This window comes from Vibrio ouci (assembly GCF_004551525.1).
GTDB classification, from domain to species: Bacteria; Pseudomonadota; Gammaproteobacteria; order Enterobacterales; family Vibrionaceae; genus Vibrio; species Vibrio ouci.
Genome location: NZ_SATR01000011.1, coordinates 57,672 through 115,342, shown reverse-complemented (window position 1 = coordinate 115,342; position 57,671 = coordinate 57,672). Strand labels below are relative to the sequence as shown.

General features: G+C 45.3%; 54 protein-coding genes and 1 tRNA gene (2 of these 55 cut by a window edge). 27 read left to right on the top strand and 28 right to left on the bottom strand.

Features of this window, described 5'->3' with window-relative positions; translation table 11 throughout:
* Together purL and ELS82_RS09500 are read left to right on the top strand one after the other, a co-directional pair.
* Positions 1 to 862 carry the 3' end of a phosphoribosylformylglycinamidine synthase gene (gene purL / locus ELS82_RS09505; RefSeq protein ID WP_134835274.1) on the top strand. 3,068 nt of this gene lie to the left of the window's left edge, so the window shows 862 of its 3,930 coding nt (coding positions 3,069-3,930); its start codon lies off the left edge, out of view; it ends in the stop codon at positions 860 to 862.
* A gap of 429 nt (positions 863 to 1,291) precedes the next feature.
* Positions 1,292 to 1,645, top strand: coding sequence for a DUF3622 domain-containing protein (locus tag ELS82_RS09500; RefSeq protein ID WP_134835273.1), 354 nt, complete (start codon positions 1,292 to 1,294; stop codon positions 1,643 to 1,645).
* 51 nt (positions 1,646 to 1,696) lie between these two features.
* Here the strand turns inward: ELS82_RS09500 and ELS82_RS09495 are convergent, their stop codons facing one another.
* The 5 genes from ELS82_RS09495 to purM form a co-directional block, all read right to left on the bottom strand.
* Entirely contained in the window at positions 1,697 to 1,909 is a 213-nt protein-coding gene (locus ELS82_RS09495) for a DUF4250 domain-containing protein (protein ID WP_134835272.1), read from the bottom strand.
* A complete protein-coding gene (locus ELS82_RS09490; protein WP_053440555.1) occupies positions 1,909 to 2,115 on the bottom strand; it encodes a YaeP family protein in 207 nt (68 codons plus the stop codon). The genes ELS82_RS09495 and ELS82_RS09490 overlap by 1 nt, the downstream gene beginning before the upstream one ends.
* A gap of 122 nt (positions 2,116 to 2,237) precedes the next feature.
* A complete protein-coding gene (locus ELS82_RS09485) occupies positions 2,238 to 2,888 on the bottom strand; it encodes a tellurite resistance TerB family protein (protein ID WP_134835271.1) in 651 nt (216 codons plus the stop codon).
* A 120-nt stretch (positions 2,889 to 3,008) separates the two neighbouring features.
* A complete protein-coding gene (purN, locus tag ELS82_RS09480) occupies positions 3,009 to 3,650 on the bottom strand; it encodes a phosphoribosylglycinamide formyltransferase (RefSeq protein WP_134835270.1) in 642 nt (213 codons plus the stop codon).
* Positions 3,651 to 3,652: 2 nt separating this feature from the next.
* Positions 3,653 to 4,693 carry a phosphoribosylformylglycinamidine cyclo-ligase gene (gene purM, locus ELS82_RS09475; RefSeq protein ID WP_134835269.1) on the bottom strand — a complete coding sequence of 347 codons (1,041 nt, stop codon included), beginning with the start codon at positions 4,691 to 4,693 and terminating at the stop codon, positions 3,653 to 3,655.
* Positions 4,694 to 4,870: 177 nt separating this feature from the next.
* On the opposite strand from purM, the gene upp reads away from it, so the two are divergent.
* Positions 4,871 to 5,497, top strand: coding sequence for a uracil phosphoribosyltransferase (upp, locus tag ELS82_RS09470; protein WP_006881055.1), 627 nt, complete (start codon positions 4,871 to 4,873; stop codon positions 5,495 to 5,497).
* A 212-nt stretch (positions 5,498 to 5,709) separates the two neighbouring features.
* Here the strand turns inward: upp and rluF are convergent, their stop codons facing one another.
* The 3 genes from rluF to ELS82_RS09455 all read right to left on the bottom strand — a co-directional run bounded on the left by rluF (position 5,710) and on the right by ELS82_RS09455 (position 7,710).
* Positions 5,710 to 6,744 (bottom strand): 23S rRNA pseudouridine(2604) synthase RluF, encoded by a 1,035-nt coding sequence (gene rluF / locus ELS82_RS09465; protein WP_134835268.1) that lies wholly within the window; start codon positions 6,742 to 6,744, stop codon positions 5,710 to 5,712.
* Between the two features lie 99 nt (positions 6,745 to 6,843).
* Positions 6,844 to 7,425, bottom strand: a complete 582-nt coding sequence (gene smrA, locus ELS82_RS09460; protein ID WP_134835267.1) for a DNA endonuclease SmrA — start codon at positions 7,423 to 7,425, stop codon at positions 6,844 to 6,846.
* Between the two features lie 144 nt (positions 7,426 to 7,569).
* The gene (locus ELS82_RS09455) at positions 7,570 to 7,710 is read right to left on the bottom strand and encodes a DUF3149 domain-containing protein (protein ID WP_004413167.1); all 141 of its coding nucleotides are present in this window, start codon (positions 7,708 to 7,710) and stop codon (positions 7,570 to 7,572) included.
* A gap of 266 nt (positions 7,711 to 7,976) precedes the next feature.
* Here ELS82_RS09455 and ELS82_RS09450 point away from each other — a divergent pair.
* A tRNA-Pro gene (locus ELS82_RS09450) sits at positions 7,977 to 8,053 on the top strand.
* A 410-nt stretch (positions 8,054 to 8,463) separates the two neighbouring features.
* Here ELS82_RS09450 and ELS82_RS09445 read toward each other — a convergent pair.
* Positions 8,464 to 9,333, bottom strand: coding sequence for a TraB/GumN family protein (locus ELS82_RS09445; RefSeq protein ID WP_134835266.1), 870 nt, complete (start codon positions 9,331 to 9,333; stop codon positions 8,464 to 8,466).
* A gap of 405 nt (positions 9,334 to 9,738) precedes the next feature.
* Between ELS82_RS09445 and ELS82_RS09440 the strand changes: the two genes are divergently transcribed.
* Complete coding sequence (locus ELS82_RS09440; RefSeq protein ID WP_134835265.1) at positions 9,739 to 12,390, top strand: beta-N-acetylhexosaminidase; 2,652 nt, start codon at positions 9,739 to 9,741, stop codon at positions 12,388 to 12,390.
* A gap of 95 nt (positions 12,391 to 12,485) precedes the next feature.
* On the opposite strand, the gene ELS82_RS09435 is transcribed toward ELS82_RS09440, so the two are convergent.
* The 5 genes from ELS82_RS09435 to nagA form a co-directional block, all read right to left on the bottom strand.
* A complete protein-coding gene (locus tag ELS82_RS09435) occupies positions 12,486 to 13,877 on the bottom strand; it encodes a peptide MFS transporter (RefSeq protein ID WP_134835264.1) in 1,392 nt (463 codons plus the stop codon).
* Between the two features lie 294 nt (positions 13,878 to 14,171).
* On the bottom strand, positions 14,172 to 15,836 hold the full coding sequence (gene asnB, locus ELS82_RS09430; protein WP_134835263.1) for an asparagine synthase B: 1,665 nt from the start codon (positions 15,834 to 15,836) through the stop codon (positions 14,172 to 14,174).
* A 222-nt stretch (positions 15,837 to 16,058) separates the two neighbouring features.
* Positions 16,059 to 17,648 (bottom strand): cation:proton antiporter domain-containing protein, encoded by a 1,590-nt coding sequence (locus ELS82_RS09425; RefSeq protein WP_134835262.1) that lies wholly within the window; start codon positions 17,646 to 17,648, stop codon positions 16,059 to 16,061.
* 85 nt (positions 17,649 to 17,733) lie between these two features.
* The gene (gene nagC, locus ELS82_RS09420) at positions 17,734 to 18,948 is read right to left on the bottom strand and encodes a DNA-binding transcriptional regulator NagC (RefSeq protein ID WP_134835261.1); all 1,215 of its coding nucleotides are present in this window, start codon (positions 18,946 to 18,948) and stop codon (positions 17,734 to 17,736) included.
* Positions 18,949 to 18,950: 2 nt separating this feature from the next.
* Positions 18,951 to 20,087, bottom strand: a complete 1,137-nt coding sequence (gene nagA, locus ELS82_RS09415; protein WP_134835260.1) for an N-acetylglucosamine-6-phosphate deacetylase — start codon at positions 20,085 to 20,087, stop codon at positions 18,951 to 18,953.
* Positions 20,088 to 20,569: 482 nt separating this feature from the next.
* Between nagA and nagE the strand changes: the two genes are divergently transcribed.
* Entirely contained in the window at positions 20,570 to 22,144 is a 1,575-nt protein-coding gene (gene nagE, locus ELS82_RS09410; RefSeq protein WP_134835259.1) for an N-acetylglucosamine-specific PTS transporter subunit IIBC, read from the top strand.
* A 247-nt stretch (positions 22,145 to 22,391) separates the two neighbouring features.
* Positions 22,392 to 24,062: a glutamine--tRNA ligase gene (gene glnS / locus ELS82_RS09400; protein ID WP_134835258.1), complete on the top strand. Its 1,671-nt coding sequence runs from the start codon at positions 22,392 to 22,394 to the stop codon at positions 24,060 to 24,062.
* A 100-nt stretch (positions 24,063 to 24,162) separates the two neighbouring features.
* On the opposite strand, the gene fcrX is transcribed toward glnS, so the two are convergent.
* Positions 24,163 to 24,612 carry a ferric iron uptake transcriptional regulator FcrX gene (gene fcrX, locus ELS82_RS09395; protein WP_004413177.1) on the bottom strand — a complete coding sequence of 150 codons (450 nt, stop codon included), beginning with the start codon at positions 24,610 to 24,612 and terminating at the stop codon, positions 24,163 to 24,165.
* A 202-nt stretch (positions 24,613 to 24,814) separates the two neighbouring features.
* Here fcrX and ELS82_RS09390 point away from each other — a divergent pair, with 202 nt between their 5' ends.
* The 3 genes from ELS82_RS09390 (at position 24,815) to ELS82_RS09380 (ending at position 27,864) form a co-directional block, all read left to right on the top strand.
* On the top strand, positions 24,815 to 25,315 hold the full coding sequence (locus ELS82_RS09390; RefSeq protein ID WP_134835257.1) for a DUF4442 domain-containing protein: 501 nt from the start codon (positions 24,815 to 24,817) through the stop codon (positions 25,313 to 25,315).
* Positions 25,316 to 25,449: 134 nt separating this feature from the next.
* Entirely contained in the window at positions 25,450 to 27,318 is a 1,869-nt protein-coding gene (locus tag ELS82_RS09385; RefSeq protein ID WP_134835256.1) for an IS1 family transposase, read from the top strand.
* A 12-nt stretch (positions 27,319 to 27,330) separates the two neighbouring features.
* Positions 27,331 to 27,864 carry a hypothetical protein gene (locus ELS82_RS09380; RefSeq protein ID WP_134835255.1) on the top strand — a complete coding sequence of 178 codons (534 nt, stop codon included), beginning with the start codon at positions 27,331 to 27,333 and terminating at the stop codon, positions 27,862 to 27,864.
* A gap of 118 nt (positions 27,865 to 27,982) precedes the next feature.
* Here ELS82_RS09380 and fldA read toward each other — a convergent pair whose 3' ends face one another.
* From fldA to ELS82_RS09365, 3 genes are all read right to left on the bottom strand, one after another.
* Positions 27,983 to 28,516, bottom strand: a complete 534-nt coding sequence (gene fldA, locus ELS82_RS09375; RefSeq protein ID WP_004413179.1) for a flavodoxin FldA — start codon at positions 28,514 to 28,516, stop codon at positions 27,983 to 27,985.
* A 42-nt stretch (positions 28,517 to 28,558) separates the two neighbouring features.
* On the bottom strand, positions 28,559 to 28,780 hold the full coding sequence (locus tag ELS82_RS09370) for a DUF2788 domain-containing protein (RefSeq protein WP_053440537.1): 222 nt from the start codon (positions 28,778 to 28,780) through the stop codon (positions 28,559 to 28,561).
* 93 nt (positions 28,781 to 28,873) lie between these two features.
* On the bottom strand, positions 28,874 to 29,638 hold the full coding sequence (locus ELS82_RS09365) for an alpha/beta fold hydrolase (RefSeq protein ID WP_134835254.1): 765 nt from the start codon (positions 29,636 to 29,638) through the stop codon (positions 28,874 to 28,876).
* A gap of 92 nt (positions 29,639 to 29,730) precedes the next feature.
* Between ELS82_RS09365 and seqA the strand changes: the two genes are divergently transcribed.
* On the top strand, positions 29,731 to 30,279 hold the full coding sequence (gene seqA / locus ELS82_RS09360; protein WP_053440535.1) for a replication initiation negative regulator SeqA: 549 nt from the start codon (positions 29,731 to 29,733) through the stop codon (positions 30,277 to 30,279).
* A 90-nt stretch (positions 30,280 to 30,369) separates the two neighbouring features.
* Positions 30,370 to 32,016, top strand: a complete 1,647-nt coding sequence (gene pgm, locus ELS82_RS09355; protein ID WP_134835253.1) for a phosphoglucomutase (alpha-D-glucose-1,6-bisphosphate-dependent) — start codon at positions 30,370 to 30,372, stop codon at positions 32,014 to 32,016.
* A 224-nt stretch (positions 32,017 to 32,240) separates the two neighbouring features.
* Here pgm and ELS82_RS09350 read toward each other — a convergent pair whose 3' ends face one another.
* Complete coding sequence (locus ELS82_RS09350; RefSeq protein WP_134835252.1) at positions 32,241 to 32,990, bottom strand: DUF1853 family protein; 750 nt, start codon at positions 32,988 to 32,990, stop codon at positions 32,241 to 32,243.
* A 122-nt stretch (positions 32,991 to 33,112) separates the two neighbouring features.
* On the opposite strand from ELS82_RS09350, the gene ELS82_RS09345 reads away from it, so the two are divergent.
* On the top strand, positions 33,113 to 33,871 hold the full coding sequence (locus ELS82_RS09345; RefSeq protein ID WP_134835251.1) for a Nif3-like dinuclear metal center hexameric protein: 759 nt from the start codon (positions 33,113 to 33,115) through the stop codon (positions 33,869 to 33,871).
* A 213-nt stretch (positions 33,872 to 34,084) separates the two neighbouring features.
* On the opposite strand, the gene ELS82_RS09340 is transcribed toward ELS82_RS09345, so the two are convergent.
* On the bottom strand, positions 34,085 to 35,374 hold the full coding sequence (locus ELS82_RS09340; protein WP_134835250.1) for a citrate synthase: 1,290 nt from the start codon (positions 35,372 to 35,374) through the stop codon (positions 34,085 to 34,087).
* A 395-nt stretch (positions 35,375 to 35,769) separates the two neighbouring features.
* Here ELS82_RS09340 and sdhC point away from each other — a divergent pair, with 395 nt between their 5' ends.
* The 8 genes from sdhC to sucD all read left to right on the top strand — a co-directional run bounded on the left by sdhC (position 35,770) and on the right by sucD (position 45,397).
* A complete protein-coding gene (gene sdhC, locus ELS82_RS09335; protein WP_134835249.1) occupies positions 35,770 to 36,162 on the top strand; it encodes a succinate dehydrogenase cytochrome b556 subunit in 393 nt (130 codons plus the stop codon).
* Entirely contained in the window at positions 36,156 to 36,500 is a 345-nt protein-coding gene (gene sdhD, locus ELS82_RS09330) for a succinate dehydrogenase, hydrophobic membrane anchor protein (RefSeq protein WP_134835248.1), read from the top strand. The genes sdhC and sdhD overlap by 7 nt, the downstream gene beginning before the upstream one ends.
* Entirely contained in the window at positions 36,501 to 38,267 is a 1,767-nt protein-coding gene (gene sdhA, locus ELS82_RS09325; RefSeq protein ID WP_134835247.1) for a succinate dehydrogenase flavoprotein subunit, read from the top strand.
* A gap of 18 nt (positions 38,268 to 38,285) precedes the next feature.
* Positions 38,286 to 38,996 (top strand): succinate dehydrogenase iron-sulfur subunit, encoded by a 711-nt coding sequence (locus ELS82_RS09320; RefSeq protein WP_053440530.1) that lies wholly within the window; start codon positions 38,286 to 38,288, stop codon positions 38,994 to 38,996.
* Between the two features lie 93 nt (positions 38,997 to 39,089).
* The gene (gene sucA, locus ELS82_RS09315) at positions 39,090 to 41,915 is read left to right on the top strand and encodes a 2-oxoglutarate dehydrogenase E1 component (protein ID WP_134835246.1); all 2,826 of its coding nucleotides are present in this window, start codon (positions 39,090 to 39,092) and stop codon (positions 41,913 to 41,915) included.
* 28 nt (positions 41,916 to 41,943) lie between these two features.
* Positions 41,944 to 43,152, top strand: coding sequence for a 2-oxoglutarate dehydrogenase complex dihydrolipoyllysine-residue succinyltransferase (gene odhB / locus ELS82_RS09310; RefSeq protein WP_134835245.1), 1,209 nt, complete (start codon positions 41,944 to 41,946; stop codon positions 43,150 to 43,152).
* Positions 43,153 to 43,358: 206 nt separating this feature from the next.
* Positions 43,359 to 44,525: an ADP-forming succinate--CoA ligase subunit beta gene (sucC, locus tag ELS82_RS09305; protein ID WP_134835244.1), complete on the top strand. Its 1,167-nt coding sequence runs from the start codon at positions 43,359 to 43,361 to the stop codon at positions 44,523 to 44,525.
* Positions 44,525 to 45,397, top strand: coding sequence for a succinate--CoA ligase subunit alpha (gene sucD / locus ELS82_RS09300; RefSeq protein WP_134835243.1), 873 nt, complete (start codon positions 44,525 to 44,527; stop codon positions 45,395 to 45,397). The genes sucC and sucD overlap by 1 nt, the downstream gene beginning before the upstream one ends.
* A gap of 109 nt (positions 45,398 to 45,506) precedes the next feature.
* On the opposite strand, the gene ELS82_RS09295 is transcribed toward sucD, so the two are convergent.
* Positions 45,507 to 45,794, bottom strand: coding sequence for a hypothetical protein (locus ELS82_RS09295; RefSeq protein ID WP_134835242.1), 288 nt, complete (start codon positions 45,792 to 45,794; stop codon positions 45,507 to 45,509).
* A 787-nt stretch (positions 45,795 to 46,581) separates the two neighbouring features.
* Between ELS82_RS09295 and ELS82_RS09290 the strand changes: the two genes are divergently transcribed.
* Positions 46,582 to 47,100: a GNAT family N-acetyltransferase gene (locus tag ELS82_RS09290; RefSeq protein WP_134835241.1), complete on the top strand. Its 519-nt coding sequence runs from the start codon at positions 46,582 to 46,584 to the stop codon at positions 47,098 to 47,100.
* Here ELS82_RS09290 and ELS82_RS09285 read toward each other — a convergent pair.
* Together ELS82_RS09285 and ELS82_RS09280 are read right to left on the bottom strand one after the other, a co-directional pair.
* The gene (locus ELS82_RS09285) at positions 47,048 to 47,347 is read right to left on the bottom strand and encodes a DUF3301 domain-containing protein (RefSeq protein ID WP_134835240.1); all 300 of its coding nucleotides are present in this window, start codon (positions 47,345 to 47,347) and stop codon (positions 47,048 to 47,050) included. The genes ELS82_RS09290 and ELS82_RS09285 overlap by 53 nt on opposite strands.
* Positions 47,348 to 47,349: 2 nt before the next feature.
* Positions 47,350 to 48,387: a DUF3549 family protein gene (locus ELS82_RS09280; protein WP_134835239.1), complete on the bottom strand. Its 1,038-nt coding sequence runs from the start codon at positions 48,385 to 48,387 to the stop codon at positions 47,350 to 47,352.
* Positions 48,388 to 48,463: 76 nt separating this feature from the next.
* Here ELS82_RS09280 and ELS82_RS09275 point away from each other — a divergent pair, with 76 nt between their 5' ends.
* A complete protein-coding gene (locus ELS82_RS09275; protein ID WP_134835238.1) occupies positions 48,464 to 48,784 on the top strand; it encodes a YqcC family protein in 321 nt (106 codons plus the stop codon).
* Positions 48,777 to 49,499: a tRNA pseudouridine(65) synthase TruC gene (gene truC / locus ELS82_RS09270; protein WP_134835237.1), complete on the top strand. Its 723-nt coding sequence runs from the start codon at positions 48,777 to 48,779 to the stop codon at positions 49,497 to 49,499. Before ELS82_RS09275 ends, truC begins: the two co-directional genes overlap by 8 nt.
* Positions 49,500 to 49,558: 59 nt before the next feature.
* Here truC and dxs read toward each other — a convergent pair whose 3' ends face one another.
* From dxs to xseB, 3 genes are read right to left on the bottom strand one after another with little or no spacing between them, the layout of a single operon-like run.
* Positions 49,559 to 51,424: a 1-deoxy-D-xylulose-5-phosphate synthase gene (gene dxs / locus ELS82_RS09265; protein ID WP_134835236.1), complete on the bottom strand. Its 1,866-nt coding sequence runs from the start codon at positions 51,422 to 51,424 to the stop codon at positions 49,559 to 49,561.
* Positions 51,425 to 51,444: 20 nt separating this feature from the next.
* Positions 51,445 to 52,329: a (2E,6E)-farnesyl diphosphate synthase gene (gene ispA / locus ELS82_RS09260; RefSeq protein WP_134835283.1), complete on the bottom strand. Its 885-nt coding sequence runs from the start codon at positions 52,327 to 52,329 to the stop codon at positions 51,445 to 51,447.
* 20 nt (positions 52,330 to 52,349) lie between these two features.
* Complete coding sequence (gene xseB / locus ELS82_RS09255) at positions 52,350 to 52,592, bottom strand: exodeoxyribonuclease VII small subunit (protein WP_134835235.1); 243 nt, start codon at positions 52,590 to 52,592, stop codon at positions 52,350 to 52,352.
* A gap of 261 nt (positions 52,593 to 52,853) precedes the next feature.
* Between xseB and pomA the strand changes: the two genes are divergently transcribed.
* The 3 genes from pomA (at position 52,854) to thiI (ending at position 56,175) form a co-directional block, all read left to right on the top strand.
* Positions 52,854 to 53,618, top strand: coding sequence for a flagellar motor protein PomA (pomA, locus tag ELS82_RS09250; protein WP_004413205.1), 765 nt, complete (start codon positions 52,854 to 52,856; stop codon positions 53,616 to 53,618).
* 10 nt (positions 53,619 to 53,628) lie between these two features.
* Entirely contained in the window at positions 53,629 to 54,570 is a 942-nt protein-coding gene (locus ELS82_RS09245) for a flagellar motor protein MotB (protein WP_134835234.1), read from the top strand.
* A 156-nt stretch (positions 54,571 to 54,726) separates the two neighbouring features.
* Positions 54,727 to 56,175, top strand: a complete 1,449-nt coding sequence (thiI, locus tag ELS82_RS09240; RefSeq protein WP_134835233.1) for a tRNA uracil 4-sulfurtransferase ThiI — start codon at positions 54,727 to 54,729, stop codon at positions 56,173 to 56,175.
* A 56-nt stretch (positions 56,176 to 56,231) separates the two neighbouring features.
* Here the strand turns inward: thiI and ELS82_RS09235 are convergent, their stop codons facing one another.
* Positions 56,232 to 57,047, bottom strand: a complete 816-nt coding sequence (locus tag ELS82_RS09235; protein ID WP_134835232.1) for a DUF922 domain-containing protein — start codon at positions 57,045 to 57,047, stop codon at positions 56,232 to 56,234.
* A gap of 142 nt (positions 57,048 to 57,189) precedes the next feature.
* A protein-coding gene (locus ELS82_RS09230; protein ID WP_134835231.1) for an HD domain-containing phosphohydrolase crosses the window boundary here: on the bottom strand, positions 57,190 to 57,671 show its 3' end. It continues 1,042 nt past the right edge of the window; the window shows 482 of its 1,524 coding nt (coding positions 1,043-1,524); its start codon lies off the right edge, out of view — the gene reads right to left on this strand; the stop codon is at positions 57,190 to 57,192.

The window sequence follows — 57,671 nt, the reverse complement described above, 5'->3', positions numbered from 1 at the left end:
CCCAGGTCTGAACGTTAAGCTAAGCTTCGACGTAAACGAAGACATCGCGGCACCTTACATTGCCGGTTCTATGATAAACAAGGGTGCGAAGCCTAAGATGGCAATCCTGCGTGAACAGGGTGTTAACTCTCATGTTGAAATGGCAGCAGCATTTGACCGTGCAGGCTTTGAAGCAACAGATATTCACATGAGCGACATCCTAACGGGTCAAGCGGTACTAGAAGAGTACCAAGGCCTAGTAGCTTGTGGTGGTTTCTCTTACGGTGACGTACTAGGTGCGGGTGAAGGTTGGGCGAAGTCTATCTTGTTCAACGAAGATGCTCGTAACCAGTTTGAAGGCTTCTTTAAGCGTGAAGATACCTTCTCTCTAGGTGTGTGTAATGGCTGTCAGATGCTATCGAACCTGAAAAAGCTAATTCCGGGTGCAGACCTATGGCCACGTTTCGTACGTAACGAATCTGAGCGTTTTGAAGCTCGCTTCAGCCTAGTCGAAGTTCAGAAGTCCGATTCTGTATTCTTCAACGGCATGGAAGGTTCTCGTATGCCAATCGCAGTTTCTCACGGTGAAGGTCGTGTAGAAGTGCGTGATGCTGACCACCTAGCTGCGATTGAAGCGTCAGGTACAGTTGCAGTTCGTTACGTCGATAACCATGGTAACCCAACGCAGCAATACCCGAACAACCCGAACGGTTCACCAAACGCTATCACAGGTCTAACAACGACCGATGGCCGAGTAACTATCATGATGCCGCACCCTGAGCGTGTATTCCGCACAGTGGCGAACTCATGGTCCCCTGAAGGTTGGGGTGAGAACGGCGCTTGGATGCGTATGTTCCAAAACGCACGTAAGAATGTCGGTTAATTGAGAAGACGTTAGTTTTTGCCTAGCAGCATAGTTAAAGCGCAGATCGAAAGGTCTGCGCTTTTTATTTGATAAACATAAGTTAGTCCACCGTCATTCCATAGACCGAAGCATGAGGGAGTAGGGGATCTCAGTTAGTTTTCTACTTGCTTTGAGAGATCCCCAACTCGTTCGACCCTCACTCTTGAGGATGACGTCATTGACCGTGGTCATTCCATAGAGCGAAGCATGAGAGAGTAGGGAATCTCTGTGAGTTTTCTACTTGCTTTGAGAGATCCCCAACTCGTTCGTTCTTACTCTTGAGGATGACACTGTAAATAATTAGCGCCTCAACTAAAGAAACTATTGGTAAACGGCGCATTTTTGCGCTCTAATACCGCGCTTGCCAAGGGATGGCTATATCCCTCAATAATCCCTTAGGAAATGAATATGTCGAACAACAAAAAATTTGCCATTCGTGTTACAGAAAAACGTAACGGTTGGTGTGCAGAGATCACACGCCAAGTGACTTCACGTAAAACGTCAGTATCTAAGCGTGAAACAGGCTTTGAAACTGAAGCTCAAGCTCAAGAGTGGGCTGAAAAAGAGCTTGCGGGCTTTGTTCAGAATCAAGCAGTTCGTAACGAACGTAAAGGCGAAGCACGTAAGGTTCGCGTTGAACGTGAAGAGCGTCTAGCGCAAGAAGCTGCAGAAAAGAAAGCGCGCCGTATTGAAGAAGCGAAACTTGCTGCAGCAGCACAAGCTGAATTTGATGATGAAGACGATTTCTTCGACGAAGAATAATCGCGATTCATTGCAAATAAAAAACCGCCTAATAGGGCGGTTTTTTTGCATCTAGTATTTGGTGGGGGGGGGGTAACGAAACTGACCCGCATCTGGCAAAAAGTCAAAACCAGCAGTGGCGAGCTTTGCTTCTAAGGCGCTTTTATCGATATCGAAGTAAGCAACAAGTTTGTCCAAGTCACCGCCAAAATCATCACGTAGCTTCATGTTGACGATACTCATCAACATAATCGGATCCATGCTTTCAAAGTTCGCCAGATTCATTACTTATCCTCGAAGTCGGAAATAAGTAGGTTTGCAGCAGCAAAGGCGGCTTTATCACGCGCTTCTTTCGGTAGAGACTCATCCGCCGCAATATCATTCAACGCTCTTACTGCGCATGAAATTGCTTGTGGGACATACGCTTGGTCACCACTGCCGATTTGAGCGTACAGCTCACGAACCAGTTCACAACAGCCATATACTTGCATAGCTTCAACTCCAATAAATGATAACTGCTCTCAAATATACACACTCAGTTTAGTAAACTCAAAGCTTAAGCTTGTTCTAGCTCAAGCCTTGTCGAGTAGTGCTTGAGAATTATACAGAGAAATTAATTTTGCAGTTGTTGCTCTAGTTGATAGGTCACTTCTCCGTCTAAACGAAGCTGTTTTGCTAGCTCTTGTAAGTAGGCTTTTTCCATAAAGTTTTGTTCGTCGATAACAATGAGCGAGGCTAAGTAAACCTCTGATGCTTGTTGAGGTGAGCGGGCTAGTCTAGCGACTTCAGCAGGGTCGAGTGGTTTATTTAATTCCTCATGCACCAGTTGCTGTAGCGCGTTGTCTGCGACAGATTGTTCAAGCGTCGACTCAATGTGCGCCATCTCTTGCTGGTCCACATGGCCATCTGCTTTGGCTGCAGCAATCATCGCTTTTAGAATCAGTTCACTGTGGTAATCGTCTTGAGCATTGAAGCTTTCCGTTGTGCCAGTGGAGGTTTGCTTACTTTGATAGTCGTTATAGACCTTATAAGCCAGTGCACCAAGCACAGCTACACCGCCGACTTTGAGCGTGTTTTTACCTAGCTTCTTACCGAGTTTTTTGCTCTTCTTAGAGCCCATGAGTAGGCTCACTAAGCCACCTCCAACAGCGCCAGCCCCAAGGGACTTTAAGCTGCTAGAGCTCGAACTGTTTTTCATTTTAGCTTGCCCTTGTTGGACAATATCTGACTTGAGTGCTTGATTAAGTAGGCTTTTAAGATCCATAGATTACCTCCATCATTTTTTGACAGCTTAATGGGGTAAAGATGAATAGGGGATTAATAATGGCACAAAACAAAAAAGGCGAGCTGTGAGCTCGCCTTTTAAATCGTGCTAGTGAGAATGTTATTCTTCAGCGTAACCGTGCATACCAAGAAGGTCACCATCAAGGTAAGCTTCTTTTTCATCTTTCATCACTAAACGTTCTTCAACTAACCACTTAACCACCATAGGGTAGATTTTGTGCTCTTGAGTTTGAACGCGTTCAGTTAGAGTATCGACCGTATCTTCGTCGAAAATGGGCACTTTAGCCTGCAAAATAACAGGACCACCATCAAGCTGCTCAGTCACAAAGTGAACGCTAGTACCATGCTCCTCATCACCTGCGTGGATAGCACGTTGGTAAGTATTAAGACCTGGGTACTTAGGTAGCAGAGAAGGGTGAATATTGATCATGCGGCCCATGTAGTGGCGAACGAATTCACCACTTAGAATACGCATGTAACCAGCAAGTACGATGACGTCTGGCTTATATTCATCGATCTGCTTCATCAATTCATGGTCAAAAGCATCACGGGTATCGAAGGCTTTAGGGTCAAGGAAGTGTGCCGCAGCACCGGCTTTCTCAGCGCGCTCTAAAGCATAGACATTGGCTTTGTTGGAAAATACTGCAGTCACACGACCACCAGTAATGTCCTTGTCACATGCATCAATGATTGCCTGCAGGTTAGAACCGTTTCCCGACACTAAAACGACGATACTTTTCATGCTTATTTGATCTCTACTTGTTCTTCGCCAGCTGCAGCGTTTGCGATCTCACCGATAACCCAAGCGTTTTCGCCTTCAGCGTTTAATAGCGCAACCGCTGCGTCTGCTTGGTCTTTAGGTAGAGCCACAACAAGACCTACACCACAGTTAAATGTGCGGTACATTTCGTAAGTGGTTACGTTGCCTTTCTCTTGTAGCCATTTGAAGATGATTGGCCACTCCCAGCTGTTACCATCAACAACCGCTTTAGTGCCTTCAGGAAGTACGCGTGGGATGTTTTCCCAGAAACCACCACCTGTGATGTGAGAAATTGCGTGGATGTCGTGTTTCTCAATCATTTTCAGTGCTGATTTGATGTAAATCTTTGTTGGTTCTAGTAGGTGCTCACCGATAGTGCGACCTGCTAGTTCTTCGTTTTTGTCTGCGCCAGATACTTCAAGGATCTTACGGATCAGTGAGTAACCATTTGAGTGAGGACCGCTTGAACCTACTGCGATCAGTGCGTCACCAGCGGCTACTTTTGTGCCGTCGATTACGTCTTCTTTTTCTACAACACCCACACAGAAGCCTGCAACGTCGTAGTCTTCACCTTCGTACATACCCGGCATTTCAGCCGTTTCACCACCGATTAGCGCACAACCTGCTTGTACACAGCCGTCAGCAATACCAGAGACTACGTCTGCTGCAGTATCAACATCAAGTTTGCCTGTTGCGTAGTAATCTAGGAAGAATAGTGGCTCTGCGCCTTGAACAATAAGATCGTTCACACACATAGCAACGAGGTCAACACCGATGGTGTCGTGCTTTTTCATATCCAAAGCAAGACGAAGTTTCGTACCCACACCGTCAGTACCTGAAACCAATACTGGCTGCTTATATTTAGTTGGCAGTTCACATAATGCGCCAAAACCACCAATACCACCCATTACTTCTGGGCGACGTGTACGTTTTACAGCACCTTTAATACGGTCAACAAGCGCGTTGCCTGCATCGATATCAACGCCAGCGTCTTTGTAGCTAAGAGATGTGTTATCAGCACTCACAGGGAAGTCCTCGGTTTTTAAGTTGGATATGAAAACGGCGCTATTCTAACAGTGGATAAACCTATATAGCAAACGTTTGCGCAAGTTTTTTTATGCCATCATTAGGCAGAAATTGAGAACGAAATCGTTTATAATCTGGAGGTTTGATTAAATTTTACCTGAAATCCGGAGATGGAAATGAAAGTTGTTGAAGTGAAACACCCTCTAGTGAAGCATAAACTTGGTCTAATGCGAGAAGGTGATATCAGCACAAAGCGCTTCCGTGAGCTAGCGACAGAAGTAGGTAGCCTACTGACTTACGAAGCAACAGCAGACTTTGAAACAGAGAAAGTAACCATTGAAGGTTGGAACGGTCCAGTGGAAGTGGACCAAATCAAAGGTAAGAAAGTAACTGTAGTGCCTATCCTACGTGCAGGTCTAGGTATGATGGATGGTGTTCTTGAGCACATGCCAAGTGCACGTATCAGTGTTGTTGGTATCTACCGTGACGAAGAAACTCTTGAGCCAGTACCATACTTCAACAAGCTAGCGTCTAACATGGACGAGCGTATTGCGCTTGTTGTTGACCCAATGCTTGCAACGGGTGGTTCTATGATCGCTACTATCGACCTTCTAAAAGAGAAAGGTTGTAAAGCAATCAAGGTTCTTGTTCTTGTAGCTGCGCCAGAAGGTATCGAAGCACTAGAAAAAGCACACCCAGATGTTGAGCTTTACACTGCGGCTATCGATGAGAAGCTAAATGACAAAGGCTACATCGTTCCTGGTCTAGGCGATGCTGGTGATAAGATCTTCGGTACGCTATAAGCTGTCGATACTTAATGATTTTAAAAGGGAGCCGATTGGCTCCCTTTTTTACGCCCTGTCATTCCATAGAGCGACGAAGGAGAGAGTAGGGAATCTGTTTCGATTGGTCGCTCAATTTGAGAGATCCTCAACTCGTTCGTCCCTCACTCTCGAGGATGACCGGTAAAAATTAAAAGGGCTGACGTATTACGCCAGCCCTTTTGTAGTATCTTCTATTTCTTCAGACTTAATGTGCCGCCTGTTTTTGGCTTGCTTGGACGCTGACCGTTATCAGACGCTGGCTTATGGAAGGATTTACCTTTGCCACTCGGCTTGCCTTTAAACTCACCTTGCTTACCACCGTGGCGGCCTTTCTTTGAGTTAGGCGCATGGCGGAACTCATCAGCGTTGCGGCCTTTAAAGGTACGCTGCTTTTGGTTACGGCGTGCTGTTGACTCTTGGTTCTCTTCGCGGCTATCAAATAGCTTAGCATCGGTCGCGCGACGAATGCGCTTGCCTTTGCTATCCATCTTAGACGCTTCTTCAGTACCGCTTGAGTCTTCACACATAGCAAGAATCTCAGCTACTTCGCTATCACTTAGGTAACGCCATTGACCGTTAGGAATGCCATCTAGAGAGATGTTCATAATACGGACGCGACGAAGTTTAAAGACTTCGTAGCCTAGGGCTTCACACATACGACGAATTTGGCGGTTTAAACCTTGCGTCAATACGATGCGGAAAGAGTATTTAGTCTCTTTGGTTACGGTACAAGGAAGCGTTACTGTATCGAGGATATTGACTCCTGAAGACATCTTCTTGATGAAGTCATCGCTGATCGGTTTATCAACACGTACTACGTATTCTTTTTCGTGGTTGTTACCTGCGCGAAGGATCTTATTGACGATATCGCCATCGTTAGTCAGGAAAATAAGACCATCAGAGGGTTTGTCTAGACGACCAATCGGGAAAATACGTTTTTTGTGGCCAACGAAGTCAACGATATTGCCCGGAATATCACGTTCGGTGGTACAGGTAATGCCAGTTGGCTTATTTAGCGCGATATAAACAGGCTTGTCAGTGGCTGCAGAGATAGGCTTATCATCAACACGAACATCATCACCTAGTTGGACTTTGGTGCCCATTTCTGGCACTTGACCATTAATGGTGACACGACCTTGCTCGATAAGACGGTCAGCTTCGCGGCGTGAGCAAAACCCTGTTTCGCTAATAAATTTGTTTAGGCGTTTGGCGTTATCTTGTGACATGTTGTTCTCCTAACGTTTCACAACGGCGGTTAAAAGGTGTGCTGACCAGAGTAAAACATCAGCACATAGAGGGCGCGCATTCTAGCACTGTGCTAAGCGTTAACCCAGTCGTTTTTGATGGCGCTCGCGAGTTTCGATCTTTTTCTCGGCACTTTTTCGCAGTAAGACGTACACCGCCCCAGTGCCACCGTGAAAGCGCTGGGCACTGTGAACACATTGCACTTCTTTAATTTGCATTAGCCACTGGACCACGAAGCTTTTCATTAGTGCTGGTGGATTTGAGCGTTCGCCTTTGCCATGAACAATCACGACGGTGCGAATATCCATACGCATACATTGCTTTAAGAACTTAACTACTTCATCGCGCGCTTGTTCAAGTGTGCGTTTATGCAAATCTAATCTCGCTTGAATAGGGTACTTGGCAAGGCGCAGCTTTTTATAGACACCGTCTTGTACCCCATCGCGTTTGAACTCGATGATATCGTCAGGCTTAATCATCTCTGCGTGATCGATAGAGAGGTATTCAGGGTCATCTTCGGTAAGCCAGATCGCGGCTTCGCGTTTAGCAAGTTGAGAATCAGAGACCTGATGCTGCTTTTTATGCTCAGTAGTATCTTGTTGAAGAGGTTTTACGTCGCCCATCATTTGTTGAAAGAGGGCAAAATCATCGTCTTGAGACATAACGACATCTCAGAGTGGTAATCAATGTGACTATTATACCAATGATGAAGCTGAGGTGATCAGAAAAAATAAAAAACCGAAGCAGACAAGGTATCTACTTCGGTGCATAGCGAACGTCTATTCAATGAATAGGGCTAAGCGATTCTAGTGAGGAGATTTGTCGTTCATCACTTTGTAGACAAAGTAACCGCCGTAAAACAGCATAAGACCAAAGGCTGCAAAGATTACCATCATTGAAGATAGACCTACTGCATTACCAAATAGGAGATCAAGCCAAAAGTCCATAGTCACTTCCTCTAGTTATATGTGTGAAGACAGGGTTTAAGGTAATGCGTGGTTAAATATGCAACACTGATCTGGATCAAATGTTGTTATTAGGTTGCGTATTTGTTTTTGGTGGTGTGTTTGTGCTCACACTTTATACTCGGTCGGTGGTGTTTTATACAAATGAACTATTAATTTGAAAAAGTTAATGAAAATGGCTTGCGTTAAAATCCAGAATCCGTAATATACGCATCCGTTGACGGGGATTATTCCTCAGTTAAACATCTCGGTGAATAGCGCAGCTTGGTAGCGCATCTGGTTTGGGACCAGAGGGTCGGGGGTTCGAATCCCTCTTCACCGACCACTTTAAGAAAGCCTGCTTTATAGCAGGCTTTCGTCGTTTTTGAGCAGAGGAAATAGAATTAGAACCCAAGTGGGGTTCGTCTGATATTAGAATCTGGCTCTTCACCGACCATGTTTAGAAAAAGGCTCTGCAGAAATGCAGAGCCTTTTTTGCATCTTTGGTTTAGAGATTCGAACAAGCGTGGGTTCGTCTGATATTAGAATCTGGCTCTTCACTGCCCATATTTAGAAGAAGGGCTCTACAGAAATGTAGAGCCCTTTTTGTATCTTGAGATAAAAGATCTGTCATTCCATAGACTGACGAAGGAAGGAGTAGGGAATCTCTTGATATTGTGTGAGGACTATTGGAGATCCCCAACTCGCTCGTTCCTCACTCTTGAGGATGACGGCACGACCGATAGAAAAGTGTCCTCAGTACTCAAACTCACATAACGCTGGTTTGCTCTTCGACAGCTGAGTTACTTTAAAGCCACCCTCTTTAAGCAGTGCGAGAACATTGTTTTTTCCAACTAGGTGTAAGCTACCTACCACCATAAGGAAGGTCCCCTTTTTCTCTTTTGACCAACTTGGGTTAGCCAGCTGTTGGGCCCAGTCGAGATTTCGGTCAGTGAGGAAGGCAGTTTCAAACTCTTCCGACATTTCGGTTAGCTTGGCAAATTCGTTCAGTTTTTCAATATCCCCAGCCTTCCAAGTTTTAATCAAGCAGTGAGTCATTTCTTCGGAGTGATCAAACTCTTCAATCGCACTCAAAAGTAGCTCTTTCCCTGATTCTTTTTGGCCTGTTAAAAGGTCAATTTGAAACTGGAGAGGCTCTAGGCTGATGACAGGAATATCTTGAAAGGTTGCTTTATAGGTCAGGTGCGCATCAACCCCATAGGCGGCTTTATAGCCTAAATACTCTATCTGTTTCATCTGGACCGCGAGCGCTGTTGCCCAAGGCGGGGAGTTAAGCAATTGAGGGGCATTCAGCTCTAACAGATTGGCGATCCCTTTCAACTCGTCTTGTTGTTTTGCTGTTAGGACATCTTTGCTCAGCAATGTCACGGGTGGGTATGTGACGTCCTGACTCTTACGCACGTCCGTCTCAATGATCAAACCATCACTGGTCTGTAATGCGTCCATGATCTGTTTATTTAACGGGAACATGCTGTCATCACCGACATGCACAGAACCAAGAATGTAGTAATTCAACTTACCCTTTGTTGCTTGCCAAAACAGTGGCTCAGCAAGAGTGGTGGTCGAGTAGATTAAAGCAATAAACGGGATAAGTAGTTTGCGCATTAAGTATGAGTTGCCTTACTGAAAAATTGTTGAATCCAAAATTATCAACGTATTTTGACGAGAGAATTGTGAGTGTTAGATCACATTTCGGATTCTAGTTACTCGTTTCAGTTTATGACAACTGATCGGGAGATGTGATCACTATTCACGAATTGCATCCATTTGAGGCTGAAAGCTGTGATTTACTTCTCAGTAATCTCGTCAAAATAAGTCCGTCGAAATTAACGTTATCTGTAACTCTATGTTTATAAAGAATTTAAAGTTTTTAGGTTTTATAAAGTTTGAATCGGATCACTTTCGATGAGGATTAATTTTACGATAAAAAATAACTCAGGCTATTGTGATTGCATCTTGATTTTGACGCCAAACTTTTCAGGCTTCGCTCCACTTTTAAGGGTAAGTAAGATGTTTAAACAAACTTTCATCGCGACTTCAGTATTAGCAACGTTAGCGGGTTGCGCATCGTTCCAGTCTACTGAACAAAATGTCGTTAACTCACTTGCAGCAAACTTAGATGTTCAATATGAAGTACTCACTAACCACGGTGCTAACGATGGTCTTGCATGTCAGGACCTAGGCGCTGAGTGGGCCTCTTGTAACAAGGTCAACATGACACTCGTTAACCAAGGTGAAGCGGTTGACTCAAAAGATTGGGCTATCTACTTCCACAGCATTCGCCTGATTTTGGATGTTGATAACGAGCAGTTCAAAATCTCACGAGTAACGGGTGACCTACATAAATTAGAACCAACCGATAAGTTTGATGGTTTTGCGGCGGGTGAAGAAGTGACACTTCCTCTGGTTAGCGAATACTGGCAATTGTTTGAAACAGACTTCATGCCGGGTGCCTTCGTTGCTGCGCCGAACGCAGAGCCGAAGATGATTGCTTCGCTAAACACTGAAGACGTGGCTTCTTTCGTGACTGGCCTTGAAGGTGACAACCTAAAACGTACACCGGATGACAACAACGTATTTGCCAACGCTGTGTCTCGTTTCGAGAAGAATGAAGATTTAGCAAAACAAGACGTATCAACCACGCTGCTGCCAACACCAATGTTTGTTGAAGCGGGCAAAGGTACAGTAGACATCTCAGGTGGCATTGCACTACCTAAAGATGCGTTTGATACGACTCAATTTAGAGCAATCCAAGATCGTGCAGAAGTGGTAGGTGTGGATGTCCGTGGTGATGTTCCTGTAAGCATCACGGTTGTTCCTGCAGACTTCACCGGTGAATTAGCAAAATCTGGTGCTTATGAGATAAGCATCAAAGGCGACGGTATTGCGATTAAGGCGTTCGACCAAGCGGGTGCTTTCTACGCGGTACAATCTATCTTTGGCCTGGTAGATAGCCAAAATGCTGATTCTCTACCACTGCTGTCTATTAAAGATGCGCCTCGTTTTGATTACCGTGGCGTAATGGTGGATGTGGCGCGTAACTTCCACTCTAAAGACGCAATTCTTGCAACGCTTGACCAAATGGCGGCGTACAAGATGAACAAACTACACCTTCACTTAACGGATGATGAAGGCTGGCGTTTAGAAATTCCAGGTCTACCTGAGCTAACTGAAGTCGGTGCCAATCGTTGTTTCGATGTTGAAGAGAAAAGCTGTCTACTGCCTCAGCTAGGCTCAGGTCCAACATCAGACAACTTTGGTTCTGGCTACTTCAGCAGAGCTGACTACGTGGAAATCTTAACCTACGCGAAAGCACGTAACATCGAAGTGATTCCAGAAATCGATATGCCAGCGCACGCTCGCGCAGCAGTGGTATCAATGGAAGCGCGTTACGACCGTCTAATGGAACAAGGCAAAGAAGCTGAGGCGAACGAATACCGCCTGATGGATCCACAAGATGAATCAAATGTAACCACGGTTCAGTTCTACAACAAACAGAGCTTCATTAACCCATGTATGGAATCGTCAACTCGCTTTGTTGATAAAGTGATTTCTGAAGTGGCGGCAATGCATGCTGAGGCAGGTGCCCCGCTAACAACTTGGCACTTTGGTGGCGACGAAGCGAAGAACATCAAGCTAGGCGCTGGTTTCCAAGACGTTAACGCACAAGACAAAGTAAGTTGGAAAGGCACGATTGATCTGTCTAAGCAAGATAAGCCATTCGCGCAATCGCCAAAATGTCAGACGCTAATTACTGACGGTACAGTAAGTGACTTCGGTCACCTGCCAAGTCACTTTGCTGAGCAAGTATCTAAAATTGTGGCAGAGAAGGGCATTCCAAACTTCCAAGCTTGGCAAGACGGTCTGAAGTACAGTGAAGGTGAGAAAGCGTTCGCAACAGAAAATACTCGCGTTAACTTCTGGGACGTTCTTTACTGGGGCGGTACTTCATCAGTGTACGAATGGTCTAAGAAAGGTTACGACGTGATCGTTTCTAACCCAGACTACGTTTACATGGATATGCCATATGAAGCTGACCCACAAGAGCGTGGTTACTACTGGGCAACTCGTGCAACGGACACTCGCAAGATGTTTGGCTTTGCACCAGAGAACATGCCGCAAAACGCAGAAACGTCTCTAGACCGCGATGGCAACGGCTTTACCGGTAAAGGTGAGATTGAAGCGAAGCCTTTCTACGGCCTATCAGCACAGCTTTGGTCTGAGACAGTACGTAACGACGAGCAATACGAGTACATGGTATTCCCTCGCGTGCTTGCAGCCGCTGAGCGTGCATGGCACCGTGCTGATTGGGAGAATGACTACAAAGTGGGTGTAGAGTACTCACAAAACTCTAACCTAGTAGACAAAGCGGCACTAAACCAAGACTACAACCGTTTCGCTAACGTACTTGGTCAACGTGAACTGGCTAAGCTAGAGAAAGCGGGCATCGACTACCGCCTACCTGTACCAGGTGCGAAAGTAGAAGACGGCAAGCTAGCAATGAACGTTCAGTTCCCAGGTGTTGAGCTGCAATACTCTCTAGATGGTGAAAACTGGCTGACTTACGCTGACAGCGCACGTCCAGCAGTAGAAGGTGAAGTATTTATCCGTTCAGTGTCTGTGACTGGCGAGAAAGCGAGTCGAGTGACTAGCGTGAAATAATTCCCCCTCCCTGCCAATCTAAATCGAATGGAAAGGGAAAAACGCCCGGCCAGTGATGGTCGGGCGTTTTTATTTTTATAGCGAGTAGGCTGCTATTAAGCGATTTGAGTTTGTTGCTCTTCTACTTGCTCTGCGTTACTCATTGGGCTTTCTGCACCATGCATCCAGCGAACTAGTGTGTTTGAGAACAATAGCAAGATGACACCAGATACGGTTGCAGTCACAGCAATACCACTAAAGATAGCCATTGCACCTAGCTCACCAACGTGAGAGCCCACATAGCCAGCAACGTAGTTAGCAATTGCATTACAGCCAAACCAAGCGCCCATCATCAGTGATGCTAGACGTAGCGGAGCTAGTTTAGTTACCAGAGAAAGGCCAATTGGCGATAAGCAAAGCTCACCAAGAGTATGGAAGAAAAACGCACCGACTAACCATAGCATTGACGTTTTCACTGCCGTGTCGCCGCCTTGCTCCATCACAGCGCCGACCATACATAGGAAGCCAAGAGCGAGGAAGAACATCGCCATTGCAAATTTAACTGGAGAGTTCGGCTCACGTTTACCGAGCTTAACCCATAACACAGCCAATACAGGCGCTAGGGTGATAATGAAGAATGGGTTCAAAGATTGGAACCAAGCAGCTGGAACTTCAAATCCACCAATCATGCGGTCTGTGTACTGTTGGGTGTAGATATTCATCAGGCCGCCAGCTTGCTCGAAACCTGCCCAGAATACGATAGTGAACAAGCTCATCACTAGAATAACTTTGATACGGTCAAATTCTTCTTTAGTAAGCGGTTCTTTCTTAGATGACTTCTTGATGGCTAGATCACGCTTAGCTGCCGGTTCGCGGCCAATGTCACCCAACCAAGATTGAGCTAGGGTCATTTGCATTACCAAGCTTACTAACATACCTACACCGGCAGCAATAAAGCCTGCTTTCCAGCCAAATGAGTTAGTCACCGAACCAGACACAACACCTGCGAGTAGCGCACCAAGGTTAATACCCATGTAGAAAATGGTAAACGCACCGTCACGGCGGTTATCGCCCTCTTGATAAAGATCACCGACCATGGTCGAGATGTTTGGCTTAAATAGACCGTTACCCGAAATCAGCAGACCAAGACCTAGGTAGAAGGTATGTAATGAGCCGAGACCAAGAGCATCTGCTGGTAATGCGAGAGTGAACTGACCAGCGGCCATCAGAACACCACCAATTAAGATTGAGCGACGTTGGCCTAGGTAGTTATCGGCTAAGTAGCCGCCAATTAGGGGGGTGATGTAGACAAGTCCAGTATAGATGCCGTATAGGTCAAGAGCATCTTTAGTCGACCAGCCCAAGCCGCCATTCATGGTTGCGTCTGTTAAATAAAGCACTAGGATGGCGCGCATCGCGTAGTAAGAGAATCGCTCCCAAAGCTCGGTACCGAACAGTAGGAATAGGCCACGTGGATGGCCAAAAAATTGGTGATGTTGGTTTGTCATAAGTTTTATTAATCTTAGCTATTATCGTTTTTTATTGGCTCCTACATATACTCTTTGGGTGCCTATACTGCAATCGGCAATAATCGCCGATACTGTGAGACTAAAACTCTAACTTCATGATTAATAGGGGATTAATTGTTGCGTAGGTTGCATATTGTTCGTGCTACAAACTTAGTTTCCAAAATTGAGCTTGGTTTGCGAAATTGTTGTCAATATTGATGTGGTGGATTTGTTGTTGGTGGAGTAATAAAAAAGGCACCGCTTGGGTGCCTTTAGAATGGAAATGATCAGTGGTTAGTATGCGTCGTTGTGGACACTTTGTACTGCGCGACCTGATGGGTCTGCCATGTTCTTAAATGACTCATCCCATTCAATCGCTTTAGCTGATGAACATGCTACCGATGGACCACCTGGAACACACTCTGCCGCTGATGGTAGTGGGAACAACTCTTCAAAGATCTCACGGTATACGTAACCCTCTTTGGTTGTTGGTGTGTTGTATGGGAAACGGAATGCCGCGGTTTCCATTTGCTGGTCGGTAACTTTAGCTTCAGCTACCTCTTTTAGCGTGTCAATCCAGCTGTAACCAACACCGTCAGAGAACTGTTCTTTCTGGCGCCATGCGATTGCTTCCGGCAGGTAGTGTTCGAAACACTCACGTAGGATATGTTTCTCCATCTTACCGTTGCCACACATCTTGTCTTCAGGGTTTAGGCGCATTGCAACGTCGATAAACTCTTTATCTAGGAAAGGTACACGGCCTTCAACGCCCCATGCTGCTAGAGATTTGTTCGCGCGAGCACAGTCAAACATGTTCAGAGCAAGCAGTTTACGTACTGTCTCTTCGTGGAACTCTTTTGCGTTTGGCGCTTTGTGGAAGTATAGGTAACCGCCAAAGATCTCATCTGCGCCTTCGCCTGAAAGTACCATCTTGATACCCATCGCCTTGATCTTACGACCCATTAGGAACATAGGGGTCGATGCGCGAATCGTCGTTACATCGTACGTTTCAATGTGGTAGATAACGTCACGAATCGCATCTAGACCTTCTTGAATGGTGTAAGTCATTTCATGGTGAACAGTACCAATCTGGTCAGCGACTTCACGCGCCGCTTTTAAGTCTGGCGCACCTTCAAGGCCAACAGCAAATGAGTGAAGTTGTGGCCACCATGCTTCAGATTTTTCATCATCTTCAATACGCATTGCAGCAAAGCGCTTAGCAACCGCAGAAGTGATCGATGAATCTAGACCGCCTGAAAGTAGTACACCGTATGGAACGTCTGTCATTAGCTGACGTTTAACCGCAGCTTCTAGCGCTTCAGTCAGTTCTTCTTTGCTTGTCGAGTTACCTTGTACCGCAGCGTACTCGTTCCAGTCGCGGATGTAGTAACGCTGAGGTTCAGAATCTGTAGAGCGGTAGTAGCTGCCCGGTGCGAATTCGCTCACCGTTTTACATACAGGTACGAGCGCTTTCATTTCAGACGCCACGTAGTAGTTACCGTGCTCATCATGGCCTTGGTACAGTGGGATAATGCCGATATGGTCGCGGCCAACTAGGTATTGATCTTTTTCTTCATCGTAAAGAACAAATGCGAAGATACCGTTAAGCTCTTCAAGCAGATCTGCGCCCATATCTTGGTATAGCGCTAAGATGACTTCACAGTCAGAGTCTGTTTGGAAGTCGTATTTACCTTCGTAACGTGCACGGATCTCTTTGTGGTTGTAGATCTCACCATTCACTGCAAGGATGTGTTTTTTGTCTGGGCTATATAGTGGTTGAGCACCACTATTTAAACCAACAATCGCTAAACGCTCATGCGCAAGAATTGCTTTTTCTGAAGAATAAATACCAGACCAGTCTGGACCGCGATGACGCAGCTTTTTAGACATTTCTAGCGCAATTGGACGTAGCGCTTCTGCATCACTCTTGATGTCTAAAATACCAAAAATCGAACACATACAACTTCCCTTTAAATTCATATTAACTTTCTAACTTCAATTTGCCATTTTGATTAAAAAAATCAACCGTGTTTGATTAAAAAAATAATCATAACGACATATTGGTGAATAAAATCTAATTAAATTTGGTATTTGGTGTATGAAATCTAGGTTTTGTTGCTTATTTGAACAAGTAATGAAAAAGCCGCTCGAAATGAGCGGCTTAGTGAAGGGCGGTGGAAGCTAGTTTACTCGGTTAAATTCGGGTTGTAGCTGATCACATACATGGCGAGCAAAACCACTACCGGCCTCACTATAGATGTTGAAAGCGGCATCGACACCACCATCAATCAGTGCTTCAAGCTGATCAGGGTACTCTGCAATAGCGGCAATTTGTCCTTTAAAGTTTCGACGCTGAAGCTGTTCCAGTGCAATTTGATTACCTTGGTGGTGCGGCATTGCCAATAGAACCAACTTTACATTCGCGGTATCTAAAATACGCTCCCAAAAATCTGGGTCGGTTGCATCGCCGGAAATTACATTTCGTCCGTGCGCCTTGTGCTGATGAGCCGCGTCTTCACGAACCTCGATACCTAAGCTGATTTTACCGTAGCGATTTCTTAGCTCATCGTAAGCACCAGTACCGATACGTCCCATGCCTAGAATCAATACTTGCGCATGGCCTGGGTTAATAAGCTGGTCGCGAGTGTTGAGCTTTTCTGCTGCGTGTTCGCGTAACCATCGACCAGAACGTTGGTATAAAGCATGCCCATGGCGATTAATCGGCGCAGCGAGAACAAACGATATAGATACTGCAATGGCGAGTGCGACGAGAATGTCGCCACTCATCCAACCCATCTTAAAGGCTAATCCACCCACGATTAGACCAAACTCACTGAAGTTAAATAGGCTTAATGACGCAAGTAGCGAAGTACGCACACGGAACTTAAACGTATTGAGTACAAGGAAGTAGAGAATGCCTTTTAGAGGTAATAGCAATAGGAACAAAATCGCTAAAGCAAAACCCGATAACGTTGGGCTGGCTGAAAGGCCGATGTTAAGAAAGAAGCAAACTAGGAATAGCTCTTTCAAATTGAATAGCGACTTGGATAGCTCCGAGGCCTTTTTATGTGCGGCGAGCAGCATACCTAGAATCAGTGCACCTAGGTCTGGTTTCATACCGACAAGCTCAAATAAGCCAGCACCAGCGACTAGGGCAAAGAAAATCCCCAATAGTACTAGCATCTCACCGTGGCCAACCCAATCCAGCATTTTGAAAAAGAGTGGTCTTAGTAGCGGAAGAGCAAATAGGCCGATGGCGTACCACTCTGGGATTTTACCTGTTGAGGCGGTTAAGAACACAACGGCAAAGATGTCTTGCATAACCAAGATACCAATGGCAATGGCACCGTAAGTCGCGTTCATCTCACCTTTTTCCTGCAATGACTTCACCGCGAAAACGGTACTAGAGAAAGAGAGCGCAAAGCCGAGCAGAATGATTTGGTCAATAGACATCGCCGCTAGGGAGCTGACGCCTAAGAATTTGAAACAGAATAGGGCGAGGCTAAAAATGGCCGTTGATAACAGGTTATGAATGGTGGCACCAGCCCAGATCTCTTTCGAAAGTAGGGTCTTGATGTCTAATTTCAGGCCGATAGTGAACAGCAGTAATGTGACACCCAGATCGGCAAAAGTCACGATGGTATCGTCACTCTGGTAGCCCATTGCGTGTAAACCAAAACCGGCAAGCAAGAATCCGACTAAAGGGGGGAGGTTGCATTTGAGTGCAATAAAACCAGCTAAAAAAGCCGCTGAAATTAAGATGAGTTCCATATTTGTGTTATTTCGTCCTAAAAAAACGGGCTACATGTCGTAGCCCGTTATTCTAACTCAATTAGTTGCTTACTGGGGGAGAAGATTAATCTTCTAACAATTTTTGTAACAATACCCCGTTAAGCATCGCACGTTTAATCATCGCGAAAGCGCCAAGGGTAGGTTGCTTGTCGATTTTTGACGCGACAATTGGTAAATCACTGTGGAAAGTTGTTAAAGATTGATTTTCGACATTACGACGAATCGCAGGGAATACAATATCTTCACACTGGGTAATGTCGCCAGCGATAATGACTTTTTGCGGGTTAAACAAGTTAATGGTAATCGCGATCGCTTTACCTAGCTTGTTACCTACACGGACTAGGCTCTGTTTTGCCAGTTCATCACCAAGGTTGGCGTGCTCACATACGTCGGAAATGTTGATCGTCTCAAGCGTGGTTAGGCTAGATTCGTAGCCTTGCTTGATGAGCTTATTCACGCGCTCAACGATCGCAGGGTTTGCTGCCACGGTTTCCAAGCAACCGAAGTTACCACATTGGCATTGCTCGCCTAGCGGATCGATTTGAATATGGCCAATTTCACCGACGTTGCGGTTAAAGCCTAAGAAAACCTGACCATTAACGATAATACCTGCACCAGTACCGCGGTGGACACTGACTAAGATAGAGTCTTGGCAGTCTTGGCTCGCGCCAAAGTAATGTTCAGCTAACGCCATGCCACGCACATCGTTACCGACGAAACACTGCACGTGAAATGACTTATGGATGATTTCCGATAGTGCGAGGTTGTCGATTGGAATATTTGGCATGTATTCAACCACACCAGTTTCTGGGTTGACTAGGCCTGGAAGTGTCACACCAATGGCAATCAGTTGGTTGATAGAGCTTTGCTGAGTTTGGATAAACTGTTTGAGTTGCGTGAGTAAGCCTTCAATCAATTCATCTTGAGTGGTGTAGAAGAACTCACAATAATCAGAAGCGAGCTCTTTACCGCCTAGGTCATAAAGACTGAACTGCATGTAGTCACGACCTAGACGAATAGCTACCGAGTGGAATGGCTCTACCTCTGTCGTGAGAGATATTGCGCGGCGACCACCTGTAGATGCTTGTTGCGCGACCTCTTTAATTAGGCCGCGCTCTAAAAGTTGGCGGGTGATTTTTGTAACACTTGCGGGTGCCAGTTGGCTGACGTCGGCAACTTGGATCCTAGAAATAGGGCCTTGTTGGTCGATGAGTCTGTAAACTGCTGCACTATTTAGTTGTTTTACTAAATCTACGTTACCTATTTGTCCGCCATTCATTCTTAATTTTGCTCGTATTGTCCGTTAACAACCGTCGCTTGAACATTGAAGTCACGATCAAATACAGTGAGGTTTGCAACCATGCCTTTCTTCACTCGGCCTAGCTGCTCTTCAACACCGATTGCTTTTGCAGGGTACAAAGTAGCCATGCGTAGTGCTTCGTCCAGAGCGATTCCGACGTGCTCAACAGTGTTTTGAACTGCTTCGATCATTGTAAGTGCTGAGCCGCCTAGTGTGCCATTTTCATCAACACACTTACCATCACGGTAATATACTTTCTTACCAACAAAAATAAAGTAATCCATGTCAGCGCCTGCAGGAGCTGTGGCATCGGTCACTAATACTAATTTTTCGCCCTTAATTTTGTGAGCGATACGAATGTTTGCGTAGTCAACATGGAACCCGTCAGCAATGATGCCTGCGTATACGTCTGGCGTGTCGTAGATTGCGCCGACAACACCTGGCTCACGACCAACCATAGGCGTCATTGCATTGAATAGGTGAGTAGCGAAAGTGATACCTGCATCAAAGCCACGACGTGCTTCAGCGTATGTTGCATTGGTATGGCCGATTGACACTACGATGCCAGCTTGCTTAAGGCGTTCAATGTGTGCTGGTTCGTTGTGCTCAGGTGCTAGTGTAACTTTTGCGATAACGTCAGCGTTGTCACACATGAAGTCGATCATGCTGTCATCCGAAGGGCGGATGAAATCAACACTGTGGATGCCTTTTTTCGCAACGTTAAGGTATGGACCTTCTAGGTGTAGACCTAGCGACTGATTTTGGTACTTCGCGTGGTAGTCACGTGCAGCAGCTACCGCTTGACGCATATCTTCATCAGATGAAGTGATAAGCGTAGGTAGGAAGCTTGTACAGCCTGATTTTAGGTTAGCTTCGTGCATGATCTGCATGGTTTCTGCTGTGATTTCATCGTTCAGCATCACGCCACCACAACCGTTTAACTGTAAGTCAATGAAGCCCGGGCTAAGGTTAGCGCCATTTAGGTCACGAGTTTCAATGCCTTCAGGAAGCTCCGAAATTGGACATACAGCATCAATAAGGTTGTTGTTAATGATAACAGCATGTTCAACGAGGACGTCGCTGCCGGTAAAGATTTTACAGTTAGTTAGCGCATACATGGTTAGCTAATCCTTATAGGTTAGATTCTTAATACTTTTTAGCCGCCTAAATGAAGTAAGCTCGGTGAAAAGTTTTACTTTATTTGTAGCCTTCAATTAGGTCGCAAAATATCTTTAGCAAACGAAAAAATGAGTCGTCTAAAATCGATGTTAGCTTTGGCCGTTACTGAGCTGGTAAGAGATTAAGGTCGATACCGAAACCTCGCTTGATGCTAGAGATAGCAATACTCACAGCCTATTTCTATTGAATAAGAGTAACTCGATTTCACTCTAATGAATGCTATTTTTTTGGATTGTAAAATAAGTTTTATGATCTCGCTAGCAAAAACCTTGGATATTGCCAGTTTCTGGTGATTAGGATCACAAATGATGAGGTTTTAATTTGCGGAGCAAAATTAATATCATAAACTGAACAGGACTAAATTGAGCGGCTAAAAAAAGTAGCTCAACCAAAATACAAAATCCTATAGGGGGAACTTAAGGTGAATATTCTTGGATATGCGCAAAAGTTAGGTAAAGCTCTTATGCTTCCTATCGCAACGCTTCCAGTTGCGGCGCTCTTACTACGTTTAGGTCAAGGTGACCTTCTTGATATCCCATTCATGGCGCAAGCTGGTGGTGCTATCTTCGGTCAACTACCGCTTCTATTCGGTCTAGGTATCGCGATTGGTCTTTCTAAAGACGGTCAAGGTGCTGCTGGCCTAGCTGGTGCAGTTGCGTACTTCGTACTAACAGCAACAGCAACAACAATTAACGCTGACGTTAACATGTCATTCTTCGGTGGTATCATCGCTGGTATCATTGCTGGTCACTCTTATAACGCTTTCCATGCTACACGTCTTCCTGAGTGGTTGGCATTCTTCTCTGGCAAACGTCTAGTACCAATCATGGCTGGTCTATTCGCGCTAGTAGCAGGTGCTGTTTCTGGTGTTGTATGGCCAACTATCCAAGGCGGTCTTGACGCTCTAGCACACGCTGTTTCTACTTCAGGTGCTGTTGGTCAGTTCGTTTACGGTACTCTTAACCGTGCACTTATCCCTGTAGGTCTTCACCACGTTCTTAACTCTTACTTCTGGTTCGGTATGGGTACGTGTCAAGAAGTTCTAGTTACTGGCGCTCAAGCAGCTGGTCAAGCTCTTCCTGCTCTACAACAGCTTTGTGTAGACCCAGCTCTAGCTAAGACTCTTGTTGCTGGTCAATCGCACACATTCGAATTCGCTAACTCTGTAACTCCAGAAATCACTGCAACTGTTAAAGAAGTAACTGAAACAGTTAAGTCTGGTGACCTACACCGTTACTTCGGCGGCGACAAGTCTGCTGGCGTATTCATGAACGGCTTCTTCCCTGTAATGATGTTCGGTCTACCTGGTGCAGCTCTAGCAATGTACCTAGCAGCTCCAGCTGAGAAACGCAGCCAAGTTGGTGGTGCACTATTCTCAGTAGGTTTCTGTTCATTCCTAACAGGTATCACAGAGCCACTAGAATTCATGTTCGTATTCCTAGCTCCAGCTCTATACGCAATGCACGCTGTATTCACTGGTCTATCTCTAGTTGTTGCTAACATGTTTGGTACGCTACACGGCTTTGGTTTCTCTGCAGGTCTAATCGACTTCATCCTTAACTGGGGTCTAGCAACTAAGCCAGTAACGCTACTACTAATCGGTCTAGGCTTCGGTGCTCTATACTTCTTCACATTCTCGTTCGCAATCCGCGCATTCAACCTGAAATCTCCAGGTCGCGAAGATGACGACGAAGAAACTTCAGCTGCTCCAGCTGGTGAAGCGAAAAGCGGCGACCTAGCTCGTCAATACCTAAAAGCTCTAGGTGGTCACGACAACCTAACTTCAATCGACGCTTGTATCACTCGTCTACGTCTTACTCTAAAAGACCGCTCAGTAGCTGACGAAGTAGTACTTAAGAAGCTTGGTGCGAAGGGTGTTGTTAAACTAGGTGAGAACAACCTTCAAGTTATCCTTGGTCCTCTAGCTGAAATCGTTGCTGGCGAAATGAAAGCAATCGGTGCTAACGAAGACCTATCTGATGTAAAACTTCCTTAGTAACCACTGGTTAATAAGTAAGTGATAAAAGCCTCCTTCGGGAGGCTTTTTTGCGTTTGGCGCTTAAGGAGAGATGAACAATGCTAGCTTCTTAACCAGACAATGAAAAAAAAAGTGTTTTCAGTCGAGATATTGTTGTGTAATCCACCAGAATTGTGGATCATTAGACGTTATGTACTTGGCGGCTACTGATGCCGTCAAAGTAAAGAATTATCTGAACAATACTACAACAATTGAGGTGCTATAGATGAGTGAAGCTGAGGCTCGTCCATCGAATTTCATTCGCCAAATCATCGATAAAGATTTAGCGGATGGTACACACACAAGCGTGCATACTCGTTTCCCGCCAGAGCCGAACGGTTATCTGCATATCGGTCACGCTAAGTCAATTTGCTTGAACTTCGGTATTGCTCAGGACTACCAGGGTCAGTGTAATCTACGTTTTGATGACACTAACCCAGAAAAAGAAGACGTTGAATACGTTGAGTCAATTAAGAATGATGTGAGCTGGTTAGGCTTCGAGTGGAGTGGTGATGTATGTTACTCATCAAACTACTTCGACAAGCTATACGGCTACGCAGTGGAATTAATTAACAAAGGCTTAGCGTACGTTGAAGAGCTAAGTCCTGAGCAGATCCGCGAGTACCGTGGCACACTTACCCAACCAGGTAAGCCAAGCCCATACCGTGACCGTACGCCAGAAGAGAACCTAGCGCTATTTGAAAAAATGCGTGACGGTGGCTTTGAAGAAGGCAAAGCGTGTCTACGTGCGAAGATTGACCTAGCGTCTTCTTTCATCGTACTGCGCGATCCAGTTCTATACCGTGTCCGCTTTGCAGAGCATCACCAAACAGGTGATAAGTGGTGCATTTACCCAATGTATGACTTCACGCACTGTATTTCCGATGCGCTAGAGGGCATTACGCACTCTATTTGTACACTGGAGTTCCAAGACAACCGCCGTCTATATGACTGGGTTCTAGACAACATTACGATTGATTGTCAGCCTCGTCAGTACGAGTTCAGCCGTCTAAACCTTGAATACACGGTTATGTCTAAGCGTAAGCTAAACCAACTAGTGACTGAGAAATTGGTTGATGGTTGGGATGACCCTCGTATGCCAACGATCTCTGGCCTACGTCGTCGTGGTTTTACCTCTGCATCTATTCGTGAATTCTGTAAGCGTATTGGTGTGACTAAGCAAGACAACATGATTGAAATGGGCTCACTAGAGTCTTGTATTCGTGATGACTTGAATGAAAACGCACCACGTGCAATGGCGGTACTTGATCCAGTTAAGATCGTTATTGAAAACTTCGAAGAAGGTAAGGTTGAGTCACTAACAGTGGCAAACCACCCGAACAAACCAGAAATGGGTGAGCGTGAAGTTCCATTTACTCGTGAAGTGTGGATTGAGCGTGAAGACTTCCGTGAAGAAGCGAATAAGAAGTACAAGCGTCTAGTGCTAGGCAAAGAAGTTCGTCTACGCGGCGCTTACGTGATCAAAGCTGAACGTATTGAGAAAGATGCAGAAGGCAATATCACAACTATCTTCTGTAGCTACGATGCAGATACGCTAGGTAAGAACCCAGAAGATGGCCGTAAAGTAAAAGGTGTTATTCACTGGGTATCGGCGGATAAAGGCCTTCCAGCTGAAATTCGTCTATACGATCGTCTATTTACTGTGCCTAACCCAGCAGCAGCAGATAACTTTGCTGAGACAATTAACCCAGAGTCTCTGGTTAAGCTAAATGGTTTTGTTGAACCAAGCCTAGCGAATGCAGAAGCAGAAGCTGGTTTCCAGTTCGAGCGCATGGGTTACTTCTGCGCGGATGCGAAAGAGTCTAAAGCGGATGCTTTGGTCTTTAACCGCACAGTAGGGTTACGCGATACTTGGGCTAAAATCGAAGCTAAGTAAGCAACCGCTCTAAATAAAAAATGCCAGTCAAACGACTGGCATTTTTGTATCTACAGTAGATAAAAGAAAAGCGCTCATTGAGCTTGAGCGCTTTCTTAGATTACTTCTTCGGCTTGTGAGCGTCAGGGTTATCTTTACAGCTTCCATCGCCACACTTACCGTAGAGGTAAAGGCTGTGGTTAGTTAGCGTCACATTGTATTTTTCAGCGATTTCTTTTTGACGTTCTTCAATGACGTCATCAGAAAACTCGATTACTTCACCACAATCTAAACAAACAAGGTGGTCGTGGTGGTGCTGAGTCGATAATTCAAACACTGACTTACCGCCTTCAAAGTGGTGGCGAGTCACGATACCTGCATCATCAAATTGGTTTAATACGCGATACACTGTCGCTAGGCCGATTTCTTCACCTAGGTCGATCAGTTTTTTGTACAGTTCTTCAGCACTGATATGTTGGCAGTCAGGTTGCTGTAATACTTCTAAAATCTTCAGTCTTGGAAGGGTAACTTTAAGACCAGCATCCTTTAGCGCTTGGTTATTGTCTGACATATACTTTCCTGTTGATGAGCTGCAGTAATTAACAGAATCCAATATACCTATCATTATAGGGTACTACACAATAACAATAAACCACGAACTTCAAGGGGTTACTACTATTTTTTTATAAAGTGGCGTGATGTCACTGATATGTGACATCCGACCAGTTACAATTGGTTAACAGATTAAAGGAGCTTGTACTTAGGGACTGAGAATGAATAAGTCATTAGCCAAAATATATAAGCCTAATGTGGTGAAGTTTGCACTCAATAGTTGGCCGCCTTTTTGGGGAGCCGGAATTAAAATATTGTCGATCAGTGACGATTTCCGCGAGGTGAAGATGAGACTCAAGCTTCGCTGGTGGAACAAAAATGCCAATCGCACTCAGTATGGAGGCAGTATTTTTTCTCTCACCGATCCTGTCTATTCATTGATGTTGATGGGGATACTGGGTGAGGAATATTATGTGTGGGATAAAGAGGCGAGTATCAACTTTATCAAACCAGGTCAGAGCGACCTTTATGCTGACTTTTGTGTCAGTCAGGACCAACTGCAAGATATCCTCAATAAGACGGCTAACGGGGATAAGTGTTTTCCTGAATTTATCACCTACGTAAAGGATAAAAACGGCACTGTGGTGTCAGAAGTCCAGCGTAAACTCTATGTCCGTAAAAAGCCCAAATACCGAGAAGAGAACGAAGAGCAGCTTGCTTAGCGGCAATAGGGTTAAAACCAGATACAAAAAAACCTCCCATTGGGTAAGACGTTCTGAATTTGGGGATCTAAATTTGGGCTAGGTTTTGTTAAGACGCTATAATCAATGTGTTAACGGAGATTATGGCGTTTTTTATGGACAATAAATCTTTCTCAGAATTTAACGATACTGTCCCTCGAATATTTAATGGGATTCAAGTTAACTGCTGCAAGACTGCTTGGTGTGAAAATTTTGGGCTAACCCCTGAGGAAATAAGGGAATCCGAAGCATACATAAATGCTAATAAAAATACAAAAGAAAGAGGAATTAGAGAAAAGAACCCTTTCTATAACGTGACTTCAAGCTCAAAACGTGTGTATAACATTCAATGTAAAGGCTGTAAAAAACTAAACGAATCCTCCAACCGATATTTTCAGTATTCTCACGTAATCAAATCTAACTATGCCGTTTTTCAAGAACTTGAGCGTATATCCGCTTACTTGAAGCTTCCTGGTGAACAATGCCCCAATACAGAGTGCCCTTCCAACACTCAAGATGTACCAATTCAAATTAAAAAACGGGGATTCACGCGAACGAGAAGGCAGAGATTTCAATGTAAAGTCTGCAACACCTGTTTCACTGGTGTTCCTGCTCGCCATCTCAATCAACCTAGATCTGAAGTGAACAAAACACTCTTTAAGTATCTTCTATTGGGCACAAGTATTAGAGCTTTGGCTGAAGGAAGTGATGTCTCTCCACAAACGATTTATGACCGTATAGATTTTTTTCATGAGCAATGTATGAGATTTGTAGCGGAGCGAGAGCGAAAGTTATGTACTCAGAACATTGAACGTCTCTATCTATCCACCGATAGACAAGTACAAATTAGCAACTGGACTAACCGAGAAGAGCGCAAGAACTGCGAGTTTTATGGGATAGCAACATCAGATATAGATTCAAATTATGTTTTTGCTTTCAATTTCAACTACGACGCAAGCTTAGATAGCAATGAAGTGAATCAACATGCCGAGGAGATTGAGGACTACGCTAAACGCACATATCAACGTTTATATTCTAGAGTGTGGCTAGAACACGAATTTATTGAGGTCAGCAATCGAAAGTTAGACAAAGCGAGCATGACGGCAGGAGGCTCTTTAGAGAATGATATTGAGCTGCAACTACAGTTCGATGAAACCTTGAATAAAAGAGATTCATCAGAATACTTTGACAGCACAACGAAACTCCCCAGCAAAGGAATGGAAGTTCACAATGAGTACACGATGATGGCTCACTTTTTCTTATTAAAACGGCTATTTGCTAATGTAGAAAAAACACGATTCTACATGGATTTAGACAGTGGTATGAAAGCGGCATATATCGCTGCTTTTAAAAACGAAATCAGGTCAGGAAGCTCTGACGGATATCTTGTCAGTACAGACAAAGAGATCACTCGTGATGAGCGCGAGAAGATCATCGCACAAAATAAAAAAATGATAGAAATCCATACCTTAACAAAGTATGAACTACTTACAAACCAAGAGATAGATCAGGCAGTACAAGATATCACTCTACTTAACATGGCATCGCCTTTCATTACGCCACGAACAGGTGACAGATGGGTTTCGATTATAGATCCAAGAAGAGCTGAGCAAAGACTTAGAACCACACCTGTAACAAACCAAGAAAAATATGAATTAAATCATCAAGCTAAGCTTCTTAGAAAAGGGACTCTATTCCCCATAGACAGATTTTTTGCTCAAATTAGAAGACGGGTTGCAATGTTTGAACGACCTATTAGTTCTGGAGCAAATGGACGTCGAATATGGTATGCCAAACAACCGTACAATCCTGTTATGTATCAGAAAATTGCCGACATTCATCGTGTATATTACAACTACTGTAAACCATTCAGAAAGCACAAGAATGAAACGCCAGCCACTCGGCTTGGATTAGCTAAAGGAGTCGTTCCTCTAGAAAATATTATCTACTTCGATAAATATCGGAACAACAGATCCAATTTATAACTGAGACAAAGAATGAAGCTTAGTATTATGTTTTTATCCATCCTGCTCTCGATAAATGCTTTTGCTAGCGACGACAGATTTTGGAATCGACAGTTTTTTCAGAACATGCCTTATACAGAGTTAGTGACTGATGAAAACAGAGTTGCTGTAAAGCCCATCTTCCTTGAAATTGATGAAGCTCCAAAGGGTAAAGAGTGGAGTGACACAAGGAAAGTTGATGTCCTAATGTCAGTTTTAGCAACTTATCTATCCGATATAGCCTATGAGAATCAGGCTACATACCAGAGTACGTTAGTCCAGTTTCAATCAGGTAAGTTAAATTCAGCGTTATCAGCAATGTACTTAAATGATGAGCAACCAAATGTGGTACAGAAAGCGATAGCGCAAGAAATTACCAATCTCGAAGACGAACAACATGCGAAAGAACAGAAAGTTTACACAAGGAAGAAGTTTTTGGAGTGTGTGATACAAAATATGCGGGGTCAGCCAGCAAACATGCGCGATGTAGTCTCAACATATTGTAAATTGGAGCAAAATAAATCCTGAAATGAAAAAGCACCAATTAAAATTGGTGCTTTTTTAGGTTTCGTTCATGAAAGTTAGATCCTCATTTCATGAACGTCTTACCCATTGGGAGGTTTTTAAATTGGCTTGGAAGAAGGTATTAGTCTTCTAGCTCAGCTAAGCACATCTCTTCGTGGATTTGCTTACACCAGTTGTTAACGCGCTCTTCAGTTAGTTCTGGTTGACGATCTTCATCAATACACAGACCAACAAATAGGCTGTCGTCGCCTTCAACAAGACCTTTCGACGCTTCAAATTCGTAGCCGTCAGTTGAAGTGTGGCCAAGGATAGTGCCACCTTTCGCTTCAACGATGTCACGAACTGTGCCCATCGCATCACAGAAGTATTCTGCGTAATCTTCTTGGTCACCACAACCGAAGATAGCGACTAGCTTAGTTGAGAAATCGATCTGCTCAAGTTCTGGGAAGAAATCATCCCAGTCACATTGTGCTTCACCGTAGTACCACGTTGGGATACCTAGAAGCAGAAGATCGAAGTTGTCGATGTCTTCTTTGCTGCTTTTTGCGATGTCTTGAACGTGAACTAGTTGTTTACCTAGTTGCTTTTGAATCATCTTTGCAACAGCTTCAGTGTTACCTGTGTCGCTACCAAAGAAGATGCCTACACTTGCCATAGATTCGTTACCTTTACTATTTTCTGTTGTAGTGTCGACTCATTAGCCGAGACCACCACCTTCCCAACTGAGCTGAATAATGCCTTTAGCAATAAAACCAGCACAGCCAAGGAATAGGACTAACCATACAATGCGACGACCGAAAGGGGGGACATTACCCGCTTTTAAGACATCTTTTATCGCCATACCAATTAAGAAAAAGATAGACGCAAAAAGTAGATCGAGACCAATTGACTCGAGCATGTTCATGTAGTCGTAAAGCATGGGTTCCCTTTATGCCAAATTACTTGCGCGGAACTATACCACTGTTAACAGATAAAGTTAACGGCCAGAGCGTAACAGATCTCTCATTCTGTTTTAGGCAATGAATTTGCGAATTGCGCGCAGAACCTCAGCAGGCTTCTCTGCATGTAGCCAGTGACCGGTATTGGCGATCACATGCGCTTTAGCATTGCTAAATTGACTTTGAACGGCGGCTTGGTGCTCGGCGGTTAAATAATCAGAATCGCCACCTTTTAGAAACAACGTTGGAGTGTCAATTGGGGTGATTGGCTCCCAGCCTAAAATATCCCAATAGTTGTTCCAAAGGCTCGTCACGTTAAAGCGCCACGCTAGGTGTTCGCCATTGTTAAACAATGATTTGCCAAGAAACTGTCTTACTCCTTCAAGCTCAATATGCTGGGCAAGGATGTCGAGTGCTTGCTTTCTGTTTACTGGTTGCTGCGCTTCAACCGCTTTTAGGCCATCAAACACATTATCATGACGACTTTGGCTATATTTTACTGGCGCCATATCAAGCACCAATAGCTTGGCAATATTGCCTCTATCAATGTCGGCGAGTTTCATTGCTACTTTACCACCCATAGAGTGACCAACGACAATGTAGTTGGACAGCTCCAAGTGCTGCACTACATCAAGCACATCTTGAGCCATTAGCGCGTAGTTGTGCTCATCAGTATGTATAGATAAGCCATGGTTGCGGAGGTCGATGCTAACCACCTGATGATCTTGTCTTAGATCCCGTGCAAGTAGACCTAGGTTATCTAAGTTTCCAAACAATCCGTGGATCAGAACAATGGTGTGACCCTCACCTTCGACTTTGTAGTTGAGCAGATGTGACATTTTATTCTATTCGTTACAGGTAAACCGTAGAGTCTCTTTAAAGATCTCGCTATAATCCCCCAGAGTTTAAACATAGAGATTGTGAAAAGCGAATGAAAACAATTGAGGTTGATGAGGATCTATACCGTTACATCGCAAGTCAGACCCAGGACATCGGTGAAAGTGCTTCGGACATTCTGCGTCGTCTTTTAATGACAGATGCGAAAGATCCTGCTCCAGCAGCACAACAGCCGCAGGTTATGGCGCAACCAAAAGGTGTGGTGGTTAGTAAAGATGCAATTAAAGAAGAGTCTGTAGATAGTGTGAAAGAAATGCGCTCACTGCTTATTTCTGACGAATTTGCCGGCCTTAAAAAAGCGATCGATCGTTTTATGTTGGTTCTATCAACACTGCATCACATTAACCCGAGTGATTTCTCTGAAGCAACACAAGTAAAAGGTCGCAAGCGCGTTTACTTTGCTGATAATGAGCAGACACTTCTGGCTAACGGTAATACAACTAAGCCAAAGGCTATTCCGGGTTCACCATTCTGGGTGATTACCAATAACAACACTAGTCGAAAAAGGCAGATGGTTGACCAACTGATGGCGCGAATGAATTTCCCATCAGATCTGATTGAGAAGGTCACTAACTCAATTTAAATAATTCTGATTAGAACCTCATAATGCGCGGCTTAGATAACGTATTATGAGGTTTTTTTATTTCTCATTATTTTAAGAAAGGATGTCAAAATGGCTATGCACCCACGAGCGGGACAAAAAGCTCAACAGCAAGACCTGCATAATATTCCAGCCCTCGTCGCGAACTACTTCCTCCTTCAGCCTGACCCAAAAAATCCAGACCACAAAGTTGAATTCGGTACGTCTGGTCACCGCGGTACTGCTGATAAATCAACATTTAATGAACACCACATTTTGGCTATCGCTCAAGCGGTCGCTGAAGTTCGTGCTGAGAAGGGCACTACAGGTCCACTTTTTGTTGGTAAAGATACTCATGCGTTGTCTGAGCCAGCGTTCTCGACCGTTGTGGAAGTTCTCATTGCCAACGGTGTAGAAGTGATTGTTCAGCAAGACAATGGTTATACTCCGACTCCGGGTGTTTCACACGCTATTTTGACGCACAACCTTAAGCGCGATGACAAAGCGGATGGCATTGTTATCACACCATCGCACAACCCACCACAAGACGGCGGTATTAAATATAACCCGACACACGGTGGTCCTGCGGAAGGTGAACTCACTCAAGCGATTCAAGATCGCGCTAACGTACTCATCGCTGAAGGTCTTCAGGGCGTAAAACGCATGCCTCTTGATCAGGCGAAAGCATCAGAGTTATTCAAGCAGATTGATCTTGTAAAGCCATACATTGATGACCTAGTAAATGTTATCGATATGGAAGCGATCCAAAAAGCCAACCTTAAACTGGGTGTAGATCCACTCGGTGGTAGCGGTATCGATTATTGGCGTCAAATTGGTCAAGCGTACAACCTTGATCTTACGCTAGTGAGTGAAGCGATCGACCCATCGTTCCAGTTCATGTCACTGGATAAAGATGGTGTGGTTCGTATGGACTGTTCATCTCCTTACGCGATGGCAGGTTTGCTCGCACTAAAAGATGAATATGACCTAGCGTTTGGTAATGACCCAGATTACGACCGTCATGGTATCGTGACGCCAAAAGGTTTAATGAATCCTAACCACTTCTTAGCAGTATGTATTGATTATCTATACCGTCACCGCGAAGGTTGGGGTAAAGAAGTTGCTGTTGGTAAGACGCTGGTATCAAGTGCGCTGATTGACCGTGTTGTCGCGGACCTTGGTCGCGAACTTTGTGAAGTGCCAGTTGGCTTCAAATGGTTTGTTGATGGTCTTTATCAAGGTAAATTCGGCTTTGGTGGTGAAGAGTCTGCGGGCGCTTCATTCCTACGCAAAGACGGTACGCCTTGGTCAACTGACAAAGATGGCATCATCTTATGTCTGCTAGCCGCTGAAATTACTGCAGTAACCGGCAAGAACCCACAAGAGTACTACGAAGAGCTAGCGGCCAAACACGGCGCGTCTGAATACAACCGTATTCAAGCCGTGGCGAATGGTCCTCAAAAAGCAGTGTTATCTAAACTTTCTGCTGAAATGGTAACGGCAGAAACCTTAGCGGGTGATGCAATTACGGCTCGCCTGACTCATGCTCCAGGTAATGGTGCGGCGATTGGTGGTCTTAAAGTGACCACTGAAAATGGCTGGTTTGCTGCACGTCCATCGGGTACTGAAGATATCTACAAAATCTACTGTGAGAGCTTTAAAGGTGCCGAGCACTTAAAGCAGATCGAAGCAGAAGCGCAAGAGATCGTAAATCAGGTATTTGCTAACGCAGGCCTGTAATTTAGGCGATTAACGGTTGTATTAAGGGCTGACAAATTGTCAGCCCTTTTTTATTAGCCTTTGCGGCGAGCTTCACTGTTAGGATCACCCTTGTCATTCCATAGACCGAAGAATGAGGGAGTAGGGAATCTCATATAATTGCCGACATACTTAAAGAGATCCCCAACTCGCTCGTGCCTCACTCTTGAGGATGACGAAGCACGATTTGCCGGACTGCGTGTTAATTAGTTTGGCCAATTATCAGGTACGACAAACCAGAATTGACCTCCTTTGGTCTGGGCATGAACAAATCTGCCGTTGGGTTTGTCTATAGGGTTATTGAACTCTTCTAAACCGATAGCCCAAAGCGGTTTTTCGAGTTCATAGAGCGGCTCGCCAATCTGCTCCCACTGACTCTGGTAGCACCAATAGCCAGTGATTTGGCTGGAGTTTATCTTAAGTCCTAGGCACTCTTTTGGAATTGTCTCTGGCGAGAAAGGATTGATATAAAGACGCCCTTGGATTAATAGATGCTCAGAGAGATCAGAGTATTGAGGGTATTGCTCAAGGAATTCATTGGAAGTGCTCATTTTCAATTGATGAGAGAGCATCCTAGCGAGTTTTTTATCTAGCTGATCATGGGCATTAGGCCCGTACCAAACGCCTTGATGTAATAGATAGAATTTAATCGCGACTTCCCAGTGTTCATCCCTTTGCGACTCAAGATTTTGCAGTATCAGATCAATCGCCCCTAAGGTTTGCCCTGATGCATTATTAATTTGAATCTCTTCTTCGAGCAGCGAATACTTTTCACTATTGCTGATTAGCTCGGTGCACAGGTGCTGGTAGATGAAACCTAGTCGCGGGTTTCCCTGATAATCATCTTGCTTTAAAGGAGTGATAGTCAGCGCTGTGACATCGACAAACGGCGACGTCAGCTCAAATAGCGATGGAGTTTGATGTACCCAGTGATAAAAACGTTGTAAAGCGTTCATCCTTAAACCTATATATGCTCAAACGTCACTATTGTAGCTAGGTGCTGGTAAGGTTGCTATGGTTCGAATACACTTTGCTCACTAAGACAAAGCGTAATGTTAGCAATTAGATGGAAGCTGTCATGAACAACTTACAATTAGAAAAAATCCTCAACGAGAAGCTCTCTCCACAGCTAATCAAAGACTATGCACCCAACGGTTTGCAGGTTGAAGGTAAAGAGCAGATTAAAAAGGTCGTAACTGGCGTGACGGCTTCGCAGGCATTAATTGATAAAGCAGTTGAGCTCAATGCTGATGCGCTTTTAGTTCATCATGGCTATTTTTGGAAAGGTGAACCGGAGCCAATTCGCGGCATGAAAGGCAAGCGTATCCGCACACTGATTAAGAACGACGTTAACTTATTGGGTTACCACCTTCCGTTAGATATTCATCCTGAACTTGGCAACAACGCGGAACTGGCGCGCTTGTTAGAAATAGACGTTGAAGGCGGCCTTGAAGGTCACCCGCAATCTGTGGCGATGTATGGTCGACTTAAAACGCCGATGACAGGCGCTGAATTCGCTAGCAAGATTAACCAAGTTCTTATGCGTGAGCCTCTGCATATTACGCCAGATAACGCTGAGAAGATGATTGAAACGGCCGGTTGGTGTACTGGCGGCGGTCAAGATTATATCGAGCTAGCGGCGCAAAATGGCCTAGATGCTTTTATCTCTGGTGAGATCTCGGAGCGTACGACTTACTCAGCGCGTGAGCAAGATATCCATTACTTTGCAGCAGGCCATCACGCGACCGAGCGTTACGGAATTAAAGCGTTAGGTGAGTGGTTGGCGAAAGAACACGGTTTGGATGTCGAGTTTATCGATATTGATAATCCGGTTTAACGAACAGACGTTGTCCTACAGAGCATTTCGTTTTGTGAGAAGGTGTCGTCATTCCATAGAGTGACGCAGGAGCGAGTAGGGAATCTCTAAAGGATTTCTGCTTGCGGTGAGAGATCCCCAACTCACTCGTGCCTCGTTCTTTAGGATGACAACTAATCTAATAAAAAAGGGCTAATGTTCGCACATCAGCCCTTTAATTTTGCTAGTCAGCTATTATTCACGCTCATGTAGAGGAGAGAATTCACGCTGTACTTCACCAGTGTATAGCTGGCGAGGACGACCGATACGGTTTAGTGGATCGCTGTGCATCTCGTTCCAGTGTGCAATCCAACCGATAGTACGAGAGATTGCAAAGATAACGGTGAACATCGATACAGGAATGCCGATCGCTTTCAGAATGATACCTGAGTAGAAGTCTACGTTCGGGTATAGCTTCTTCGATACAAAGTATTCGTCTGATAGAGCAATACGCTCAAGTTCCATTGCCACATCCAGCAGTGGATCTTTGATATTAAGCTCTTTAAGCACTTCGTGACACGTTTCACGCATAACTGTAGCACGTGGGTCGTAGTTCTTGTAAACGCGGTGACCGAAGCCCATTAGGCGGAACGGGTCATCTTTATCCTTCGCACGTGCAACGTACTCAGGAATGTTTTCTACACTGCCGATCTCTTCAAGCATCTTCAGACAGGCTTCGTTTGCGCCGCCGTGAGCTGGACCCCATAGAGATGCGATACCTGCTGCGATACATGCGAATGGGTTAGCACCCGATGAACCAGATAGACGTACCGTAGACGTTGAAGCGTTTTGTTCGTGGTCTGCGTGCAGTGTAAAGATTTTATCCATTGCGCGAGCAACGACAGGGTTAACTTCGTACTCTTCACATGGGTTAGCGAACATCATGTGTAGGTAGTTCTCAGCGTAGCTTAGGTCATTACGTGGGTAAATGAACGGCTGGCCGATAGAGTACTTGTAACACATAGCCGCAAGTGTTGGCATTTTCGACAGTAGTCGGTATGCCGCGATTTCGCGGTGTTCGTCGTTGTTAATATCTAATGAATCGTGGTAGAACGCAGCAAGTGCACCAACCACACCACACATGACCGCCATTGGGTGAGCGTCACGACGGAAGCCGTGGAAGAAGCTCGCAATTTGCTCATGTACCATAGTGTGACGAGTAACAGTTGTCTTGAATTGCTCGTATTGTTCACGTGTTGGGGCTTCACCATAAAGAAGGATGTAACATACTTCTAAGTAATCAGCATTATTTGCTAGCTGATCAATTGGGTAACCGCGGTGCAAAAGAATCCCTTTGCCGCCGTCGATATAGGTGATTTGAGATTCACAAGATGCAGTGGCAAGAAAACCAGGGTCAAAAGTGAAAAATCCATTTGCTCCCAGTTTACGAACATCAATTACAGGTGTGCCAAGGGCACCTTCCATAATTGGCAGCTCGATAGGCGCTTGACCTTCAACATGAAGGGTAGCTTTCTTATCCGCCATAACAATCTCCTTTGTTTATTATTTTATCCGTCCAGGATGTTTGTGTGACATTTTTGTACGTGTCTTCGTTATCAAAGTCAATTTTTCTCCTCTGATGTGTGCACTTGTTGGGATTTTTTGAATGCAAAACGTTAAAAATCTGGGCTGTGTAGCAAAAATTGTTACATCAATTGTATTAGAATGTTGCCAGCCGTATAGTGGCGCAGTCAATTTTGGTGGAAACCTTATAAATTCAAGGCTTGAAACAAATGTGAGGTGAAGTTTCAATTCTTGTTGTTAACAAATTTTTCACAAAATACTCGGTCGTTTGATGGGGTTAGTTGTTAAATGAATGTTAACTTTTGCGGGTTTGCAACCAAAATTCGTTTATAACTATAAATGCTCAATGGAGCTGAGTGAGCAAGCCCGTGAAAGAAAGAAAGTCAAGACCTGTTAATTTAGATTTACAGACCATTCACTTTCCGATCACTGCAATCGCATCTATTCTACACCGTGTTTCCGGTGTGATTACGTTTGTCGCGGTCGGGATCCTACTTTGGTTACTATCCATTTCCTTATCCTCTCCTGTAGGTTACGCACAAGCAGTCGACATTGTTGATGGCTTCTTCGTGAAGTTTATCTTGTGGGGAATTCTAACGGCATTGGCCTACCACATTGCCGGTGGTATCCGTCACCTTCTGATGGACTTAGGTCATTTTGAAGAGCTGGAATCTGGTGCAATGAGCGCTAAGGTTGCATTCGCAGCGACAGCCGTCCTGTCACTACTAGCGGGGATCATGGTGTGGTAAAACATATTTCATCTTTTGGTCGTAATGGTGTACACGATTTCCTATTGATTCGTGCTACTGCGATCATCATGACACTTTATACTATCTATCTGGTTAGCTTCTGTGCTTTCACAGATATCTCTTACGTATCTTGGACTCAGTTCTTTGGTGGCACGTTCACTAAAGTGTTCACGATGTTAGCGTTGGTTTCAGTTCTAATCCATGCGTGGATTGGCTTGTGGCAGGTTCTTACTGACTACATTAAATGCGCTAAGCTTCGTGGCGGCCTACAGTTAGCGATTATTGCGGTACTGTTTAGTTACTTCTTCTCTGGTCTATTTATTTTGTGGGGTGCGTAAGTGTCTATTCCAGTTCGCGAATTTGATGCCGTAGTAATCGGCGCTGGTGGTGCAGGCATGCGTGCTGCGCTACAAATCTCTGAGCAAGGCCTATCATGTGCTTTGCTTTCTAAAGTATTTCCTACCCGTTCTCACACTGTATCAGCACAGGGTGGTATCACTGTTGCGTTAGGTAACGCGCATGAAGACCATTGGGAACAGCACATGTACGATACCGTTAAAGGTTCTGACTACATCGGCGACCAAGATGCTATCGAATACATGTGTAAGAATGGTCCTGAGTCAGTCATTGAACTTGAGAAAATGGGTCTACCTTTCTCACGTTTCGACAACGGTACTATCTACCAACGTCCATTTGGCGGTCAGTCAAAGAACTTTGGTGGTGAGCAGGCGGCGCGTACAGCAGCGGCTGCAGACCGTACTGGTCACGCACTTCTACACACGCTTTACCAACAAAACATCAAGCACAAAACAACCGTATTCTCTGAGTGGTATGCACTTGATCTTGTGAAGAACGAAGATGGTGTTGTTCTAGGTTGTACTGCGCTGTGTATGGAAACTGGCGAGGTTTGTTACTTCAAATCAAAAGCAACCATCCTAGCTACGGGTGGTGCTGGTCGTATCTACGCATCGACAACGAATGCTCACATCAACACCGGTGATGGTGTTGGTATGGCGCTACGTGCAGGCGTTCCAATGCAAGACATGGAAATGTGGCAGTTCCACCCAACGGGTATCGCTGGCGCAGGTGTTCTTGTAACAGAAGGCTGTCGTGGTGAAGGTGGTTACCTTCTTAACAAAGATGGCGAGCGCTTTATGGAGCGTTACGCACCTAACGCGAAAGACCTTGCTGGTCGTGACGTTGTTGCTCGTTCAATGATGATCGAAATCCGTGAAGGTCGTGGTTGCGATGGTCCTTGGGGTCCACACATTAAACTGAAACTGGATCACCTAGGTAAAGAGACTCTTGAGTCACGTCTACCTGGCGTTTGTGAATTGTCTCGTACATTCGCTCACGTTGATCCAGTTAAAGAGCCAATCCCAGTAATCCCAACCTGTCACTACATGATGGGTGGTGTACCGACTCAGGTTTCTGGTCAGGCAATCAAGCAAGATGAAAGCGGCGCTGATGTTGAAGTTCAAGGCCTATTCGCTTGTGGTGAAATTGCCTCTGTATCAGTACACGGCGCTAACCGTCTTGGTGGTAACTCACTACTAGACTTAGTGGTATTTGGCCGTGCAACAGGTCTGCACCTAGGTGAAACCCTAGCGAAGCAAGCTGAGGCTACACCTGCAACTGAAGCAGACATTGAGCGCTCTCTAGAGCGTTACAACCGTTGGGAAAACAGCACTGAAGGCGAAGATCCAGCACAGATTCGTAAAGACCTACAACAATGTATGCAAAACAACTTCTCGGTATTCCGTGAAGGTGATGCAATGGCTAAAGGTCTTGAAGAGCTTAAAGTTATCCGTGAGCGTCTGAAGAACGCACACCTTGCTGATAAATCAACAGAGTTCAACACTCAACGTATTGAGTGTCTAGAACTAGAAAACCTGATGGAAACAGCATACGCAACAGCTGTAGCGGCAAACTACCGTACAGAAAGTCGTGGTGCACATGCTCGTTTTGACTTCCCTGACCGTGATGATGCTCAGTGGCTATGTCACTCAGTCTACAACCCAGAAACGGAAGCAATGGCGAAGCGTGATGTAAACATGGAACCTATTCACCGTGATGCGTTCCCACCGAAAGCACGTACGTACTAAGGAAAGGAGGATAAGATTATGAAACTGAATTTCTCTTTGTACCGCTACAATCCGGATGTCGATCAAAAGCCTTACATGAAAGACTACACGCTTGAAGTGGAAGAAGGCTCTGACATGATGTTGCTTGATGCACTGATTCTGCTAAAAGAGCAAGATCCAAGCATCTCGTTCCGTCGCTCTTGCCGTGAAGGTGTATGTGGTTCAGACGGTCTGAACATGAATGGTAAAAATGGTCTAGCATGTATCACACCGCTCTCTGCATTAAAAGCAGATAAGATTGTGATTCGTCCATTACCAGGTTTGCCTGTTGTTCGAGATCTTATTGTTGACATGACACAGTTCTACGATAACTATTCGAAAGTTAAGCCTTTCTTGATTGATGACGGTGCTCTACCGCCATCACGTGAGAACCTGCAAACGCCTGATGAGCGTGCTCATCTTGATGGTCTGTACGAATGTATCATGTGTGCATGTTGTACAACTTCATGCCCATCTTTCTGGTGGAACCCAGATAAGTTTATTGGTCCTGCAGGTCTATTGGCTGCTTACCGTTGGTTAATTGATAGCCGAGATACGGCAACAGATGAACGTCTATCAAATCTTGATGATGCATTTAGCGTTTTCCGTTGCCATGGCATCATGAATTGTGTAAGTGTTTGTCCTAAGGGATTAAATCCGACGAAAGCGATTGGTCACATCAAGACGATGTTGGTTAACCGCTCTGTCTAATGAAACAAAAAATTGCCGGCCTAATTTGGGTCGGCTCTTAATAGCTCGGCGTAAGACCGAAGCAAACGTGAAAACTACTGGTTAAGGGAAAATATGCACAACGGCGTGATGAAGGCGTGGCTCGAGTCTTCACACTTGGCTGGCGCCAATGCAACGTATGTAGAGGACCTCTACGAACTGTATCTAAGTGATCCCGATCTGGTAAGTGAGGAGTGGAAACGCGTATTTGAAGGCTTGCCTAAGCCGACAGAAGAAGTGGTAGAACAACCACATTCGCGTGTCCGTGACTACTTCCGACGACTCGCTCAAGAAACAAAGCATTATAGTGTCCAGGTTAGTGATCCAGATGTCGACGCTAAACAAGTTAAAGTACTCCAATTAATCAATGCTTACCGATTCCGTGGACACGAAGCGGCACAGCTTGACCCTCTTGGTTTATGGCAACGTCCACCTGTGGCGGAGCTAGAACCCGCATTCCACAATCTTACCGAAGATGACCTAGAAGAAACCTTCAACGTTGGTTCTTTTGCCATTGGCCAAGAGACGATGCAGTTGAAAGATATCTACTCAGCTCTTAAGAAAACGTACTGTGGTTCTATTGGTGCAGAATACATGCACATGATAGACACAGAACAAAAACGTTGGATCCAGCAACGTTTAGAGTCAGTCATTGGTCAACCTTCTTTCTCTAATGATGAAAAGCACATGTTCCTAGACGAGCTGACAGCAGCTGAAGGTCTAGAACGCTACCTAGGTGCAAAATTCCCAGGTGCTAAGCGATTCTCACTAGAAGGTGGTGATGCTCTTATCCCAATGACGAAAGAATTGATTCGTCATGCGGGTGCAAGTGGCATGCGTGAAGTGGTTATTGGTATGGCTCACCGTGGTCGTCTAAACATGTTGGTAAACGTGTTAGGTAAGAAACCACAAGACCTATTTGATGAATTTGCTGGTAAGCATGACGAAACGTGGGGCACGGGTGATGTTAAGTATCACCAAGGTTTCTCTGCAGATTTCGCAACGCCAGGCGGTGATGTCCACCTAGCGCTAGCATTTAACCCATCTCACCTTGAGATCGTAAACCCAGTAGTTATTGGTTCGGTACGTGCACGTCAAGACCGCTTAGGCGATAAGACTGGCAGCACGGTTCTTCCTATTACTATTCACGGTGACTCTGCAATTGCAGGTCAAGGTGTGGTTGCTGAGACGTTTAACATGTCTCAGGCGCGCGGTTTCCAAGTTGGTGGTACGGTTCGAATTGTTGTGAATAACCAAGTTGGTTTCACTACCTCTAACCCTACCGATACGCGTTCAACCATGTACTGTACTGATATCGCTAAGATGGTGCAGGCGCCAATCTTCCACGTGAATGCGGATGACCCAGAAGCGGTTGCTTTTGTTACTCGTATCGCACTTGATTACCGTAATGAATTTAAACGCGATGTTGTGATCGATTTGGTTTGTTACCGCCGTCATGGTCACAACGAAGCCGATGAGCCGAACGCGACTCAACCGTTGATGTATCAGAAAATCAAGAAGCACCCAACACCACGTAAGCTATACGCTGACGTGCTGATGGAGAAAGACGTGCTTGGTATTGATACTGCGACGCAACTGGTCAACGAATATCGTGATGCTTTAGATCACGGTGAAGTTGTAGTTAAAGAGTGGCGTCCAATGGCTCTACACTCAGTTGACTGGTCTCCATACCTAGGTCATGACTGGGATGTTGAGTGGGACAATAAATTTGATACTGAGCGCTTAATTGAGCTTGGTCAGCGTCTATGTACTTACCCTGATAGCCACAAGCTACAAAGCCGAGTGAACAAGCTTTACAACGATCGTAAAGCGATGATCAGCGGCGAGAAAGCGGTTGACTGGGGTATGGCAGAAACGTTGGCGTATGCCACGCTTGTTGATGATGGTAAGCGTATTCGTATCTCTGGTCAGGATTCTGGTCGTGGTACTTTCTTCCACCGTCACTCAGTTCTACACAACCAGACCGATGCGAGTACGTTTGTTCCGCTAGCAAATATCCATGATAAACAAGGTCCGTTCCAAGTCTTTGACTCGGTGCTTTCTGAAGAAGCGGTATTGGCCTTTGAATATGGGTACGCAACTGCTGAGCCTAGCGGCTTGACCCTTTGGGAAGCGCAGTTTGGTGACTTTGCTAACGGTGCACAAGTTGTTATTGACCAATTTATCTCGTCAGGTGAACAAAAGTGGGCTCGTCTATGTGGCCTAACGATGTTGCTTCCTCACGGTTATGAAGGTCAAGGCCCTGAGCACTCATCAGCTCGCCTAGAGCGTTACCTACAACTTTGTGCAGAGCAAAACATGCAGGTTGTTGTGCCTTCAACTCCGGCGCAGGTTTACCACATGATTCGCCGCCAAGTTGTTCGCCCAATGCGTCGACCTCTCATTGTTATGTCACCGAAGTCGCTACTTCGTCATCCGTTATGTACTTCTACATTAGAAGACCTGTCGGAAGGGACATTCCAACCAGCGATTCCAGAGATCGACAACCTAGATGCAGCTAAGGTGAAACGTGTCGTCTTCTGTTCGGGTAAAGTTTACTTCGACTTGCTAGAGCAGCGTCGAAATAATGAACAAGACGATGTGGCTATTGTCCGTATTGAGCAGCTATACCCATTCCCACAGGATGAAGTGAAAGCGGCAATCGAACAATACATCAATGTTGAAGACTTCGTTTGGTGTCAAGAAGAGCCTCAAAACCAAGGTGCTTGGTACTGTAGCCAACACAACTTCCGTGCTGCAATCCCAGCGGGTGCTGATCTTAAATATGCTGGCCGCCCAGCATCAGCATCACCAGCTGTAGGTTATATGTCAGTACACTTGAAACAACAAAAAGCGCTGGTTGAAGACGCGCTTAACGTGAATACAAAAACTTCGGATTAAGAACTAGAAGTTAAAGGAAGAAACAGATATGACAATTGAAATTCTGGTTCCAGATTTACCTGAATCTGTTGCAGACGCTACAGTAGCAACTTGGCACAAACAACCGGGTGACGCAGTTGAGCGTGACGAAGTACTGGTTGATATCGAAACTGACAAAGTAGTTTTAGAAGTACCAGCTCCTGAAGCGGGTGTTCTAGAAGCAATTATTGAAGAAGAAGGTGCTACGGTACTTTCTAAACAGCTTATCGCTAAGCTTAAGCCAGGCGCAGTAGCGGGTGAGCCAACGACTGACACAACTGAAGCATCAGAAGCGTCACCTGATAAGCGTCACAAAGCGGCGCTTACAGAAGAGAACAACGATGCACTAAGCCCAGCAGTTCGTCGTCTACTTGCTGAGCACGGCCTAGAAGCTGGCCAAGTGAAAGGTACTGGTGTTGGCGGTCGTATTACTCGTGAAGACATCGATGCGCACCTAGCTAATGCGAAAGCAGCACCGAAAGCAGAAGCTCCAGCAGCAGTGGAAGCGCCAGCAGCGGCTCGTAGCCAGAAGCGTGTACCAATGACTCGCCTACGTAAGACTGTTGCAAACCGTCTTCTTGAAGCGAAGAACAACACGGCAATGCTAACGACGTTTAACGAAGTGAACATGAAGCCAATCATGGATCTTCGTAAGCAGTACAAAGACCAGTTCGAAGAGCGTCACGGTATCCGTTTAGGCTTTATGTCTTTCTACGTGAAAGCAGTAACTGAAGCTCTAAAACGTTACCCAGAAGTGAATGCATCGATTGACGGTGAAGACATTGTTTACCACAACTACTTCGACATCAGTATGGCGGTATCTACGCCACGTGGTCTAGTAACACCAGTACTGAAAGACTGTGACACACTAGGTTTTGCTGACGTAGAAAAGGGCATCAAAGAGCTAGCAATCAAAGGCCGTGACGGCAAGCTAACTGTTGATGAGCTAATGGGTGGTAACTTCACTATCACTAACGGTGGTGTATTTGGTTCACTGATGTCTACGCCAATCATCAACCCGCCACAATCAGCAATTCTTGGTATGCATAAGATCCAAGAGCGCCCGATGGCAGTAGATGGCAAGGTAGAAATCCTACCTATGATGTATCTAGCACTGTCTTACGACCACCGTCTAATCGATGGCCGTGAGTCAGTGGGTTTCCTAGTAACGATTAAAGAGCTACTAGAAGATCCAGCACGTCTGCTATTAGACGTTTAATATCGCTAAAACGTCTAGTTGCCGTGGGTAGCTAGACGTTCGATAGTTTCAAGGGCTAGACTTGCTCAACTGTCTGGCCTTCACTTGAGTCATTGTTTGTTGTTGAAATAGACAATGATTGATTTGAGAAGACCCTACAGACGTACGCAGCATAGCGACGTTATGGAAATAATAATCCCTCAAGGGAAAATAAACGGAATATCAAAATGAATTTGCATGAATACCAAGCCAAACAGCTGTTTGCAGAATTCGGTTTGCCTGTACCGGAAGGCTTCGCTTGTGATACACCACAAGAAGCTTTTGAAGCTGCAGGTCGCATTACAACTGAGAAGAAAGTTGTAAAGTGTCAGGTTCACGCGGGTGGACGTGGTAAAGCGGGTGGCGTTGAGCTACACGACACGAAAGATGGCGTTAAAGAGTTTGCCCAAAAGTGGCTAGGTAAAAACCTAGTAACGTACCAAACAGATGCAAACGGTCAGCCTGTAACAAAAATCCTAGTTGAAGAAGCGTCAAACATCGCAAATGAACTTTACCTAGGTGCTGTTGTAGACCGCGCTAGTCGTAAAATTGTATTCATGGCTTCTACAGAAGGCGGCGTGGATATCGAGAAAATCGCAGAAGAAACTCCAGAGTTGATTCATAAAGCGGCAATCGATCCATTAGTTGGCCCTCAAGCTTATCAAGGTCGCGAGCTAGCGTTTAAGCTAGGTCTTGCAGGTGACCAAATCAAACAATTCGTTAAGATCTTCATGGGTCTTGGCGAGATGTTCGCTCAGTACGACTTAGCTCTACTAGAGATCAACCCTCTTGTTATTACTGGCGAAGGCAACCTGCTTTGTCTAGACGGTAAGATCAACATCGACTCAAACGCACTTTACCGTCAGCCTAAGCTTCGTGAAATGCACGATCCTTCACAGGAAGATGAGCGTGAAGCACACGCAGCTCAGTGGGAACTGAACTACGTAGCACTTGATGGCAACGTTGGCTGTATGGTTAACGGTGCAGGCCTAGCAATGGGTACGATGGATATCGTTAACCTACATGGCGGCAAACCTGCTAACTTCCTAGACGTTGGTGGCGGCGCAACGAAAGAACGTGTTGCTGAAGCATTCAAGATCATCCTTTCTGATGACAATGTAAAAGCAGTTCTAGTAAACATCTTCGGTGGTATCGTTCGTTGTGACATGATCGCAGAAGGTATTATCGGTGCGGTTAAAGAAGTAGGCGTAACGGTTCCTGTTGTTGTTCGTCTAGAAGGTACTAACGCTGACCTAGGTCGCGAAGTTCTTGCTAATTCTGATGTTGATATCATTGCTGCTGAGTCGCTAACAGATGCTGCTCAGAAAGTTGTTGCTGCTGCGGAGGCTAAATAATGTCTGTACTAATTAACAAAGACACTAAAGTAATCTGTCAGGGCTTCACTGGTGGTCAAGGTACTTTCCACTCAGAGCAAGCTATCGCGTACGGTACGCAGATGGTTGGTGGTGTTTCTCCTGGTAAAGGTGGTCAAACTCACCTAGGCCAACCTGTATTCAACACAGTACGTGAAGCAGTAGAAGCGACGGGCGCAACAGCGACTGTTATCTACGTACCAGCACCGTTCTGTAAAGATGCAATCCTTGAAGCGATTGATGCAGGTGTCGAGCTTATCGTGACTATCACGGAAGGTATCCCAACAACAGATATGATCGACGTGAAAGTGAAGCTAGAAGAAACTGGCGTTCGCATGATCGGTCCTAACTGTCCAGGCGTTATCACTCCTGATGAGTGTAAGATTGGTATCATGCCAGGCCATATCCACAAGAAAGGTAAAGTGGGTATCGTTTCACGCTCAGGTACACTAACGTACGAAGCAGTTAAACAGACAACTGACGAAGGTTTCGGCCAGTCTACTTGTGTAGGTATCGGTGGTGACCCAATCCCTGGTTCGAACTTCATCGACATCCTGAAACTGTTCCAAGAAGACCCTGAAACAGAAGCAATCGTAATGATTGGTGAAATCGGTGGTACTGCGGAAGAAGAAGCAGCAGCATTCATCAAAGAGAACGTCACTAAGCCAGTGGTTTCTTACATTGCGGGTGTTACTGCTCCTCCGGGCAAGCGTATGGGTCACGCAGGTGCAATCATCTCTGGTGGTAAAGGCACGGCGGAAGACAAGTTTGCTGCACTAGAAGCGGCAGGCGTTAAGACTGTGAAGTCTCTAGCAGACATCGGTAAAGGTCTACGTGAAGTAACGGGTTGGTAATCTAACCACTTCAAATAAGAAAGGCTTGGCATTGTGCCAAGCCTTTTGTTTTTCTGCTCTCCAAATATTGGTCATTCCATAGAGCGACGAAGGAGAGAGTAGGGAACCTCTATTTCTCTAACTTTTCCTCAAGCGCAACCAATCTTGCCGTTAGGTCCATCACTTGCTTTTCTAGCTGTTCAATTCGATCTGCGTCAGCGACTTCTTTTTTCGCTGCGACTTCAACTTTAGGAACTCGGTTCGAGCTTTTCCAACTCTTCAAGGTTGTAATCAAAGCCGGCATAGGCACAGATGTACTCAAACGTGCTTTGACGAGTGCGACTGTCGGCTCTTTTCCTTCTGCGTGTAACTGTTCAAGGACATCTTTTAGCTCTTGGCTAACATCTTGAGTAAGCATAAAACCTCCATTGCGCTTATGTATTTAATCATACCCAGTCAGTCTGAAATTGGCGAATAGAAAATAGTGACAGAGTCTGTGCGAGATCTCTCACACATGTTGTGAGACAAACAGCGTTTTAAACACAAGATAAGTACCTTTAAATCTGTTAACTTGTTGATTTGTAGTCCAAATTCGTTTTGTTTCAATATTGTTGCGCATTTTTGATTTGCTACAGACATTGTCTCTATCGGCAATTCGGGTAAATTAGAACCTGTCGGAAGGATACCGACACGGAACAGGAAAGACCAAGGATTGGGAATCTTCAGGAAGAAGATTGGTTGACTAGGATAGTTAATCAAGCACGGAGCGAAAGGACATTGTAGGGAAACAGCCACTGACAGGATGTGAGTGACATGGACGACAATGGACACCTCTAGGAAGAGGCTAGGACAGTATCAGGAAGATACAAGGACACCACTTAAGGATAGAGTGATGTGCGCTAACTAGGATATGTTAGCTATCAGGATGATGAGGACACCGCTAGGAAGGCGACGGTTGGATAATACTGAAGGATTCAGTAGCTATTAAGGAAGATGCATGGAGCACCTTTTGTAGCCGGATTGCTGCGAGTAAGACTTATAACCCCGATACTGATGTATCGGGGTTTTTCTTAGATCCCACCTTTACTAATAACTCTAATAACAATGTGCTAAAAACAACCTAGATCAATAAAGGTTGCTATCAGTTGGTATAAATTTTCGGCTTTGTTTTATAAGACAAGAACTGCTGCTTACAAGGATGTGTCATGACTATTGTGACTCGCCGATCGTTATTAGTACCTTATAACGACTCTTTACAATCTGAGTTTCTTATTCTCAACTGCTGTGCGATTAATCGTGCACAGATGAATGGGGCGCACACGGTGTCGTCTGCTAAGAGACTATTTGAACAGGTACTGACAGACCCTAATATCTATGCCAGAGCGGTACTAGACAGCAATACTCGTGAATATATTGGTCACGTGTTTGTTTCCGATCTAGACGGCGAACCTGAGCTAGGGTATATCTTTGATAAAAATTACTGGGGAAGAGGAATCGCGAGCGAAGTGCTGCAGGCCTTTTTTCCAAAGGCATTGCGCGACTTAAACATCAGTAAAGTCATCGCGACAGCTAATGTAGGCCATGAGCCTTCAATTCGAATTCTAAATAAATTGGGTTTTGTACTCAATGCTCATAAAGCCGATACCTTCGGCCCCTATGATGAGTATCTATTTACATCCGATGCGGTGGTAGAGCCACCTTTGCTAGTCGGAAACCTTGCATAATAATCTCACCTTGGTAGCAGTCGTCACCCAGTGATGAAAATTCAAATTGATAGATAGAATGCCAACGCCAGACACCGTCTGGCGTTTTTAGTTTGTGGCGTTTGAGAGCGACGCTCACCAATTGAAGATCAAGCTCTTTGCACTTTCGTAATGCGATGCTTTTAGCAATTTCCGCCTGTCGTCTTTGCTGCCAAAACAGAAGACAGACAACGGCAAGGGCCAAAATAGCAAAGAGGTCATGAATCATAATTACGCCTTGGTTGCTTGTTGCAGTCGAATAAGCGCTTGTGCAAGCTCTTCAGAAGGGCTTGAGTGCAGCAAAGGCAGTAGAACCATTCTAAGTTCAGATAGCATAACAAGATCGGCAAACAGCTGATTAAACAGGGTTTGGTTGCCAGTTTGTGCTAAGCGTAATAGGAATTGCTGTGCTGTTTTAGCATCACTAAGCCAGTGCCAACTGCGACCTGCAATACCGATTAATACTTCTTGATGGCTTAAACGAGGGCTAGCCAGAATGGAATCAATAATAGGTTGAGCGATGGATATTTTGGCACCCGAAAGCGCACGTGTTAGCGCTGAAAGCAGGAACAAGTCTGGTTGTTCATTCTCAATCTGCTGCTTGGCCATTTCGGCAATTCGCTCAGCCAGTTTATCCGAAAGTTCGGTGTGCTCTAGTGCACCAAGCAAAGCATAAAGTGGCTCATTAGGCAGGTGTTGCAGTGCTTTACGTACATTCACCCCATTTTGTTCTTGGCCAAGACGCGCACAGATATCAGTGACACCTTGCAGGCCAACCGTGTGCCATTTATCCCACTCTAATCCACCAGAAAAGTAGTGTTGAGCGTGCTCATAATATTGGCTGCAAGGCAGGTCTAGCGAAGCTCGTACTTGGCTATGAAACACAGCCATTTTATCTTCAGCAGGCTTGAAGGTATAAGGGTTGTTAGATAGCTTCTCTTGTTGTTCTTCCGTCATATCTTGATTGATACGAGTACCCATCGCTTCAATCACGTACTTTAAGAAGTTACCAATGTCTGACTGCTTAAGTAAGCCGCGCTCATCGAGTTCAAACTTTAGAAACCAAATCCATGGCTGTTGCTCTTGGTTCCAATAAGCGATAGCTATATGGGCTTTACGCTGCATTGGGTAAGGGTATGGCAGTTGACCTTTCTCAGCATCAGCAAATGTTTTTGCGTCGATGGTTTTGATACGACGTCCAAGATCAAACACTTGATACTGGCAGTTACTGTCATTGAGCAATTGGGTAAGGGTATGAATCGTTTCCATTAGAGAATTGTCCTAACTTTCTTTCCTCTATAAATGGTACTCTTAGGCCAATTTTCAAGGTCCAATATAAAGTTTAATGACGAAAGAAAAACAATTAGTCGAGTTAGTCGACGCTTTAGAAGTTGAGATGCGAAAACAAGGACAGTGGCAACAACATTCTCCTAGTGTTGAAGCATTAAGCAGTCAGGAGCCTTTTGCTATTGATAGCCTCACTCCTCTTGAGTGGTTGCAATGGATATTTGTCGCGCGTATCCGTCTACTCGTGAAAGAAAGTCAGCCGTTACCAAAGGGGTTTGCGATGGCTGATTATTTTGAAGAGTGCTGGAAAGAAGAGCAGATGATGAAGCCACTGATCACTATTATCCAACAGATTGATAAGGTATGTCGCCATGCTTGAGATTGTTTTCCAAGATGAGTATTTCGTCGCCGTAAATAAGCCAGCGGGGATGCTGGTTCACCGCAGTTGGTTAGATAAGCACGAAACACAGTTTGTGATGCAAACTTTGCGTGACCAAATTGGCCAACATGTGTTCCCTCTTCACCGCCTTGATCGCCCGACATCGGGTGTGCTGATTTTCGCTTTATCTAGTGAAGTGGCTTCGCAGGTGATGCCGATGTTCGCCAACCACGAGATGGAAAAAACCTATCACGCTATCGTACGTGGTTGGATTGAAGAGTCTGGCCGCCTTGATTACGCATTGAAGGTTGAGTTGGATAAGATTGCCGATAAGCACGCCAGCCAAGAGAAAGAAGCACAAGAAGCCATTACAGACTATTGGCCGCTAGCGAAAGTGGAAGTTCCGCATTCTACGAGCAAGTTCCCAACCACCCGTTATTGCTTGATGGAAATGAAACCATTAACAGGGCGCAAGCATCAGCTAAGACGTCATATGGCTCACCTAAGGCATCCTATTGTCGGTGATACGACTCATGGTGACGGTAAGCACAATAAACTGTATCGAGAGGTCTATGACTCTCACAGACTGCTTCTGCATGCATCGAGCTTAGAGTTTGTTCACCCCTTCACCAATGAAAAGCTGCTGATTAAAGCGGGTATCGATGAAACCTGGCAAAAACTGTGTGCGGAGTTTGGTTGGACAGTGCCAGAATGAACGGTTAGAGACAAAAAAGCCCTCGAAGTGAGGGCTTTTTGTTGTCAAAACAGTAACGTTTACTTTTCTAGGTATTCGCGAATGGCGTTTTCGATGCCAGTTGCATCTAAGCCTAACTCTGCATGGAGTTCATCTTGGGTACCTTGATGAACAAACTCGTCAGGCAAGCCAAGGTTAAGCACCGGCTTGATGATTTTCTCTTTCATCATAAACTCAATCACACCTGCACCCGCACCGCCAGCAATCGCGTTTTCTTCTAGTGTTACTAGAACATCGTGCTCTGCGGCAAGTTGTTTGATCAGTGCTTCATCCAGTGGCTTAACAAAGCGCATGTCAGCAACTGTGGCATTTAAACTTTCTGCCGCTTCCAGTGCGTTACCAAGGAAAGTACCGAAGCTTAAAATCGCGACCTTTTCACCTTGACGAACTAGGCGGCCTTTGCCGATCTCAAGAGCGGTAAACTCTTGTTCAATCTCAGTGCCCATACCTGTGCCTCGCGGGTAGCGAACTGCACTTGGACCTGTATGTTTATGACCCGTGTAGAGCATTTGACGACATTCATTTTCGTCGCTCGGTGCCATGATCACCATGTTCGGAATACAACGCATAAAGCTTAGGTCAAACGCACCTTGGTGAGTCTGGCCATCGGCGCCAACCAAACCAGCACGGTCAATCGCAAACATCACAGGCAAGTCCATGATTGCTACATCGTGAATCAGCTGATCGTAACCGCGTTGTAAGAAGGTTGAGTAGATAGCAACGATCGGGTTGTCACCCGCAATTGCCATACCTGTCGCCAGCGTTACTGCGTGCTGCTCTGCAATGGCGACGTCAAAGTATTGTTCAGGGTACTCTTTAGAGAAACGAACCATACCAGAGCCTTCGCGCATTGCTGGCGTAATCGCCATTAGCTTAGGATCTTGCGCAGCCATATCACACAGGAAGTCACCGAAGATCTTAGAGAAGCTAGGCTTGCCGCCACTGCTCTTTGGTAAAGAGTTATGACTAGGGTCGAACTTAGGTACACCGTGGTAGCCGATTGGATCTTTTTCAGCAGGCTCATAGCCTTTGCCTTTCTTAGTCATGATGTGCAGGAACTGCGGGCCTTTTAGCTCACGCATGTTCTTCAGTGTTTTAACTAACTCATTGACATCATGGCCATCAACAGGACCAATGTAGTTAAAGCCTAGCTCTTCAAATAAGGTTCCTGGGATCACCATGCCTTTCAGGTGTTCTTCAGTACGACGAACCAGTTCTTTAATTGGTGGAACGCCAGACAGAACCTTTTTTCCGCCTTCACGAATCGAGGTATACAGGTTACCGGAAAGCACTTGCGCCAAATGGTTATTCAGTGCGCCAACGTTTTCTGAAATCGACATTTCGTTGTCGTTTAGAATAACCAGCATGTCAGGGTGAACGTCGCCAGCATGGTTCATTGCTTCGAATGCCATACCTGCGGTAATCGCCCCGTCACCGATAACGCTGACAACTTTACGGTTTTTGTCTTCTTTACCAGCACTGATCGCCATACCTAACGCGGCACTGATCGACGTTGAAGAGTGACCAACAGACAGTGTGTCGTATTCGCTCTCTTCGCGCCAAGGGAATGGGTGTAAGCCATCTTTCTGGCGAATCGTAGACAGTTTATCGCGGCGACCAGTTAAGATTTTGTGTGGGTACGCTTGATGGCCCACATCCCACACCAATTGATCAAAAGGCGTGTTGTAGACGTAATGAAGCGCGACGGTGAGTTCTACAGTACCTAAGCCAGAAGCTAAGTGGCCACTAGATTGGCTCACTGAATTTAATAAGTAGGTACGTAGCTCATCACATAGCGTCGGCAGCACTTCTTTAGGAAGACTGCGTAGCTCATCTGGCGTATCTGCTAGAGCAAGTGTTGGATATTTTGAAATATCAAGAGTCATATAAATGCGCGCTTATTGTGTTAGTTCTTGCGCTCGATGACATATCGGGCGAACTCTTCGAGTAACTCTGTATTGTATGGGATTGCTTCCAAAGCTTGAAGTGCTTCATTTAACAGAGTGTGAGCTTTGTTAATAGCTCCATCCAATCCAAGCAGGGCTGGATAAGTACTTTTGTTTAATTCTTGATCAGAACCTTGAGGCTTACCCAAAGTTTCTGTATCACTAATAATATCTAAAATGTCGTCTTGAACCTGAAACGCTAGGCCAACTGCATCGGCGTATTTGTCGAGCTGAGGCATTACCTCAAGCCCTTTTTCACCCGCAGCAAGAGCGCCAAGACGAATAGCAGACTTCATCAATGCACCGGTTTTGTTGCGGTGAATCTCTTCTAATTCTTCTAGCGACACTGAGCGATTTTCAGCTGCGAGGTCCAAGGCTTGGCCTAAGCACATACCATTGGCACCTGAAGCGTCGGCTAATACTTTTATCATCTTGATACGGTTAGCTTCAGCATTTGGATGTAAATCACCGTCTGCCAAAATAGTAAATGCTAACGTTTGCAGCGCGTCACCGGTGAGGATAGCCGTTGCTTCATCAAATTTGATGTGACAGGTTGTTTGACCACGACGAAGTTCATCGTCATCCATCGCAGGGAGATCATCATGGATCAGCGAGTAGGCGTGAATGCACTCAACCGCAGAAGCGGGAGTATCAAGGTCACTCTTATCACAGCCTAGCATTTGGCCAGTAATGTAGACCAAAAATGGTCGAGCGCGTTTGCCACCAAGCAGTAGACCGTAGCGCATGGCTTCAATTAACGGCTGATTTTGGTGTGGCAGTGCTTGCAGCCAAAGATTTAGCTGCTCATTGTTACGTTGTTGAAATGAGGTTAATGCCTCTTGCATAACAGACATATTTCTATCAATTACTCAGGCTGGCCGTCAAAGTCACTTAGTGGAGATTCGTCATCGTTTTGCAGCAAAATACTTACGCGTTGCTCGGCATCGCTAAGTTTAGTTTGGCCTGCACGAGCAAGCGTAATACCACGCTCAAATTTCTTAAGCGCATCTTCCAATGCTAAATCACCATTCTCAAGGTTTTCTACGATAACATCGAGCTCGTCGATCGTCGCCTCGAAGGTCATGTTTTCTGGTTTCTTGCTCGCCATAACTTTTCTACTTTGACAAAGATGCACGAAAGTTACCTTAGCCGATAATGATGGTCAAATTTAACCGAGTAAAATTGTCAGAAAAATCGAGCTTTGGCAGCCAATCAATCCGTTTGAATCTCATTGATAGCGGGATTTTTCTAGTGCAAGCGAAGTAAGCAACTGCATTTATGTGAATAGAGTATCAATAAAAAACTAAAGATCTGAACACGTTGCCGATATACTTTGTTAGAAGCTCAAAGATTGCATGAGGAGTGCTTTGTGGATTTAGCAACGCTGGTGGGACTATTAGGCGGCTTTGCTTTCGTTATCATGGCAATGATACTTGGCGGAAGCATTATGATGTTCATCGACGTCACGTCGATTTTGATCGTAGTGGGTGGCTCTACCTTTGTCGTTTTAATGAAGTTCACCATGGGCCAATTTTTTGGTGCGGCGAAGATTGCCGGTAAAGCTTTCATGTTCAAAGCCGATGAGCCAGAAGATCTGATCGCAAAAGTTGTTGAGATGGCGGACGCTGCTCGTAAAGGCGGTTTCCTAGCGCTAGAAGAGATGGAAATCACCAACGGCTTTATGCAAAAAGGCATCGACTTACTGGTTGATGGTCATGATGCCGACGTTGTTCGCGCTGCTCTGCAGAAAGACATTGTCCTTACCGATGAGCGCCATGATTTTGGTGGTAGTGTATTTAGAGCCTTTGGTGACGTTGCCCCTGCGATGGGGATGATCGGTACACTGGTTGGTCTGGTTGCGATGCTTTCTAACATGGATGACCCTAAAGCGATCGGTCCTGCGATGGCGGTAGCACTCTTAACCACTCTGTACGGTGCGATCTTATCAAACATGGTGTTTTTCCCAATTGCTGACAAGCTGTCTCTACGTCGTGAGCAAGAGAAGCTGAACCGTCGTCTAGTGATGGATGGCGTATTGGCGATTCAAGATGGTCAGAACCCTCGTGTCATCGACAGTTACCTTAAGAATTACCTCAACGAAGGTAAGCGTGCTCTTGACGTAGATAACGAGTAAGGTCAAAGGTATGGAAGAAGAACAACCCAAATGTCCGCCGCCCGGTCTACCGTTGTGGATGGGGACCTTTGCCGACTTAATGTCGCTGCTGATGTGTTTCTTCGTACTTCTACTCTCGTTCTCTGAAATGGATGTACTGAAATTTAAACAGATCGCGGGCTCGATGAAGTTTGCTTTTGGTGTTCAAAACCGATTGGAAGTCAAAGATATTCCAAAAGGCACCAGTATTATTGCTCAAGAGTTCCGCCCAGGACGTCCTGAGCCAACACCGATTGACGTCATAATGCAGCAGACGATTGATATTACCCAGCAAACTCTCGAGTTCCATGAAGGGGAGTCCGATAGAGCCGGTGGTACTCAGCGTGACCAAGGCAAGTTGACTGGCGGTCAGTCTCCGGATACCTCGACACAGAACAACCAAAACTCCGAGTCTGATAACGAACAACAGCAATCTGCGGAAATGTCTCAAGAACTTGAAACGCTCATGGAGAGCATTAAGAAAGCCCTTGAGCGTGAGATTGAACAAGGCGCGATTGAAGTTGAGAACCTTGGCCAGCAGATTGATATTCGTATCCGAGAGAAGGGGGCATTTCCTGAAGGTTCAGCCTTCTTACAGCCCAAGTTTAGACCGCTAGTGAGGCAGATTGCTGATTTAGTGAAAGATGTTCCGGGACGTATTCGTGTCTCTGGTCATACTGACAACCAGCGTATTGATTCTGAGTTGTATCGTTCTAATTGGGACTTATCTGCTCAACGCGCCGTATCGGTAGCGCAAGAGATGGAAAAAGTCCGCGGCTTTAATCATGAGCGACTGCGTGTTAGAGGTATGGCGGACACTGAGCCGCTTGGACCGAATGATACTGAAGCGCAACGTTCGCGAAACCGCCGAGTTGAAATCAGTATCATGCAGGGTGAAGCGTTGTTAAGCGATGAAATCCCAGTGAATCAGTAAAAGAAAAAAGACGAGCAAAAGGCTCGTCTTTTTTATGGCCATTCATTCATGTATAATCTTGCGCCCTTAGAGTCCAACTCTTATTTCGAGTGAGCGGTGAGTGCTTAGCAGCCCTGCTTATTCTGCGAATTTATTAAACTTGTTGTGAAGTGAATTATGAAATTTATCGTCAAGCCCCATCCAGAAATTTTTGTAAAAAGTGAGTCGGTGCGTAAGCGCTTCACAAAGATTCTTGAGTGCAATATTCGCAACATTATTAAGAGCCGTTCAGAGTCTGTAGCGGTATTTAACCGTCGTGACCATATCGAAGTAACGTCTGAATCGGATCAGTACCGTGCAGAAGTGATCGAAGTACTGACGCGAACTCCAGGTATCCACCACGTACTTGAAGTTCAGCAATCAGACTTCACCGACCTGCATGACATCTTTGAGCAAGTGCTAGAGCTAAATCGTCCAAACCTTGAAGGTAAGACGTTTGTTGTTCGTGCTAAGCGTCGTGGTAAGCATGACTTTACCTCTATTGAACTTGAGCGTTACGTTGGTGGCGGCCTTAACCAAGCGATTGAAAGTGCAAGCGTTAAGCTGAAGAACCCAGACGTGACGGTAAAAGTTGAAGTCGCGAACGAGAAGCTAAACCAAGTTATCGCGCGTTACAAAGGTCTAGGTGGTTTCCCGCTTGGCACACAAGAAGATGTACTAAGTCTGATTTCTGGCGGTTTCGATTCAGGCGTATCAAGCTACCTGCACATCAAGCGCGGCTCTAAAGTACATTACTGTTTCTTTAACTTAGGTGGCCCAGCGCACGAGATCGGTGTTAAACAGGTTTCTCACTACCTATGGAACAAATACGGTTCTTCAGCAAAAGTTCGTTTTATCTCGGTTGATTTCGAACCGGTAGTGGCGGAAATTCTAGAGAAAGTCGATGACGGCCAAATGGGCGTAATCTTGAAGCGTATGTTTATGCGTGCCGCAGGCATGGTGGCTGCGAAGTTCAAGATTGAAGCTTTGGTTACTGGTGAGGCTCTAGGTCAGGTATCTAGCCAAACACTGACTAACCTTCGTCACATTGATAACGTAACAGATACGCTGATTCTTCGTCCGTTAATCAACTGGGACAAAGAAGATATCATCAACCTAGCGCGTGATATCGGCACTGAAGACTTTGCTAAGACAATGCCTGAGTACTGTGGCGTCATTTCTAAGAAGCCAACAGTGAAAGCGGTTAAAGGCAAGCTAGAAGCTGAAGAAGACAAGTTCGACTTCGATATTCTAGAGCAAGTGGTTCGTGATGCTCGTGTGATGGACATCCGTGATATCGCTAAAGAAACTGAACAAGCTGCACCTGAAGTTGAGCAAGTTCAAGCGGTGGAAGAGCATGCGATCGTGCTTGATATCCGTAGCCCGGAAGAAGAAGACGATAACCCGTTAGAGATTGAAGGTGTGGAAGTAAAACACATTCCATTCTTCAAACTAGGTACTCAGTTTGGTGATTTAGACCAGTCTAAAACTTACCTGCTGTACTGTGACCGTGGTGTCATGAGCCGACTACAAGCTCTATACCTACAAGAGCAAGGCTTTAACAATGTTAAGGTTTACCGTCCTTAAATAGCCAATTAATTAGCCAAAGCCACTCATCATTGAGTGGCTTTTTCGTATTAGGGCTATTGAATTACCACACCTTCGGTGTAGCCATGGTTGGTTTCATCGTCATAAATACGGTTCTGCTCGCCGTACTTGTCGAGAATTTTGTAAGCTGCACTATTAATTGAGTTGCCAATGGTTTGGCAAGATTCAGGATCCCAAGCAAAGATAAGTTGTTCAATGTCTTGAGCTGCTTGAACGCCAAAACCGTGGTGGTTTCGCTCATGTGCCATTAGCTTATCGTAGTAAGCATTGAACTTAGTTTGTGTATCTATATTGGCAGCCGCTCGCAATGTTAGCTTGGGCATCACGTAGTGTGTCGTCACTTTTACTTCGCCTTTGGCAATAGAACAAATGCCTTCGCTTTTGGCGTATTCGTACTTCCAAGCAACATTGTAGTCAGTTCTTCCGTGCATTGGCACGGTGTTGTCTTGACTTAGCGCATAAGCGATATCGTCGGGCGTGTCGGGGTCAATAAGATAGTAATGAAGATTTTCTATTTCAGAATATGTTATCTCTGGCCCGACTCGATTTTCTTGAGGCTCAGCAGGAACCTCCGGGGTGATAGGTGGTTCTGGCTCTAGCTCGGGTTCAGGCAAGGGCTCGGGCGGTGGCGTAACTTGCCCGAGCAATTTCCAAGGCGTTTGCCACTCTAGTTGGGCTGGCGCGCCGGGTATATCGCCAGTACCTGCCCACCATTTTGCTTGGTAGATGTTACCTAGGTACTCAACTTGGCTTCCTTGCTGATAAGATTGGGTTTCATTATAAATTGGCGCAGCCTGAACACTAACACTCAGTAAACTAAGGGCTAGGGCTGCAATTTTAGTGATGTCCATAGTCTCTCCATTTTAGCAAACTTGTGCAGGATGTAGACTATTGGGCAGCGAAGCACACGGCTATAGAAAAGTGATCAGTTCGCGGGGTTCTTTTATCTCCTTATGTGCAATTCTAGACCTAGTTGTTTAGGCTATGAGCGCTCTATTCGGTGGCGTATTTTCGGTTGATTTCGATCGCGACATCTATGTTATCTAGCAGGGTGTCGACGATCTTGGCATCTAAATGGCTGCCTTTAGAACGTTTAAGTTCCTCGATGACCTCTTCGACAGGCCATGCTGGCTTATAACAGCGCTCGTGGGTCAAAGCATCAAACACATCTGCCACCGCAATGATGCGGGCTTCAATGCTGATCTCATCATCTTTTAGACCTAGTGGGTAACCGGTACCATCGACTTTCTCATGGTGCTGATGAGCTATGGTGGCTGCGGTTTGTAATATCTTACGTTTAGAGCCGGCCAAAATATTGTGACCGATGGCGGCATGGTTTTTCATTGTCTCCCATTCGTCGGCGTCAAGCTTACCTGGTTTAAGCAGGACAGAATCAGGGATGGCGATTTTACCAATGTCGTGCATTGGTGCGGCTTGGCGCAATAGCTGAGCTTTCTCTTCGGAGTAACCAAGCA

Excerpts from the sequence above, each read along its gene's own strand:
- pgm (WP_134835253.1), top strand. The coding sequence starts at position 30,370 with ATGGCTATGCACCCACGAGCGGGACAAAAAGCTCAACAGCAAGACCTG.
- ELS82_RS09500 (WP_134835273.1), top strand. The coding sequence starts at position 1,292 with ATGTCGAACAACAAAAAATTTGCCATTCGTGTTACAGAAAAACGTAAC.
- upp (WP_006881055.1), top strand. The coding sequence starts at position 4,871 with ATGAAAGTTGTTGAAGTGAAACACCCTCTAGTGAAGCATAAACTTGGT.
- nagC (WP_134835261.1), bottom strand. The coding sequence starts at position 18,948 with ATGAATGGCGGACAAATAGGTAACGTAGATTTAGTAAAACAACTAAAT.
- xseB (WP_134835235.1), bottom strand. The coding sequence starts at position 52,592 with ATGGCGAGCAAGAAACCAGAAAACATGACCTTCGAGGCGACGATCGAC.
- thiI (WP_134835233.1), top strand. The coding sequence starts at position 54,727 with ATGAAATTTATCGTCAAGCCCCATCCAGAAATTTTTGTAAAAAGTGAG.
- smrA (WP_134835267.1), bottom strand. The coding sequence starts at position 7,425 with ATGTCTCAAGACGATGATTTTGCCCTCTTTCAACAAATGATGGGCGAC.
- ELS82_RS09390 (WP_134835257.1), top strand. The coding sequence starts at position 24,815 with ATGAATAAGTCATTAGCCAAAATATATAAGCCTAATGTGGTGAAGTTT.
- ispA (WP_134835283.1), bottom strand. The coding sequence starts at position 52,329 with ATGCAAGAGGCATTAACCTCATTTCAACAACGTAACAATGAGCAGCTA.
- ELS82_RS09320 (WP_053440530.1), top strand. The coding sequence starts at position 38,286 with ATGAAACTGAATTTCTCTTTGTACCGCTACAATCCGGATGTCGATCAA.
- sucD (WP_134835243.1), top strand. The coding sequence starts at position 44,525 with ATGTCTGTACTAATTAACAAAGACACTAAAGTAATCTGTCAGGGCTTC.
- nagA (WP_134835260.1), bottom strand. The coding sequence starts at position 20,087 with ATGTATGCGCTAACTAACTGTAAAATCTTTACCGGCAGCGACGTCCTC.
- ELS82_RS09495 (WP_134835272.1), bottom strand. The coding sequence starts at position 1,909 with ATGAATCTGGCGAACTTTGAAAGCATGGATCCGATTATGTTGATGAGT.
- ELS82_RS09445 (WP_134835266.1), bottom strand. The coding sequence starts at position 9,333 with ATGCGCAAACTACTTATCCCGTTTATTGCTTTAATCTACTCGACCACC.
- ELS82_RS09295 (WP_134835242.1), bottom strand. The coding sequence starts at position 45,794 with ATGCTTACTCAAGATGTTAGCCAAGAGCTAAAAGATGTCCTTGAACAG.
- ELS82_RS09245 (WP_134835234.1), top strand. The coding sequence starts at position 53,629 with ATGGAAGAAGAACAACCCAAATGTCCGCCGCCCGGTCTACCGTTGTGG.
- ELS82_RS09440 (WP_134835265.1), top strand. The coding sequence starts at position 9,739 with ATGTTTAAACAAACTTTCATCGCGACTTCAGTATTAGCAACGTTAGCG.
- ELS82_RS09455 (WP_004413167.1), bottom strand. The coding sequence starts at position 7,710 with ATGGACTTTTGGCTTGATCTCCTATTTGGTAATGCAGTAGGTCTATCT.
- odhB (WP_134835245.1), top strand. The coding sequence starts at position 41,944 with ATGACAATTGAAATTCTGGTTCCAGATTTACCTGAATCTGTTGCAGAC.
- fcrX (WP_004413177.1), bottom strand. The coding sequence starts at position 24,612 with ATGTCAGACAATAACCAAGCGCTAAAGGATGCTGGTCTTAAAGTTACC.
- ELS82_RS09380 (WP_134835255.1), top strand. The coding sequence starts at position 27,331 with ATGAAGCTTAGTATTATGTTTTTATCCATCCTGCTCTCGATAAATGCT.
- ELS82_RS09285 (WP_134835240.1), bottom strand. The coding sequence starts at position 47,347 with ATGATTCATGACCTCTTTGCTATTTTGGCCCTTGCCGTTGTCTGTCTT.
- ELS82_RS09435 (WP_134835264.1), bottom strand. The coding sequence starts at position 13,877 with ATGACAAACCAACATCACCAATTTTTTGGCCATCCACGTGGCCTATTC.
- fldA (WP_004413179.1), bottom strand. The coding sequence starts at position 28,516 with ATGGCAAGTGTAGGCATCTTCTTTGGTAGCGACACAGGTAACACTGAA.
- ELS82_RS09290 (WP_134835241.1), top strand. The coding sequence starts at position 46,582 with ATGACTATTGTGACTCGCCGATCGTTATTAGTACCTTATAACGACTCT.
- ELS82_RS09350 (WP_134835252.1), bottom strand. The coding sequence starts at position 32,990 with ATGAACGCTTTACAACGTTTTTATCACTGGGTACATCAAACTCCATCG.
- seqA (WP_053440535.1), top strand. The coding sequence starts at position 29,731 with ATGAAAACAATTGAGGTTGATGAGGATCTATACCGTTACATCGCAAGT.
- sucC (WP_134835244.1), top strand. The coding sequence starts at position 43,359 with ATGAATTTGCATGAATACCAAGCCAAACAGCTGTTTGCAGAATTCGGT.
- ELS82_RS09485 (WP_134835271.1), bottom strand. The coding sequence starts at position 2,888 with ATGGATCTTAAAAGCCTACTTAATCAAGCACTCAAGTCAGATATTGTC.
- ELS82_RS09425 (WP_134835262.1), bottom strand. The coding sequence starts at position 17,648 with ATGGAACTCATCTTAATTTCAGCGGCTTTTTTAGCTGGTTTTATTGCA.
- ELS82_RS09275 (WP_134835238.1), top strand. The coding sequence starts at position 48,464 with ATGACGAAAGAAAAACAATTAGTCGAGTTAGTCGACGCTTTAGAAGTT.
- rluF (WP_134835268.1), bottom strand. The coding sequence starts at position 6,744 with ATGTCACAAGATAACGCCAAACGCCTAAACAAATTTATTAGCGAAACA.
- purN (WP_134835270.1), bottom strand. The coding sequence starts at position 3,650 with ATGAAAAGTATCGTCGTTTTAGTGTCGGGAAACGGTTCTAACCTGCAG.
- asnB (WP_134835263.1), bottom strand. The coding sequence starts at position 15,836 with ATGTGTTCGATTTTTGGTATTTTAGACATCAAGAGTGATGCAGAAGCG.
- ELS82_RS09385 (WP_134835256.1), top strand. The coding sequence starts at position 25,450 with ATGGACAATAAATCTTTCTCAGAATTTAACGATACTGTCCCTCGAATA.
- sucA (WP_134835246.1), top strand. The coding sequence starts at position 39,090 with ATGCACAACGGCGTGATGAAGGCGTGGCTCGAGTCTTCACACTTGGCT.
- ELS82_RS09365 (WP_134835254.1), bottom strand. The coding sequence starts at position 29,638 with ATGTCACATCTGCTCAACTACAAAGTCGAAGGTGAGGGTCACACCATT.
- dxs (WP_134835236.1), bottom strand. The coding sequence starts at position 51,424 with ATGACTCTTGATATTTCAAAATATCCAACACTTGCTCTAGCAGATACG.
- glnS (WP_134835258.1), top strand. The coding sequence starts at position 22,392 with ATGAGTGAAGCTGAGGCTCGTCCATCGAATTTCATTCGCCAAATCATC.
- ELS82_RS09280 (WP_134835239.1), bottom strand. The coding sequence starts at position 48,387 with ATGGAAACGATTCATACCCTTACCCAATTGCTCAATGACAGTAACTGC.
- ELS82_RS09235 (WP_134835232.1), bottom strand. The coding sequence starts at position 57,047 with ATGGACATCACTAAAATTGCAGCCCTAGCCCTTAGTTTACTGAGTGTT.
- truC (WP_134835237.1), top strand. The coding sequence starts at position 48,777 with ATGCTTGAGATTGTTTTCCAAGATGAGTATTTCGTCGCCGTAAATAAG.
- ELS82_RS09490 (WP_053440555.1), bottom strand. The coding sequence starts at position 2,115 with ATGCAAGTATATGGCTGTTGTGAACTGGTTCGTGAGCTGTACGCTCAA.
- ELS82_RS09370 (WP_053440537.1), bottom strand. The coding sequence starts at position 28,780 with ATGCTTTACGACTACATGAACATGCTCGAGTCAATTGGTCTCGATCTA.
- ELS82_RS09340 (WP_134835250.1), bottom strand. The coding sequence starts at position 35,374 with ATGGCGGATAAGAAAGCTACCCTTCATGTTGAAGGTCAAGCGCCTATC.
- ELS82_RS09345 (WP_134835251.1), top strand. The coding sequence starts at position 33,113 with ATGAACAACTTACAATTAGAAAAAATCCTCAACGAGAAGCTCTCTCCA.